Annotated in this window: 54 protein-coding genes and 3 tRNA genes (2 of these 57 cut by a window edge); 42 read left to right on the top strand and 15 right to left on the bottom strand. The window is 68.1% G+C overall.

Annotation, left to right across the window (positions count from 1 at the left end):
- Both meaB and AC1RRV_RS14780 read right to left on the bottom strand, forming a co-directional pair.
- A protein-coding gene (gene meaB / locus AC1RRV_RS14785) for a methylmalonyl Co-A mutase-associated GTPase MeaB (protein WP_492860408.1) crosses the window boundary here: on the bottom strand, positions 1–888 show its 5' portion. Its footprint begins 96 nt before the window's first position; the window shows 888 of its 984 coding nt (coding positions 1–888); its start codon is at positions 886–888; its stop codon lies beyond the left edge, outside the window.
- A 9-nt stretch (positions 889–897) separates the two neighbouring features.
- Positions 898–1,215: a heavy metal-binding domain-containing protein gene (locus tag AC1RRV_RS14780; RefSeq protein WP_492860407.1), complete on the bottom strand. Its 318-nt coding sequence runs from the start codon at positions 1,213–1,215 to the stop codon at positions 898–900.
- Between the two features lie 183 nt (positions 1,216–1,398).
- Here AC1RRV_RS14780 and AC1RRV_RS14775 point away from each other — a divergent pair, with 183 nt between their 5' ends.
- Together AC1RRV_RS14775 and AC1RRV_RS14770 are read left to right on the top strand one after the other, a co-directional pair.
- Positions 1,399–1,863: a DUF4112 domain-containing protein gene (locus AC1RRV_RS14775; RefSeq protein WP_492860524.1), complete on the top strand. Its 465-nt coding sequence runs from the start codon at positions 1,399–1,401 to the stop codon at positions 1,861–1,863.
- Positions 1,864–1,905: 42 nt separating this feature from the next.
- On the top strand, positions 1,906–2,373 hold the full coding sequence (locus AC1RRV_RS14770; protein WP_492860406.1) for a DUF4112 domain-containing protein: 468 nt from the start codon (positions 1,906–1,908) through the stop codon (positions 2,371–2,373).
- A 5-nt stretch (positions 2,374–2,378) separates the two neighbouring features.
- On the opposite strand, the gene scpA is transcribed toward AC1RRV_RS14770, so the two are convergent.
- Together scpA and AC1RRV_RS14760 are read right to left on the bottom strand one after the other, a co-directional pair.
- Positions 2,379–4,529 (bottom strand): methylmalonyl-CoA mutase, encoded by a 2,151-nt coding sequence (gene scpA, locus AC1RRV_RS14765; protein WP_492860405.1) that lies wholly within the window; start codon positions 4,527–4,529, stop codon positions 2,379–2,381.
- Positions 4,530–4,532: 3 nt separating this feature from the next.
- Positions 4,533–5,924, bottom strand: a complete 1,392-nt coding sequence (locus AC1RRV_RS14760) for a methylmalonyl-CoA mutase family protein (RefSeq protein ID WP_492860523.1) — start codon at positions 5,922–5,924, stop codon at positions 4,533–4,535.
- Between the two features lie 232 nt (positions 5,925–6,156).
- Between AC1RRV_RS14760 and AC1RRV_RS14755 the strand changes: the two genes are divergently transcribed.
- From AC1RRV_RS14755 to AC1RRV_RS14735, 5 genes are all read left to right on the top strand, one after another.
- Positions 6,157–7,164, top strand: a complete 1,008-nt coding sequence (locus AC1RRV_RS14755) for an NAD(P)H-dependent flavin oxidoreductase (RefSeq protein ID WP_492860404.1) — start codon at positions 6,157–6,159, stop codon at positions 7,162–7,164.
- A 93-nt stretch (positions 7,165–7,257) separates the two neighbouring features.
- Positions 7,258–7,998, top strand: a complete 741-nt coding sequence (locus AC1RRV_RS14750) for a DUF2793 domain-containing protein (RefSeq protein ID WP_492860403.1) — start codon at positions 7,258–7,260, stop codon at positions 7,996–7,998.
- Between the two features lie 231 nt (positions 7,999–8,229).
- Positions 8,230–8,805 (top strand): TMEM165/GDT1 family protein, encoded by a 576-nt coding sequence (locus tag AC1RRV_RS14745; protein ID WP_492860402.1) that lies wholly within the window; start codon positions 8,230–8,232, stop codon positions 8,803–8,805.
- Positions 8,806–8,971: 166 nt separating this feature from the next.
- On the top strand, positions 8,972–12,571 hold the full coding sequence (locus tag AC1RRV_RS14740) for a hydantoinase B/oxoprolinase family protein (protein ID WP_492860401.1): 3,600 nt from the start codon (positions 8,972–8,974) through the stop codon (positions 12,569–12,571).
- Positions 12,556–13,047, top strand: coding sequence for a low molecular weight protein-tyrosine-phosphatase (locus AC1RRV_RS14735; protein WP_492860522.1), 492 nt, complete (start codon positions 12,556–12,558; stop codon positions 13,045–13,047). Before AC1RRV_RS14740 ends, AC1RRV_RS14735 begins: the two co-directional genes overlap by 16 nt.
- Positions 13,048–13,249: 202 nt before the next feature.
- Here the strand turns inward: AC1RRV_RS14735 and AC1RRV_RS14730 are convergent, their stop codons facing one another.
- The 5 genes from AC1RRV_RS14730 to AC1RRV_RS14710 form a co-directional block, all read right to left on the bottom strand.
- Positions 13,250–13,735 carry a hypothetical protein gene (locus AC1RRV_RS14730; protein ID WP_492860400.1) on the bottom strand — a complete coding sequence of 162 codons (486 nt, stop codon included), beginning with the start codon at positions 13,733–13,735 and terminating at the stop codon, positions 13,250–13,252.
- 144 nt (positions 13,736–13,879) lie between these two features.
- Positions 13,880–14,518, bottom strand: coding sequence for a DUF1190 domain-containing protein (locus AC1RRV_RS14725; RefSeq protein ID WP_492860399.1), 639 nt, complete (start codon positions 14,516–14,518; stop codon positions 13,880–13,882).
- Positions 14,519–14,528: 10 nt separating this feature from the next.
- On the bottom strand, positions 14,529–14,942 hold the full coding sequence (locus AC1RRV_RS14720; protein WP_492860398.1) for a DUF350 domain-containing protein: 414 nt from the start codon (positions 14,940–14,942) through the stop codon (positions 14,529–14,531).
- A gap of 72 nt (positions 14,943–15,014) precedes the next feature.
- Positions 15,015–15,659, bottom strand: a complete 645-nt coding sequence (locus tag AC1RRV_RS14715; RefSeq protein ID WP_492860397.1) for a DUF2491 family protein — start codon at positions 15,657–15,659, stop codon at positions 15,015–15,017.
- Between the two features lie 5 nt (positions 15,660–15,664).
- On the bottom strand, positions 15,665–16,666 hold the full coding sequence (locus tag AC1RRV_RS14710) for a potassium channel family protein (RefSeq protein ID WP_492860396.1): 1,002 nt from the start codon (positions 16,664–16,666) through the stop codon (positions 15,665–15,667).
- 112 nt (positions 16,667–16,778) lie between these two features.
- Between AC1RRV_RS14710 and AC1RRV_RS14705 the strand changes: the two genes are divergently transcribed.
- The 4 genes from AC1RRV_RS14705 to pelA all read left to right on the top strand — a co-directional run bounded on the left by AC1RRV_RS14705 (position 16,779) and on the right by pelA (position 20,834).
- Positions 16,779–17,450 carry a YjfI family protein gene (locus AC1RRV_RS14705; protein ID WP_492860395.1) on the top strand — a complete coding sequence of 224 codons (672 nt, stop codon included), beginning with the start codon at positions 16,779–16,781 and terminating at the stop codon, positions 17,448–17,450.
- A 24-nt stretch (positions 17,451–17,474) separates the two neighbouring features.
- On the top strand, positions 17,475–18,233 hold the full coding sequence (locus tag AC1RRV_RS14700) for a PspA/IM30 family protein (protein WP_492860394.1): 759 nt from the start codon (positions 17,475–17,477) through the stop codon (positions 18,231–18,233).
- Complete coding sequence (locus AC1RRV_RS14695; RefSeq protein ID WP_492860393.1) at positions 18,233–19,396, top strand: glutathionylspermidine synthase family protein; 1,164 nt, start codon at positions 18,233–18,235, stop codon at positions 19,394–19,396. The genes AC1RRV_RS14700 and AC1RRV_RS14695 overlap by 1 nt, the downstream gene beginning before the upstream one ends.
- 127 nt (positions 19,397–19,523) lie before the next feature.
- On the top strand, positions 19,524–20,834 hold the full coding sequence (gene pelA / locus AC1RRV_RS14690) for a pectate lyase (RefSeq protein WP_492860392.1): 1,311 nt from the start codon (positions 19,524–19,526) through the stop codon (positions 20,832–20,834).
- 3 nt (positions 20,835–20,837) lie between these two features.
- Here the strand turns inward: pelA and AC1RRV_RS14685 are convergent, their stop codons facing one another.
- Positions 20,838–21,575, bottom strand: a complete 738-nt coding sequence (locus tag AC1RRV_RS14685; protein WP_492860391.1) for a copper homeostasis protein CutC — start codon at positions 21,573–21,575, stop codon at positions 20,838–20,840.
- A 53-nt stretch (positions 21,576–21,628) separates the two neighbouring features.
- On the opposite strand from AC1RRV_RS14685, the gene AC1RRV_RS14680 reads away from it, so the two are divergent.
- The 8 genes from AC1RRV_RS14680 (at position 21,629) to AC1RRV_RS14645 (ending at position 31,568) form a co-directional block, all read left to right on the top strand.
- On the top strand, positions 21,629–22,660 hold the full coding sequence (locus tag AC1RRV_RS14680; protein ID WP_492860390.1) for a glycosylasparaginase: 1,032 nt from the start codon (positions 21,629–21,631) through the stop codon (positions 22,658–22,660).
- Between the two features lie 81 nt (positions 22,661–22,741).
- Complete coding sequence (locus tag AC1RRV_RS14675) at positions 22,742–23,605, top strand: dienelactone hydrolase family protein (RefSeq protein WP_492860389.1); 864 nt, start codon at positions 22,742–22,744, stop codon at positions 23,603–23,605.
- A gap of 137 nt (positions 23,606–23,742) precedes the next feature.
- The gene (locus AC1RRV_RS14670; RefSeq protein ID WP_492860388.1) at positions 23,743–24,201 is read left to right on the top strand and encodes a MarR family winged helix-turn-helix transcriptional regulator; all 459 of its coding nucleotides are present in this window, start codon (positions 23,743–23,745) and stop codon (positions 24,199–24,201) included.
- A 141-nt stretch (positions 24,202–24,342) separates the two neighbouring features.
- Complete coding sequence (locus AC1RRV_RS14665) at positions 24,343–25,902, top strand: GH39 family glycosyl hydrolase (protein ID WP_492860387.1); 1,560 nt, start codon at positions 24,343–24,345, stop codon at positions 25,900–25,902.
- Between the two features lie 88 nt (positions 25,903–25,990).
- The gene (locus AC1RRV_RS14660) at positions 25,991–26,590 is read left to right on the top strand and encodes an RNA polymerase sigma factor (RefSeq protein ID WP_492860386.1); all 600 of its coding nucleotides are present in this window, start codon (positions 25,991–25,993) and stop codon (positions 26,588–26,590) included.
- Positions 26,587–27,525 carry a FecR family protein gene (locus AC1RRV_RS14655; RefSeq protein WP_492860385.1) on the top strand — a complete coding sequence of 313 codons (939 nt, stop codon included), beginning with the start codon at positions 26,587–26,589 and terminating at the stop codon, positions 27,523–27,525. The genes AC1RRV_RS14660 and AC1RRV_RS14655 overlap by 4 nt, the downstream gene beginning before the upstream one ends.
- Before the next feature lie 79 nt (positions 27,526–27,604).
- On the top strand, positions 27,605–30,700 hold the full coding sequence (locus AC1RRV_RS14650; RefSeq protein WP_492860384.1) for a TonB-dependent receptor domain-containing protein: 3,096 nt from the start codon (positions 27,605–27,607) through the stop codon (positions 30,698–30,700).
- Between the two features lie 76 nt (positions 30,701–30,776).
- Positions 30,777–31,568, top strand: coding sequence for an acid phosphatase (locus tag AC1RRV_RS14645; RefSeq protein ID WP_492860383.1), 792 nt, complete (start codon positions 30,777–30,779; stop codon positions 31,566–31,568).
- A gap of 229 nt (positions 31,569–31,797) precedes the next feature.
- On the opposite strand, the gene AC1RRV_RS14640 is transcribed toward AC1RRV_RS14645, so the two are convergent.
- Positions 31,798–31,872: transfer RNA gene (locus AC1RRV_RS14640), tRNA-Thr, on the bottom strand.
- Between the two features lie 89 nt (positions 31,873–31,961).
- Here AC1RRV_RS14640 and AC1RRV_RS14635 point away from each other — a divergent pair.
- The 21 genes from AC1RRV_RS14635 to AC1RRV_RS14535 all read left to right on the top strand — a co-directional run bounded on the left by AC1RRV_RS14635 (position 31,962) and on the right by AC1RRV_RS14535 (position 48,634).
- The gene (locus tag AC1RRV_RS14635; protein ID WP_492860382.1) at positions 31,962–32,414 is read left to right on the top strand and encodes a hypothetical protein; all 453 of its coding nucleotides are present in this window, start codon (positions 31,962–31,964) and stop codon (positions 32,412–32,414) included.
- A gap of 111 nt (positions 32,415–32,525) precedes the next feature.
- Positions 32,526–33,815 carry a UDP-N-acetylglucosamine 1-carboxyvinyltransferase gene (murA, locus tag AC1RRV_RS14630; RefSeq protein WP_492860381.1) on the top strand — a complete coding sequence of 430 codons (1,290 nt, stop codon included), beginning with the start codon at positions 32,526–32,528 and terminating at the stop codon, positions 33,813–33,815.
- 2 nt (positions 33,816–33,817) lie between these two features.
- A complete protein-coding gene (locus AC1RRV_RS14625; RefSeq protein ID WP_492860380.1) occupies positions 33,818–34,255 on the top strand; it encodes a DUF2948 family protein in 438 nt (145 codons plus the stop codon).
- Positions 34,256–34,383: 128 nt separating this feature from the next.
- Positions 34,384–35,829 (top strand): NCS1 family nucleobase:cation symporter-1, encoded by a 1,446-nt coding sequence (locus AC1RRV_RS14620; RefSeq protein WP_492860379.1) that lies wholly within the window; start codon positions 34,384–34,386, stop codon positions 35,827–35,829.
- A gap of 57 nt (positions 35,830–35,886) precedes the next feature.
- Positions 35,887–37,173, top strand: coding sequence for a histidinol dehydrogenase (gene hisD, locus AC1RRV_RS14615; RefSeq protein WP_492860378.1), 1,287 nt, complete (start codon positions 35,887–35,889; stop codon positions 37,171–37,173).
- Positions 37,174–37,194: 21 nt separating this feature from the next.
- The gene (locus tag AC1RRV_RS14610; RefSeq protein ID WP_492860377.1) at positions 37,195–37,674 is read left to right on the top strand and encodes a UPF0262 family protein; all 480 of its coding nucleotides are present in this window, start codon (positions 37,195–37,197) and stop codon (positions 37,672–37,674) included.
- Positions 37,675–37,678: 4 nt separating this feature from the next.
- Positions 37,679–38,134 (top strand): arsenate reductase/protein-tyrosine-phosphatase family protein, encoded by a 456-nt coding sequence (locus AC1RRV_RS14605; RefSeq protein ID WP_492860376.1) that lies wholly within the window; start codon positions 37,679–37,681, stop codon positions 38,132–38,134.
- 97 nt (positions 38,135–38,231) lie between these two features.
- A complete protein-coding gene (gene infA, locus AC1RRV_RS14600) occupies positions 38,232–38,450 on the top strand; it encodes a translation initiation factor IF-1 (RefSeq protein ID WP_004617696.1) in 219 nt (72 codons plus the stop codon).
- Positions 38,451–38,457: 7 nt separating this feature from the next.
- Positions 38,458–39,051: a Maf family nucleotide pyrophosphatase gene (locus AC1RRV_RS14595; protein WP_492860375.1), complete on the top strand. Its 594-nt coding sequence runs from the start codon at positions 38,458–38,460 to the stop codon at positions 39,049–39,051.
- A complete protein-coding gene (locus AC1RRV_RS14590; protein WP_492860374.1) occupies positions 39,048–40,139 on the top strand; it encodes a ribonuclease E/G in 1,092 nt (363 codons plus the stop codon). Before AC1RRV_RS14595 ends, AC1RRV_RS14590 begins: the two co-directional genes overlap by 4 nt.
- Entirely contained in the window at positions 40,136–40,309 is a 174-nt protein-coding gene (yacG, locus tag AC1RRV_RS14585; RefSeq protein ID WP_492860373.1) for a DNA gyrase inhibitor YacG, read from the top strand. Before AC1RRV_RS14590 ends, yacG begins: the two co-directional genes overlap by 4 nt.
- Before the next feature lie 97 nt (positions 40,310–40,406).
- Positions 40,407–40,482 (top strand) — tRNA-Phe (locus AC1RRV_RS14580).
- Positions 40,483–41,058: 576 nt separating this feature from the next.
- Complete coding sequence (locus AC1RRV_RS14575) at positions 41,059–41,955, top strand: MotA/TolQ/ExbB proton channel family protein (protein ID WP_492860372.1); 897 nt, start codon at positions 41,059–41,061, stop codon at positions 41,953–41,955.
- Positions 41,956–41,960: 5 nt separating this feature from the next.
- Positions 41,961–42,392 (top strand): biopolymer transporter ExbD, encoded by a 432-nt coding sequence (locus AC1RRV_RS14570; protein WP_492860371.1) that lies wholly within the window; start codon positions 41,961–41,963, stop codon positions 42,390–42,392.
- A 13-nt stretch (positions 42,393–42,405) separates the two neighbouring features.
- Positions 42,406–43,137 (top strand): energy transducer TonB, encoded by a 732-nt coding sequence (locus AC1RRV_RS14565; RefSeq protein WP_492860370.1) that lies wholly within the window; start codon positions 42,406–42,408, stop codon positions 43,135–43,137.
- A 164-nt stretch (positions 43,138–43,301) separates the two neighbouring features.
- A tRNA-His gene (locus tag AC1RRV_RS14560) sits at positions 43,302–43,378 on the top strand.
- 146 nt (positions 43,379–43,524) lie between these two features.
- The gene (locus tag AC1RRV_RS14555) at positions 43,525–45,435 is read left to right on the top strand and encodes a TOL_0244 family TonB-dependent receptor (protein WP_492860369.1); all 1,911 of its coding nucleotides are present in this window, start codon (positions 43,525–43,527) and stop codon (positions 45,433–45,435) included.
- On the top strand, positions 45,423–45,998 hold the full coding sequence (locus AC1RRV_RS14550; RefSeq protein WP_492860368.1) for a TOL_0243 family YfiR-like periplasmic protein: 576 nt from the start codon (positions 45,423–45,425) through the stop codon (positions 45,996–45,998). The genes AC1RRV_RS14555 and AC1RRV_RS14550 overlap by 13 nt, the downstream gene beginning before the upstream one ends.
- The gene (locus AC1RRV_RS14545) at positions 45,995–47,722 is read left to right on the top strand and encodes an ATP-binding protein (protein WP_492860367.1); all 1,728 of its coding nucleotides are present in this window, start codon (positions 45,995–45,997) and stop codon (positions 47,720–47,722) included. The genes AC1RRV_RS14550 and AC1RRV_RS14545 overlap by 4 nt, the downstream gene beginning before the upstream one ends.
- 53 nt (positions 47,723–47,775) lie before the next feature.
- Complete coding sequence (locus AC1RRV_RS14540) at positions 47,776–47,973, top strand: hypothetical protein (protein ID WP_492860366.1); 198 nt, start codon at positions 47,776–47,778, stop codon at positions 47,971–47,973.
- Positions 47,974–48,106: 133 nt separating this feature from the next.
- Positions 48,107–48,634, top strand: a complete 528-nt coding sequence (locus AC1RRV_RS14535) for a hemerythrin domain-containing protein (protein ID WP_492860365.1) — start codon at positions 48,107–48,109, stop codon at positions 48,632–48,634.
- Positions 48,635–48,685: 51 nt separating this feature from the next.
- On the opposite strand, the gene AC1RRV_RS14530 is transcribed toward AC1RRV_RS14535, so the two are convergent.
- From AC1RRV_RS14530 to AC1RRV_RS14515, 4 genes are all read right to left on the bottom strand, one after another.
- Positions 48,686–50,122: a UdgX family uracil-DNA binding protein gene (locus AC1RRV_RS14530; protein ID WP_492860364.1), complete on the bottom strand. Its 1,437-nt coding sequence runs from the start codon at positions 50,120–50,122 to the stop codon at positions 48,686–48,688.
- The gene (locus AC1RRV_RS14525; RefSeq protein ID WP_492860363.1) at positions 50,122–51,342 is read right to left on the bottom strand and encodes a putative DNA modification/repair radical SAM protein; all 1,221 of its coding nucleotides are present in this window, start codon (positions 51,340–51,342) and stop codon (positions 50,122–50,124) included. Before AC1RRV_RS14525 ends, AC1RRV_RS14530 begins: the two co-directional genes overlap by 1 nt.
- A 214-nt stretch (positions 51,343–51,556) precedes the next feature.
- On the bottom strand, positions 51,557–51,835 hold the full coding sequence (locus tag AC1RRV_RS14520) for an HU family DNA-binding protein (protein ID WP_492860362.1): 279 nt from the start codon (positions 51,833–51,835) through the stop codon (positions 51,557–51,559).
- 329 nt (positions 51,836–52,164) lie between these two features.
- The gene (locus tag AC1RRV_RS14515) at positions 52,165–52,572 is read right to left on the bottom strand and encodes a helix-turn-helix domain-containing protein (RefSeq protein WP_492860361.1); all 408 of its coding nucleotides are present in this window, start codon (positions 52,570–52,572) and stop codon (positions 52,165–52,167) included.
- Between the two features lie 177 nt (positions 52,573–52,749).
- On the opposite strand from AC1RRV_RS14515, the gene AC1RRV_RS14510 reads away from it, so the two are divergent.
- Positions 52,750–53,763, top strand: a complete 1,014-nt coding sequence (locus tag AC1RRV_RS14510; protein WP_492860360.1) for an NAD(P)/FAD-dependent oxidoreductase — start codon at positions 52,750–52,752, stop codon at positions 53,761–53,763.
- Positions 53,764–53,795: 32 nt separating this feature from the next.
- Positions 53,796–54,485: the 5' portion of an acyl-CoA dehydrogenase family protein gene (locus AC1RRV_RS14505; RefSeq protein ID WP_492860359.1), read on the top strand. The gene runs 474 nt beyond the window's last position; the window shows 690 of its 1,164 coding nt (coding positions 1–690); it begins with the start codon at positions 53,796–53,798; its stop codon lies beyond the right edge, outside the window.

The following is a 54,485-nucleotide window of genomic DNA, read 5'->3' as shown; positions in this document are numbered from 1 at the left end:
CGACACGGCCGGCGCGGTCTTGAAGGCGTCTTCCAACCGGTCGCGGACCATGGCCCACATCCAGCGGGCGTCCTGGTCGGCGCGGCGGGCGGCCCGCGCGCCATTGGCGCTCATGATCTCGCGATGGCGTCGGATCTGGGTCCACAGGACGTCCAGTCCCTGGCCGGTCAGGCCCGAGGCGGTCAGCACCGGCGGCGTCCAGTCCGGATGGGCGGGGGTGAGGATGTGCAGGGCGTTGCGGTAGTCGCGGGCCGAGCGCTCGGCCTTGGCCGGATCGGCGTCGGCCTTGTTGATCACCAGCAGGTCGGCCAGCTCGATCAGGCCCTTCTTGATGCCCTGCAGCTCGTCGCCGCCGCCCGGGATCAGCAGGGCCAGGAAGATGTCGACCATGTCGGCGACCACGGTCTCGGACTGGCCGACGCCGACGGTCTCGACGATCACAACGTCGAAGCCGGCGGCCTCGCACAGCAGCATGGCCTCGCGGGTCTTGCGGGCGACGCCGCCCAGGGCTCCGCCGGACGGGGAGGGGCGGATATAGGCGTTGGGCTGAACGCTGAGCTGCTCCATCCGGGTCTTGTCGCCCAGGATCGAGCCGCCATGGCGGCCGGAGGACGGGTCGACCGCCAGCACGGCCACGCGATGGCCGGCCTCGACCAGGTCGCAGCCGAACCGCTCGATCGTCGTCGACTTGCCCGCGCCCGGCACGCCGGTGATCCCGATCCGCTGGGCGCGGCCGGTCAGGGGCATCAGGCGCGAGAGCAGGGTCCGGGCGGCGGCCTGGTGGTCGGCGCGACGGCTCTCCGCCAGGGTGATGGCGCGCGCCAGGGCGGCGCGGTCGCCGGCGACCAGGCGTTGCTCGATGGCGTCGATGTCGAGGGCGGGAGGCACCGCTTCGGATTAGAGGACGACGGCGGTCCCGGAAACCGAAACCATCATCATCGAGCCGTTGGGGCCGACGGTGTTGTAGTCGAGGTCGACCGCCAGGATGGCGTTGGCGCCGACCTTTTCGGCTTCCTTCTCGAGCGCCTTCAGGGCGTCTTCGCGAGCCCGAGCCAGGACGCGCTCGTACGATTTGGAGTGGCCGCCGATGAAGTCGCGGATGGCCGCCATCAGGTCCAGCACGACATTGGCCCCCAGGATCGACTGGGCGTAGATCGCGCCCTTGTACTCCTGCACGGGGCGGCCTTCGATGAACGGCGTGGTCGTGATCAGCATCCGGAAATCCTGGCGGCGAACGTGGTCAACCTAGGCGCAAACGCTGCTTTCGGCGAGGGGCTCCCTCGTAAGGCGAAGCTTTGACGACCAAGGTTCGCTTAGCGCGGGAATATCAAGTCCCGGCCTATCGGCGCGGCCGGGCTTCGGGCAGATTGCCCGCGTTTACCGTGTTACCGGAGCCCGCTGGTGTTTTTCGCGAAGTCGCATCTCGACCTGCACAACATCCGCAACAACGTCGAGCGGGTGAAGAAGCTGTCGGACAACATCGTCGGCATCGGGCCGGTCGGCATCGGCCTCGACGGCCTGCTGACCTGGATCCCGGGGGCGGGCGAGCTCTACAGCCTGGGCGCCGGGGGGCTGATCGTGCTGGACGCGGTGCGGGCCCGGTCCGCGCCGATGATCGTCATCCAGATCTGCGCCATCATCCTGATCGACACCGTGGCGGGCGCGTTCCCCGGGATCGGCCAGGCGGCTGACGTCCTGTTCACCGGCCACAAGTGGTCGGCTGACATGCTGACCCGGCACATGGACGACACCATCTATTTCGAGGGCGCCCGCAAGGACGTGCAGGGCTCCCAGGAATATCGCGAGCTGCTGGCGCGGATCCAGTCTGGCAAGGAAAAACGCCGGGTCGTGTTCCTGGGCTAGGGCGTAAGGAAGCCAATCAGCGGGCCGGGGCGTTCAGCAAGCATGACCGACGATATCTCCGTCTCCCCCGACTATGCGGATCGTCACGGTGACCGCCGCGCCAAGGCTCACCGCGCCTGGCGTTCGGCCGAGACGATCAAGCGCCTGTCCGACCGGCTGATCGGTGTCGGCCCCTTAGGCATCGGCCTCGACGGCGTGTTGGCCTGGGTGCCCGGCGCGGGCCTGGCCTATGGCTTGGGCGCAGGCGGCCTGCTGCTGGTCCACGCCTTCCAGGCCGCCGCCTCGCCCGCCACCCTGGCGCGGATGGCGGTCTATCTGGCGGTGGATAACCTGTCCGACACGGTGCCGGTGCTGGGCTGGGCCGTCGACACCATCTTCCCCGGCCACCTGATGGCCGCCAAGGCGCTGCAGAAGGACATCGAGGCCCGCCACGGCCTGCCCGAGGACGTGGCGAGGGAGCGCGCGAAGGAGAAGCGGGGGCTGTTTCGCAAGAAGCCCCCGAACGTCTAGGCCGGCTAAGCCGCTTCCTGCGTGTAGCCCAGCTGCCGGTTCAACTGGTCCAGCAGCTCGATCGCGGCCTCGGCGATGACGGTGCCCGGCGGGAAGATCGCCACGGCGCCGGCGTCGCGCAGGGCCTGGAAGTCCTGGGGCGGGATGACGCCGCCGACCACCATCAGGATATCGTCGCGACCCTGCTTGGCGAGCTCGGCCTTCAACTCCGGCGCGAGGGTCAGGTGTCCGGCGGCCAGGGAGCTGGCGCCCACCACATGGACGTCGTTCTCCACCGCCTGGCGGGCGGCCTCGGCCGGGGTTTGGAACAGCGGGCCGATGTCGACGTCGAAGCCCAGGTCGGCGAAGGCCGTGGCAATGACCTTCTGGCCCCGGTCGTGGCCGTCCTGGCCCATCTTGGCGATCAGGATGCGCGGGCGGCGACCATCGGCCTGCTCGAACGCTTCGACCATGGCCTTGGCGCGAGCGGCGGCGGGATCGTTGCCGGCCTCCTTCATATAGACCCCCTGGATCGATTTGATCTCGGCGCGGTGGCGGCCGAACACCTTCTCCATGGCTAGGCTGATCTCGCCGACCGTGGCCTTGGCGCGGGCGGCGTCGACGGCGAGGGCCAGCAGGTTGCCGTGGCCTCGCGCGCCGTCCTCCAGCGCCTTCAGCGCCGCCTCGGTGGCGGCCGGATCGCGCTCGGCCTTCAGGCGGGCCAGCTTCTCCAGCTGCTGAGCGCGGACCGAGCCGTTGTCGACCTTCAGCATCGGGATGTCGTCGACGACCTCGGGCTTGTAGCGATTGACCCCGACCACGCTCTGGCGATTGGCGTCGATGCGGGCCTGGGTCTTGGCGGCGGCCTCTTCGATGCGCAGCTTGGGGATGCCTTGCTCGATGGCCTTGGCCATGCCACCGGCCGCCTCGACCTCCTCGATGTGAGCCAGCGCCTTCTGGGCCAGGTCATGGGTCAGGCGCTCGACATAGTAGCTGCCGCCCCAGGGGTCGGCGACGCGGGTCGTGCCGCTCTCCATCTGCAGGAACAGCTGGGTGTTGCGGGCGATGCGGGCCGAGAAGTCGGTCGGCAGCGCCAGGGCCTCGTCCAGGGCGTTGGTGTGCAGGCTCTGGGTCTGGCCGTTCACGGCGGCCATGGCCTCGACGCAGGTGCGCGAGACGTTGTTGAACACGTCCTGCGCCGCCAGCGACCAGCCGCTGGTCTGGCTGTGGGTGCGCAGGGACAGCGAGCGGTCGTCCTTTGGATCGAACTCGCGCTTCATCAGGCGCGCCCACAGCAGGCGGGCCGCGCGCATCTTCGCGACCTCCATGAAGTAGTTCATGCCGATCGCCCAGAAGAACGACAGGCGCGGGGCGAAGACGTCGATGCTCATGCCGGCCGCGACGCCGGCGCGCGCGTATTCAATGCCGTCGGCCAGGGTGTAGGCCAGCTCCAGGTCGGCCGTCGCGCCGGCCTCCTGCATGTGATAGCCGCTGATCGAGATGGAGTTGAACTTGGGCATGTTCGCCGAGGTGAAGGCGAAGATGTCCGAGATGATCCGCATCGAGGGCGCGGGCGGATAGATGTAGGTGTTCCGCACCATGAACTCTTTGAGGATGTCGTTCTGGATCGTCCCCGACAGCCTGTCGGGCGAGACGCCCTGTTCCTCGGCCGCGACGATGTAGAGCGCCAGGATCGGCAGCACCGCGCCGTTCATGGTCATCGAGACGCTCATCTTGTCGAGCGGGATGCCGGAAAACAGCGTGCGCATGTCCAGGATCGAGTCGATGGCCACGCCGGCCATGCCGACATCGCCCTTCACCCGCTCGTGGTCAGAGTCGTAACCGCGGTGGGTGGCCAGGTCGAAGGCCACCGACAAGCCCATCTGACCGGCCGCGAGGTTGCGGCGGTAGAAGGCGTTGCTGTCCTCGGCCGTCGAGAACCCCGCGTACTGCCGCACAGTCCAGGGGTTGGTCACGTACATGGTCGGGTAGGGGCCGCGCACATAGGGGGCGACGCCCGGATAGCCGCCGGTGAAGTCCAGATCCTGCACGTCGTCGGCGTCGAAGGCCGGAGCGACGGCGACGCCTTCGGGCGTGTTCCAGGCCTCGCCATCCGGAGCGGGCGCGGAGGCCACTTCGGCGAAGTCGACGGTGGTGAAGTCGGGGAACTTGCTCATGGCCTAGGCTCCCTCGAAGGCGGCGGCGAAGCGCACCGGCGTCAGGGCCGGGCAGTAGCTGTCGGGGCCGGGCAGGCGGACATCGGGGCCGGTGATGGCGAAGGCGGACGCATCGGGCGTCTCGACTTCCGGGGTCTTGTCGTCGGCGTTGGGGAAGACCGTGACCCCCAGGATCTTGCGACTCTTGTCGGCGAAGGCGGCTTCCTGCGCCGCCCGGGTCGTGTTGACGGCGTCGGCGACCAGACCGCTCTCCAGCGCCTTGATGATCCCGCCCGCGGCCTCGATCGCCTGGAAACCACCCCAGGCGGCGTTGGCCATCTGGTGGGTCAGGCTGTCCAGGTACCAGGCCCCGCCGGCCGGATCGGCGACGCGGCCCAGATGGCTCTCTTCCATCAAAACCAGCTGGGTGTTGCGGGCCTGGCGGCGAGCGAAGGCGGTGGGCAGGCCAATGGCGTCGGTGAAGGCGTCCAGCAGGATCGCATCCGCCCCGCCGACCGCCCCGGCGAACCCGGCCGAGGTCAAGCGCAGAAGGTTCGTCCAGGCGTCGGCCTTGGCCAGCATCCGGCGCGAGGAGCGGGCCTCGACCTTTGGCGCGGCGCTGACGCCACAGGCCTCGGCGAGCCGCGCCCAAATCGCCTTGGCGGCCCGGACCTTGGCGACGCCGGTGAAGTACTCGCCGTCCAGGCTGACGCCCAGAACGATACGGTTGAACGCGTCGTCCATCGAAAGGCCCGAGCGCACCAGAGCCTTGGCGTAGGCCAGGGCGCTGGCGGTCATCATGGCCAGCTCCTCGGTGTTCGATCCGCCGGCCTCGTGAGCGGCGCGGCCGGTGGCGAGGAACAGGCTGGCCTTGGCGTAGGTCTCCGCCAGGCGGGAGCCGACTGTGGCGGCGTTGAAGAGGTGGCTCTCGATCGGGCCGGGGCTGGTTCCCGTCAGGGCGAAGGCGGTCAGCGGGTCCATGTGAAAGGCCAGCGGCGCATTGGGCGCGGCCTTGGCCAATGTTCCCAGCCAGTCGGCGGCCTTGGGGCCCAGGAAGCCGGCGTCCAGGGCGACGGGGGCGAGGTCTAGCAGGACGCCCGACAGCGCCTTGGCGAGGTCATCGGCCGAGCCGACCGCGACGCCGCTCGCGCCGGTAGGGTCGATCTGCAGCAGCACCGAGGCCGCGCCGCTTTCAAGGTCGGTCAGGACGTCCTTGGCCACGCGAGTCGGATCGGGATGGGCGGCGCGGACGCGCAGGTCCCAGGGGCGCTCGGGATCGCGCGCGCGCAGGTCGCGGGCGACGGCGACACCGTCCTGGGCGGTATAGAGCGGTTGGATGGTCAGGCCGTCGGGCGTGGCGACGGTCAGGGCCTCGTCGAAGCTCTGGCCCTTCAGGGTCTTCTCGACCAGGGCCATCCAGCGCGCGCGGGTCGTCTCATCGCCTTGGGCGCCAAAATCCTCGGCCAGGGGCGTGGTCGCCTCGGTCAAAGCGTCTCTCTCCTGCGGTGCAGCATTTTTATATTTTGGACCGTGATGCGCCTCTGCCCTTAGGGCCGTCAAGCCTTGCGCCGGAGCCAAACAGTCGTTTAATCTGATCAGCGATCACATACTCGGCGTCTCAAGCCGAACTCCGAAGGGGAGCTTCTTCATGGCCTTGCCGCCGATCCTGCGCGACCGCCTCCGCCTGCCGGTCATCGCCTCGCCGCTGTTCATCATCAGCAATCCGGACCTGGTCATCGCCCAATGCAAGGCCGGGGTCGTCGGCTCGTTCCCCTCGCTGAACGCCCGCCCGCTGTCGCAGCTGGACGAGTGGCTGGCCCGGATCACCGAGGAGCTGGCCGCGTACGACCGCGCCAATCCGGACGCGCCGTCGGCCCCGTTCGCGGTCAATCAGATCGTCCACAAGACCAACAACCGGCTCGAAGACGACATCGCGATGTGCGTCAAATACAAGGTGCCGGTGGTGATCACCTCGCTGGGCGCCCGCGAGGACCTGAACCAGGCGATCCACTCGTACGGCGGCATCACCCTGCACGACGTCATCACCGACCGCTTCGCCCGCAAGGCCATCGAGAAGGGCGCTGATGGTCTGATCCCGGTCGCGGCGGGCGCGGGTGGTCACGCCGGCACCCTGTCGCCGTTCGCCCTGATCCAGGAGATCCGCCAGTGGTTCGACGGGCCGGTGGCGTTGTCGGGCTCGATCGCCTCGGGCCGCTCGATCCTGGCCGCCCAGGCCATGGGCGCGGACCTGGCCTATGTCGGCTCGGCCTTCATCGCCACCCAGGAGGCCAACGCGGTTCAGGGGTACAAGGACATGATCGTCGACAGCAAGGCCGACGACATCCTCTATTCGAACCTGTTCACGGGGGTGCACGGCAACTATCTGCGCCCCTCCGTGGTGCGCGCGGGCCTGGATCCCGAGAACCTGCCGGTCAGCGATCCGTCGAAGATGAACTTCGGCTCGGGCGGCAACCAGGACGCCAAGGCTTGGCGCGACATCTGGGGCTGCGGCCAGGGCATCGGCGCCGTCGATTCCGTGCTGAGCGCCGGTGAACTCATCGCCAAGCTCTCGGCCGAGTATGAGCAAGCCAAGGCCGAACTGGCGGCCAAGACGGCGCTTACGTCTGGAAATCATTTGGCTTTCGCCGCCGAATAGGCGGGTGAGGCACGGGGATGGAGCGTGCTCCGTCCCCGGTCTGCGCGGCGACGTGATGCTGGAAGCGATCTCAACTCGCTCCCGGAGCCGCCTATGTTCGACGACGTCACGCCCCGCCTCGGCCTGCCCTATGTGGTCGCCGCCCAGGCCCAGAAGCACATCCCGATCAACGAGAGCCTGGCCCGGTTGGACGGCCTGGTGCAGCTGGCCGTCGAGAGCCGTTCGGTCGTGGCCCAACCCGCCGGTCCAGTGGATGGCGGCGTCTGGATTCTGCCGGCCGGCGCGACGGGCGCGGCCTGGACCGGCCAGGCGGCCGGGACCCTGATGCGCTTCGAGGCCGGGGCCTGGGAAGCGCTTGTCCCCGCCGAGGGCGTGCTGGCCTGGGTCAAGGACGAGAACCAGGTCCTCGCCTTCGACGGCGCGACCTGGACGCCGCTGTCGGCGACGTTCCGCGCGACCACGGCCGCCGCCTCGCCGGGCTTGGCCAATACCCGTTTGGAAATCCTGGAGCAGGAGGTGACCGTTCTGGGCCCCTCGACGGCGACGACCGTAGTCATTCCGAACCGCGCCATCGTGCTGGCGGTGTCGACTCGGACGACGGCCGCGGTCACTGGCGCGGCCTCGTACAACTGCGGGATTTCGGGCGACACGAGCAAGTTCGGCGGCTCGCTGGGCGTGGCGAAGAACGCGAGCAATGTCGGGGTCGTCGGACCGACTGCCTTCTATGCCGATACGCCGGTGCTGTTGACGGCGGTGGGCGGGAATTTCGTGGCCGGCAAGGTGCGGGTGGCGATCCACGTCCTGCGCTTCGATGCGCCGGCGGCCGTGGCCTGACGCGTTGACGGTGGCGGCTCCCTCGGCTACACGCCGCCTCACCTTTGGGGAGTAGCCGCCCGCGCCTATCAGCGGGCCCCGCCGTCAACACACTTGGATCTTCCGATCCATGGCGCGGGGAAGGGAAGCGACTGGAGCTTCCTTGGCGAGACCAATGGCGCCGATTTCCATCCGGGCCGGGTGGGCGTCGACGCTATTGGCATGCCCGGCCCGGAAGGTTTTTAAAGCACCATGGAATCCCTGCTCGTCTCGACCCTGGTCGTGGCCATCGCCGAAATCGGCGACAAGACCCAGCTGCTGGCCATCATCCTGGCCACGCGCTTCAAGAAGCCCGTGCCGATCATCCTTGGCATCCTGGTCGCCACCCTCGCCAATCACGCCCTGGCCGCGACGGCCGGCTACTGGATCGCCGATCTTCTCAGCGGCGCCTGGTTCAAGTGGGCCATCGCCGTGTCGTTCATCGCCATGGCCGCCTGGGCCCTGATCCCCGACAAGGCCGATGACGAAGACGCCGGCGGCGCGGGTCGCTACGGCGTCTTCCTGACCACCACCGTCGCCTTCTTCCTGGTCGAGATGGGCGACAAGACCCAGATCGCCACCGTGGCGCTGGGCGCCAAGTTCCACGCCATCTTCTGGGTCGCGGCCGGCACCACCCTGGGCATGATGCTGGCCAACATCCCGGCCGTGTATCTGGGCGAGGCCGCGACCAAGGTCGTGCCGCTGAAGTACGTCCGCATCGGCGCGGCGGTGATCTTCCTGGCTCTGGGCCTGTGGCAGGTGGCGGAGTTGGTTGGCATCCTCAAGTAGCCCTCCAAATCTTGTCATCCCGGCCGTAGCGAAGCGAAGAGCTGGGACCCAGGGGCGGCCTCGCTGCGCTTGGCCCCTGGGTCCCGGATAGCCTCTGCGAGGCTTCCGGGATGACACGGTTTTTGGAAGCGCTATGACGGGGCTACGCAAGGAGTCTCGCCGCCCCATGACCGCCACCGACCAAAACCCGCGCGGCTGGGAGTTCTGGATCGACCGGGGCGGCACGTTCACCGATATCGTCGCGCGTCGGCCGGACGGCTCCCTGATCACTCACAAGCTACTGTCTGAGAATCCAGAACGCTATGCCGACGCCGCGGTCGCGGGCGTCCGGGCGTTGTTGCCCGAGGGCGCGGAGATCGACGCGGTGAAGATGGGCACCACCGTCGCCACCAATGCTCTGCTGGAGCGCAAGGGCGAGCCGACGGTGCTGGCGATCACGGCGGGCCACGCCGACGCCCTGCGCATCGGCTACCAGGCGCGGCCGAAGCTGTTCGAGCGCCATATCGTCAAGCCGGAAGCCCTCTACGACCGCGTCGTCGAGATCGATGAGCGGATGAGCGTCGAGGGCCAGGTGCTGCGGCCGCTGGACGAGGCAGCTGCGCGGTCAGGCCTGAAAGCCGCGTACGACGCCGGCTTCCGCGCCGTGGCCATCGTGCTGCTGCACGGCTTTCGCTTCACCGACCACGAGGCGCGGGTGGCGGTCATCGCGCGCGACATCGGCTTCACCCAGGTGTCGGTCAGCCATGAGGTCAGCCCGCTTATGAAGCTGGTCGGGCGCGGCGACACGACGGTGGTCGACGCCTATCTGTCGCCGATCCTGCGCCGCTATGTCGACCAGGTCGCCGACGCGCTCGGACATGACACGCGGCTGCTGTTCATGCAGTCGAACGGCGGCCTGACCGACGCAAGGGCGTTCCGAGGCAAGGACGCCATCCTGTCCGGCCCGGCCGGCGGGGTGGTCGGCATGGCGCGGACGGCGGGCGAGGCCGGGTTCGAGCGGGTCATCGGCTTCGACATGGGCGGCACCTCGACCGACGTCTGCCACTTCGCGGGCCAGTACGAGCGGGCCTTCGAGACCGTGGTGGCCGGGGTGCGGATGCGCGCCCCGATGATGAACATCCACACCGTGGCGGCCGGCGGCGGCTCGATCTGCAGCTTCGACGGCGCGCGTTTGCGGGTGGGCCCGGCCTCGGCCGGCGCGGTCCCGGGGCCGGCGGCTTATCGGCGGGGCGGGCCGCTGACAGTCACCGACTGCAACGTCATGTTGGGCAAGCTGCGGCCGGAGTTCTTCCCCAAGGTGTTCGGCCCGGACGCCGACCAGCCGCTGGACGCGGAGGCCGTCGCGCGGGGCTTCGAGACCGTGGCTGGCGAGATCGCCGCCGCGACGGGAAGGTCCATGAGTCCGCAGGAGGTCGCCGAGGGCTTCGTCACCATCGCCGTCGAGAACATGGCCAAGGCCGTGCGGCAGATCTCGATCCAGCGCGGCTACGACGTCACCCGCTATGTCCTGGCCTGTTTCGGCGGCGCCGGTGGCCAGCACGCCTGCCTGGTGGCCGACGCCCTGGGCATGACCCGGGTGATGATCCACCCGTTCGCCGGGGTGCTCAGCGCCTACGGCATGGGCTTGGCGGACCTGCGCCTGATCCGCGAGGAGACGGTCGAGCGGCCGCTCGATCAGACCATGGACCTCATGGCGCGCGCCGCCGTGCTGGCGACCGAAGCGGAAGCCGCCTTGCGCGCCCAGGCCGTGCCGATGGCTTCGGTCGAGACCGTCGCGACCCTGCGGGTGAAGTACGCTGGCACCGACACGCCGCTGGTCGTGCCCTTGGCCGAGGCGGCCGAAGTCCGGGCGCTGTTCGAGGGGCTTCACCAACGGCGCTTCGGCTTCACGTCGCCGACCACCCCGCTGGTGGTCGAGACCTTGTCGGTCGAGGCGATCGGCCATTCGGACGCGGGCGCGACGACTGTCGGCACCGTCAACACGTCCTCGTCGACTCCGAAACCCCTGGCCATCGCCGACATCCGGATGGCCGGCGAGATCCGGCCAACACCAGTCTACGACCGCGAAATCCTGGGTGTCGGCGCCACGGTCGACGGCCCCGCCGTCATCCGCGAGGCCACCGGCACGACCATCGTCGAGCCCGGCTGGCGCGCCACCGTCGATGCTCGACTGAACCTGATCCTTGAGCGCACGGAAGCTCTTCCTGTCCGCAAGGCCATCGGAACAGAGGCTGATCCGGTGATGCTGGAGGTGTTCAACAACCTCTTCATGGCCGTGGCCGAGGAGATGGGGTTCGCCCTGCAGAACACGGCCTATTCGGTCAATATCAAGGAGCGGCTGGACTTCTCCTGCGCCTTGTTCAGCCGCGATGGCGACCTGATCGCCAATGCGCCTCATATGCCGGTGCACCTGGGTTCGATGGGCGACAGCGTGCGGGCCATCCGCGACGCGCGGGAGGGCGACGGTCGGGGCATGAAGCCCGGCGACGTCTACATGCTGAACGCCCCCTACAACGGCGGCACCCACCTGCCGGACGTGACGGTGGTCATGCCGGTGTTCGATGCGGCCGACGCTCTGCTGTTCTACGTCGCCGCCCGCGGTCACCAGGGCGATATCGGCGGGATCACGCCGGGCTCGATGCCGCCGACCAGCAGGACGGTCGAGGAGGAAGGCGTCCTGATCGAAAACTTCCTGCTGGTCGAGGACGGGCGGTTCCTGGAGGCCGAGACCCGCGCTCTGCTGGCTTCGGGCAAGTGGCCGGCGCGCAATCCCGACCAGAACATCGGCGACCTCAAGGCCCAGATCGCCGCCTGCGCGCGCGGGGCCGAGGCCCTGACCGGCTTGGTCGCCGAGTTCGGCCAGGCGGTGGTCGAGGCCTATATGGCCCACGTCCAGGACAATGCCGAGGAAGCGGTCCGCCGCGTGCTGGCGACGATGGAGGGCGGGTCGTTCGCCTATGAGCTGGACGACGGCCCGGTGGTGAAGGTCTCCATCACCGTCGACCAGAAGGCCCGTACGGCCCGCGTCGACTTCACCGGCACCAGCGACCAGGTTCCGACCAACTTCAACGCCCCGGCCTCGATCTGCCGGGCGGCGGCGCTCTATGTGTTCCGCACCCTGGTCGACGACGAGATCCCGATGAATGACGGCTGCCTGCGGCCGGTTGAGCTGGTCATCCCCGAGGGCTCGATGCTGCGGCCGCGCTATCCGGCGGCGGTGGTGGCCGGCAATGTCGAGACCAGCCAAGTGGTGGTCGACGCCCTCTATGGCGCGCTGGGCGTGATGGCCGGGGCGCAGGGGACGATGAACAACTTCACCTTCGGCGACGACCGTCGGCAGTACTACGAGACCATCTGCGGTGGCTCGGGCGCGGGGCCGGACTTCGACGGAACAGACGCGGTCCAGACCCACATGACCAACAGCCGCCTGACCGATCCCGAGGTGCTGGAGACGCGCTATCCGGTGCTGGTCGAGGCCTTCTCGATCCGGCGCGGCTCGGGCGGGCAGGGCGCCCATCGCGGCGGCGACGGCGTGGTGCGCCGGATCGGTTTCCGCGAGGCGATGACCGCCAGTCTGCTCTCCAACCGCCGCCGCGTGCCGCCGTTCGGCCTGGAGGGCGGCCAGCCTGGGGCGCTGGGCGCGGCGCGGATCGAGCGGGCGGACGGGACGGTTCAGACCATGGCCGCCACCGATCTTGTCGAAGTCGGCGCGGGCGACGCCATCGTCATCGAGACGCCCGGCGGCGGCGGCTGGGGGAAGGCGTGATGACCAGGGCTTCGGTTCTCTTCGTCTGCCTGGGCAACATCTGTCGCTCACCCCTCGCCGAGGGCGCGTTCCGGGCCGAGGCGCGGCGGCTGGGCCTGGATGTGGTCGCCGACTCCGCCGGCACGGGCGGCTGGCACGCCGGCCATCCGCCGGACCACCGCTCGATCGCGGTAGCCCGGCGCAACGGCGTCGACATCAGCGATCAACGCGCCCGCAAGGTCAGCCAGGACGACTTCCGGACCTTCACCCACATCTACGCGCTGGATCACGACAATCTCGAAGGCCTGAAGGCCATGGTCCCCGGCGATGCGACGGCGGAGGTCGGCCTGCTGCTGGATCTCGTGCCGGGCCACGAGGGCAGGGCGGTGGCCGACCCGTATTACGGCGACGACGCCGGCTTCGACGTCACTTGGCGCGATGTGGTGATGGCCGCGGAGGCGCTGGCGCGGCGCTTGGCCGATGAGGGTTGGCGGTAGGGTCTAGTCTAGGTCTGCCGTTACAAGACCCTGCCTTCCTAGGCTTTATGCCTAGGACCCATGGTTCCACTTGCATTGGCGTCGACGGAGCACGCCCACGCCGGCGGAGCACTCCGACCGTTTATGAGCCCAGCGGCGCCCTGGGTCCTCGCCACAAGGGCGAGGAAGGCAATGATTTTAGAGTCGTCCCAAGTGTTGGCTGCTAGTGCAGCGTCGGCCGCGGCGAGACGACCTCGACCGGTTCCGGCTCCTCGAAGCGCATCGGCAGGGCCTTGCCGTCATTGGCGAGAGCGGTGTTGAGGAAGCGGGCCATCACGGTCACGGCCTCGGGCGTTACGACCATGCCTTCCAGCAGGCGGCCGGCGATCTCGGGTGAAGCGGGGCAGACGCCGCACGCGGCGATCAGGCGCTGCTCGTCCATCGCATAGCCCCCCGAGCAGGGCGCGGAGACGCAGAGCGGACGGCGAACCTGGCTCTCGATGGCGGTCATCATCAGGATGAAGGCGGTGGCGACGCGGGGCGAGGCCAGGGCGCCGGCCTGCTTCGACAACCGCGCGCCGGGCTCCTCACCCAGCACCCGGGCGGTCACCCATTGGCGCAGCATCCACAGGAGCAGCCGCTCGCCATCGGCCAGGCCGACGGGGCCGCAGTGGGTCAGGTGAGTCTCGGAGAAAGGGTCGGACCGCACGCCGTAAATCTCCTCGCCAAGCAGGGGGCCGACACCTGCCATGGCGAACCGATCTCGGTGAGCGGCCCGACGCGCTCTTGCGAACACATCGCAACTAGATGGGATGTCTAGTTGCGAGTCAATCGCAAAATGTCGAGCGCGACGCTAGCCGCCGAAGCCTCGTGAGCTCCCGCTGCTGGCGTAGCTGCGCCCGCCGCCGAAGCCGCCGCGCGAAACGACCGAGGTGCGGGTCTGGATCTTGGGCGGCGCGCTGCGGATCGCGTCCGGCGGGTCGATGCTGTTCTTGCTGATGACGGACCGGCCCGTGCTGTAGTCACGGTTCAGGCGGCCGCCGTAGGTCGAGTAGTAGCCGCCGCCATACGCGTCATCGCGGCGATACATGCCGGTGCCGCGATAGCCGCCGCCGTCCATCATCTGGCCGATCACGAAGCCGGCCAGCAGCGGCGTGAAGAAGCTGCCGCCGCCGTGCTCGCCGCCGCGCGGCACACAGTTGCCGGCGCCATAGACGTCCTCGCACGAGGCGCGCGCCTCGTAGCGGGGGGCGTTCTTCTGGTCGTCCGTCTTGGCGGCGGCGTAGGCGGTGTCGCACTGCGGGTCGGGGACCTCGTTGGCCGCCTTGCACTCTTCCAGGGTCTTGTAGCTGAAGGCCTCGACCTGCTCGCCGCGATTGGGGTCGAAATTGACCTGCGAGCCGGGGTCGTCGCAGCCGGCCAGGGTCAGCGAGGCCGCGCCGGCCAGCATGGTGGTCAGCTTCAGTGAGCTCGAGCGTTTACGGGTGGTCATCGCGTGATCCTCACGAGGTCATGCAGGCGGCGTTCAGCAGGCCGACCGCAATCGACACGCCGGCCAGGTAGATGCCGATCGAGGTCTCGCCATTCTCGACGCGCGTCTTGACGTCGGGCAGGGCGATCATGCGCACGACGTGGAAGGTGACGATCTGGATGACGCCGGCGAGGGTGGCCCAGGCCGCGAACTCGACGAGGCTGACCGTGTGGCTTAGCGCCGAGGCCAGCGGTAGGACGTAGCCGACCAGGGCGCCGGCCAGGGCGATGGCGGCGGCGGTGTTGCCTTGTCGGATCAGCGCCTTCTCGTTGTAGGGCGTGATCCACTGGTAGATGTATTTGAAGGCGATGGTGAACAGGCCCGCCACCACGAAGGCCAGCAGGAAGGCCACCGCGCCCGCCTTGAAACCGATGAAATCGAACATCGTCTGTCTTGCCCCTTAAGAGCCTGCCCGATCGGATCCAGCCGAGCGGATGAACAGGCTCGCCAAACCGAACTAAGCTTTGAACTCACCCACCGACAGCGGCAGGCCGATCATCATTTCATGCGTGACGTCGCCGTCCTCCGGCTCCAGCGTCAAGGCCAGCAGCAGCTCCCGCCCGTCGGACGCCAGGTCGCGATGGAACAGCATCGTCGTCTGGAAGAGCCGCCTGTCGGGCCGGCGCGCGGCGCGATCGTAATAGACATCCTCCCAGAAGGTGACCGGATCCTGCTCGGCGGCCTCTTCCCCGAACCACAGGCGGCGGTATTCGGGCAGGCCCTCCGGCTGGAAGGTTGGCGCCCGCAGACGCTTGGTCCAGGCGGGGCGACTGCCGTCGTCCTTGCCGGGATATTCGCTGGCCCACGGCAGGAAGATCGTGAAGTCGTTGGCCTTCTCGCCTTCGCGATCGTCGGAGACGACTTGGAACAGGACTTCGTCGTCGGTGTAGAACCGATGGACGAAGGCGCCGTCGCTGAGCTGGATCAGGCCCTGGGCCGTGATCTCCAGGGTGTCGCGGTCGAGGGCGAAACGGGTCTCGGCCCCGAAACGCCGCCACGCCAGCGGGTCGAGGATGACGGTGCGCCCGATGGTGACGTTGCGGATCACCGGCAGCGCCGCCGTGGGCTCGTTGTTCTTGCCGCCGAAAAGCTTGCCGAACATGGGCTTTACGCTCCCACCGGGTCGGCCAGGCGATGCTGGGCCACATAGAACAGGCGCGCTCCGGCCGGGATGCCGGCGCCGCTACGGACGTCGAACGAAGGCTCGGGCGCGTCGGCGGCCTGCCAGGCCAGCAGGGTCGCGTCCTGCTCGTGCAGGCGCTTGGCCGCCTGGTCGATGGTCGCCGCCTGGCCGCCGCGCCACTGGGCGCAATAGAGGGTGGCCGAGGCGTCGAGATGGCTGATCAGGGCGTTGAGCACGCGACTGGCGCCGGGGTCCTGCACCGCGCGCACCACCAGTTCTGGCCCCGGGGCGACGATCGCCTCCACCTGCGGGCAATGCAGCTTCAGAAGATCGCCCGCATGGCGATCGTGGAAATAGCAGACGATATGCGCGGTCTTGTTGAGGCCGCTGACCGCCAGCGCCGCCGCCAGGGTGTCGGGGTCGTTGTCGGTATAGATCGCCACCCGCCGGGCGTTGTGCACGCCGGCGCGGCGCAGTTCGGCGGGGTCGGTGAGAGCGCGCGCGCGGACATAGAGGACGCGCTCGTCCGGGTCGGACAGTTCCTTGCGGGTGATCAGCACCACCCGCCCGCCGCCGACCTCGGCGTTGAGTTCGTCGATCATCTTCGGGGTCTGATCGGGGACGAACCCGATCACCACGGTAGTGTCCGTCATGCGTCCAAAGTCTCCGCGGCCTTCCCTGCGCCGCCGCCAGAAATCGCCGAAAGCCGCCAGCACCTTGGCGACGATCGTCGTGAAGATGGCGATCGCGCCCGGGAAGACGAAGATCGCCGTGACCAGCCGGCCCGCGGGCGTCTGGGGGCTGAGGTCGCCGTAGCCTACCGTATAGGCGGTGGTGGCGTACCAATAGAGGAAGTCGACCGGCGCGGTGATCTTGGTCTCGCCGTCGAGCGCCAGCATCAGCCAGGACAGGCTGGCGTGCGCCGTCGCGGCCGCCGCCAGAACCCACCAATGAAGCTCGGCGACGGCGACATGAACGCGGTCCACCGCGCGCCGAAGAAGAATAACGAGCGCCAAGCTTGCCCCCGGCCGTGGTCAACTGCAGGATGAACCCGAACGGCGTCTTGTCAAGCGTTCATGGTACGCATACATGTAACACATGCCTGCTAGGACGACGAGAGGCGCTCAGGCCGCCGAAAGGACCCGCGCGTGGCGAGAAGCCCGCCGGAGCGCTGGCTTCGTGAAGATCGAAGTCTGGGCGCCGGCGGCGTGCAAGCCCGACATCCTTTCAGCGGTCCAGGCCATCGTCGTGGAATCGGCCCGAGGGCCAACCCTGAACAGCAACCCTAATCCTCCCCGAGGCGTCAGACACATGGACTCCGTTATCGACACCGCCTGGACGATCCACAGCCTGCGTGACGCGCTGGCGGAAAGCGCCCTCGTGCGACCCGACGAATTGACCGCCACGGTGGTCGAGGGCGTCGAGCCGGTCCTTCTGGTCGTCATGCAAGAGTTCGGCGACCTGCCGGTCTATGTCAGCGGCGGCAGCCTGCAGATGGTCGTCTCGACCATCCTGTGGCCCTGCGACGAGCAGACCGACCGCGCCGGTTTCAACGAGTTCCTGCTCAAGGCCCAGAAGGTCGTGCCGCTGTCGAATTTCGGCATCACCACGGTCGACGGCCGCGACTATTACGAGCTGATGGGCGAGATTTCGTCCAAGACCACCCTGCAGACGCTGATCATCGAGCTGCGAACCCTGGCCGCCAACGCCATCGCCGCCGCCAGCGAGCTGCGTGATTCCTTCGAAAAGAGCCGCGGCGCGGCCGCTTAAGAACAGAGACCTGGAGACTTACTGATGTCGATCTGGAGCAAGCTCTCGGCCCTGTTCCGTGGGACCGCGCATGACGGTGCGCAGACCATCGTGGACGCCAACGCCCTGAGGATCCTGGACCAGGAAATCCGCGACGCCGACAACGCCCAGGGCAAGGCCCGGGACGAGCTGGCCAAGCTGGTCGCCCGTCGTCGGTCACTGGAGACCGAGGTCGGCCAGCTGACCGACCAGTCGCGCAAGTACGAGTCCTCGGCCCGCGCGGCCATGAACAAGGGCGACCAGGCCCTGGCCCTGGAAGTCGCCCAGCGGATCGCCGACCTCGAGAAGGACGCGACCCAGAAATCGACCCAGATGAACGAACTGCGCTCGGCTGAAGAGAGGCTGCGCACGATCATCTCGCAGACCGACACCAAGGTCGAAGCGCTGCGTCGCGAGATCGAGATCGTGAAGGTCAACGAGAGCGTCCAGAAGGCCCAGGCGGCCGTCATCTCGCGCTCGGGTTCGGCCAGCGGCGTCGTCGGCTCGGCCGCCGACAGCCTCAAGCGCATCAAGGAGCGCCAGTCGGTCCGCGAGGAGCAGTTCAAGCTGCACAACGAGTCCGAGGACCGCAAGACCGGCGCCGATCTGGACGCCAAGCTCGCCGCGGCCGGCATCCTGCCGGGCGGCGGCGGGGCCGAGGACGTGCTGGCCCGCCTGATGGCCCCGAAGGACGAGGCTCTGCCCGCTCCGATGCTGGCCATCGAGGACAAGGCCAAGGTCGCTCGGGACGGCTCGGACGCCTGATGCGCCGTCTCACCCTGACGCCTCGGCCGGACTGGAAGTCCAAGGCCGAGGCGGTCGGCTTCACCTGGCACCACGCCGACGGTCGTCGCTACTGGGACGAACGGGCCGCCTACGCCTTCACGCTGGAGGAGGTCGAAGGCCACCTCGAGCCCGCGACCGAAGCGCTGCACAAGCTGTGCCTGGAGCTGGTCGAGGACGCGGTCGGCGACGACGCCCTGATGGCTCGGCTGCGGATCCCGGAAGCTTCGCGCGACGTGGTCGCCGCCTCGTGGAAGGCGCGCGATCCGTCGCTCTATGGTCGGTTCGACTTCTTCTACGACGGGGCGGGACCGCCCAAGCTCTACGAGTACAACGCCGACACCCCGACCAGCATCTATGAGGCCGGCGTGTTCCAGTGGCTGTGGCTGGAAGACCTGATCCAGCAGGGGAAGCTTCCCGAAAGCACCGACCAGTTCAACAGCCTGCATGACCAGCTGGCCGACCGGTTCAAGGCGATCTTTCCGGACGGCGGCTTCGTCCACTTCGCCAGTGACGCGGACTTCGTGGAGGATCGCCAGACGGTGCGGTTCCTGGAGGACATGGGCCGGCTGGCGGGGCTGGAGCCCAAGTTCGTGCCCATCACCCAGATCGGCCTCGACGCCGACGGCCGCTTCGTCGACCAGGACAACTATCTGATCGGGGCGATCTTCAAGCTGCACCCCTGGGAAGAGATGCTGCGCGAGCCGTACGCGGCCAACATCGCCGCCAGCAAGACCCTGTTCCTGGAGCCGCCGTGGAAGGCGGTCCTATCGAACAAGGCGCTGCTGCCGCTGCTCTGGGAGCGCCACCCAGGCCATCCGAACCTGCTTGAGACCTATTTCGACGACGACCCCAAGATCGAGCGCCTGGGAAACAACTATGCCCGCAAGCCGCTGTTCAGCCGCGAGGGCGCGAACGTCGAGCTCTGGAAGGATGGCCGCAAGGGCCGGGTGCTGGACCAGGGCTATGGCGAGGAAGGCTGGATCCGCCAGGAACTGAAGCCGCCGCCGCGCTTCGGCGCGAACTATCCGGTGGTCGGATCCTGGGTCATCGGCGACCAGGCCGCCGGCATCGGCGTGCGCGAGGACCGGGGACGCGTGACCCGCGACCGCTCGCGGTTCATCCCGCACATCATCGAGGGCTGAGAACGGATAGCGCCTTGGCGCGACCAAGCGCCACAAGAAGGCCCTGTTTTCTCCGGATAGGAAACCGGTATCATTCCTATCAGAACAGGGCGTCCGGACTGTCGCGGTCGCTCGGGGGAAACGTCTGATGTCCAAGCGCGCCGCCGTCCTCGGCCTCTTCCTGTCCGCCGGCATTCTGGCCACGCCGGCCTTTGCCGGCGTGATCGGGACCAACGTCCCGGCCCAGCCGATCACCGCCGAGCGGATCGCCAAGCTGCCGGCCACTCAGCAAGCGGCGTGGAAGGCCTATCTCGACCGCTCGACCGCCCAGGAGAAGGCCGACCGCGCCGCCCTGGCCGCCGAGCTGAAGCCGGGCGAGGTCGCGCCTCCGCCGCCCCCTTCGGGTCATGGCGACGGCGGCATGGCGCTGAACAAGGACGCGGCCTGGTACGCCTCGCCCGAGGCGCGCCACATCGCCGACGTCATCGTCAGTTTCCAGACCCCGGCCGGCGGCTGGAGCAAGAACCAGGACCGCGAGGGGGCGCTGCGCCTGCCCGGCCAGCCCTGGGCCTCGGACAACAATTCCAAGTATCTCAGCGAGGCCGACTTCGACGCCGCGCGCGACCCCAAGTGGGGCTATGTCGGCACGCTGGATAATGGCGCGACCATCACCGAGATGCGCTTCCTGGCCAAGGTCGCCGCCCAGGCGCCGGGCAAGAATGGCGAGGCCTATCGTAAGAGCTTCCTGAAGGGCGTGCGCTATCTGCTGGCCGCTCAATTCCCGAACGGCGGCTGGCCGCAGGTCTGGCCGCTGGAAGGCGGCTACCACGACGCCGTCACCTTCAACGACAATGCCGTCTCCGAGGCCGCCGGTCTGCTGACCGAGGTGTCGGAGGCCAAGCCGGAGTTCGCCTTCGTGCCCGCCGACCTTCGCGCCAAGGCCGGCGTGGCGGCAAAGCACGGTCGCGAGGTCATCGTCGCCGCCCAGATCCGCGTCGACGGCAAGCTGGCCATCTGGGGGCAGCAGGCCGATGCGCTGACGCTGGAGCCGGTCGCCGGCCGCAACTTCGAGCCGCCGGCCCTGTCGACGGGCGAGAGCGCCGACCTGCTGATGTACCTGATGAGCCTGCCCGACCCGACCCCGGCCGAGGTCGCGGCCGTCCATGCCGGCGTGGCCTGGATGAAGGGCTCGGCGCTGATGGACAAGGCCTGGACCGGCGGCAAGGGCGACCCCGCGGGGCGGCGCCTGATCGACCAGCCGGGCGCGGGGCCGCTGTGGTCGCGCTACTACAGCCGCACGACGGGCAAGCCGGTCTTCGGCGAGCGCGACAAGACCCTGCGCGACGACGCCAATGAGCTCTCGCTGGAGCGCCGCAACGGCTATTCCTGGTTCGGCCCCCAGCCGGCCAAGGCGATCAAGGCCTATGAGGCCTGGGCCAAGAGCCACCCGGCGAAATAGGGCTCAGAGGTCGCGGAGGATCCGAACGGCTTCCGCGACCGCCGCTTGGTCCGTATCCCGCAGTTCCGGCGGCACGAAGCCCATCGCGCCCAGTTTCGAGGCTGGATCGGCGCCCGGGATCGGGCCGCTGAACGAGCCGTGGACTTCGCGGACGCCGGTCCGTTTCACCAGCTCGGCGACGTTGCCGGGCTTCACCCCCGCGCCGGCCAGGATGCCGATCCGGCCGGCGGCCTGCTCGACCAGCGCCGCGATCTGTTCGGCCCCCGCCTGAGCGGTCAGGGCGCCGCCCGAGGTCAGGACGCGCTCGAAGCCCATCTGGATCGCGATCTCCAGCGCCTTCGACTGATCCGGGACCAGGTCGAACGAGCGGTGCAGGCTCGTTCCCAGGCCCGTGGAGTGCTCGACCAGCTCGCCCAAGACGTCGAGATCCAGTTCGCCGTCCGGCCGGTTGGCGCCGATGACAACACCGGCCAAGCCATGGGCTCGAACGGCGTCGATGTCGCGGCGCATGGCGTCGAAGTCGCCGGCATCGTAGCAGAAGTCGCCATTGCGCGGCCGGATCATCGGATAGATCGGGATCGAGGCGCTGGCCGCCTGGGCCATCAGGCCGGGGGCGGGGGTCAGGCCCTGCAGCGCCAGGGCCGCGCAAAGTTCGATCCGATCCGCCCCGCCGGCGATCGCCGCCGCCAGTCCAGCGGGCGTATCGACACAGACTTCCAGCAGAATGCGGTCGGCGGCCATGGTCTTCTTGTGCCTCGTGCTAGGGATTCGCGCGGGCTTGTTGGAGCACACTGATGTTGAATCGTAGAGGCCTGATCGGCGCTTCGCTCGTCGGATCGGCCATGATGGGCGCCAAGGCCGCCGCCGCCGCCAAGGGCGTGACCAAGCTCGACGGCCCCTGCGTGATCTCCACCTGGGACTTCGGCGTCGCGGCGAACCAGGCCGCCTGGGCGGTGCTGTCCAAGGGCGGCCGGGCGCTGGACGCCGTCGAAGCCGGCGCGCGGATCCCCGAGCAGGACCTGAAGAACCACAGCGTCGGCCGCGCCGGCTATCCCGACCGCGACGGCCACGTCTCGCTGGACGCCTGCATCATGGACGAGTTCGGCAACTGCGGGGCCGTCGCGGCGCTGGAGCACATCGCCCACCCGATCTCGGTCGCCCGTCGGGTGATGGAGAAGACCCCGCACGTGATGCTGGTCGGGGCGGGGGCCCTGCAGTTCGCGCTGGAGCAGGGCTTCGCGCGTGAAGAGCTGCTGACGCCGGAGTCCAGGGCCGCTTGGGAGGCCTGGAAGAAGGACGCCAAGTATCAGCCGAAGGCCAACAGCGAGGTCGGCGACTACGGCAAGACCACCGGGCAGCTGGGCACGCCGGGCGGCGCCGGCAACCACGACACCATCGGCATGCTGGCCATCGACGCGCGGGGGAACATCGCCGGAGCCTGCACGACCAGCGGCATGGCCTGGAAGATGCGCGGCCGGGTCGGCGACAGCCCGATCATCGGCGCGGGCCTCTATGTCGACAACGAGGTGGGCGGCGCCACCTCGACCGGCGTCGGCGAGGAGGTGATCCGCAATGTCGGCAGCTTTCTGGTCGTGGAATTGATGCGCCAGGGCCGCTCGCCCGAGGCCGCCTGCCGCGAGGCGGTCGAGCGGATACTGAAGAAGAAGCCGCAAGCCAAGGACATCCAGGTCGGCTTCCTGGCCGTGAACAAGCAGGGGGAAGTGGGGGCCTGGGCGATCCAGAGCGGTTTCAGCTACGCCCTGTGCGATGGGCGCAAGCAGGATCTGCTGCTGCCGGGGAAGGCGACCTATCACGTCGCGTCGTAGTCCAGCCTCGTCGTAAAATGGGTGGGCGAACAAATAACGCGGTTATAGCTTGCCGGCCAAAGTGCTCAGAGGGAGACCGCCATGTGCGATGACGATATCCACCCAGGCCTCATTCACGACCCCACGGTTTCACGCCGCACCTTCGGCCTGATGACCGCGGCTCTGACCGGCGTCGCCACCGTCGCCCGCGCCGACGAGACGGTCGAAGAGAAGGACGTCGAGATCAAGACGCCGGACGGCGTCGCCGACGCGGCTCTGTTCTACCCAAAGGGTAAGGGCAAGTGGCCGGCCGTGGTGGTGTGGCCCGACGTGGTCAGTCTGCGCCCGGCATTCCGCGAGATGGGGCGTCGCCTGGCGTCCTCCGGTTACGTCGTGCTGGTCCCTAACCTCTACTACCGGGTCAAGAAGGCGCCGGTGGTCGAGATGGGCTTCAACTTCGCCAACCCCGAGGACCGCGCCAAGCTGACGCCGATGCGCGCGTCGGTGACGCCTGAGGGGACGTTCAAGGACGCGGTGGCCTATGTCGCCTTCCTCGACGCCCAGCCGCAGACCAACAAGGCCAAGAAGGTCGGGGTGCAGGGCTATTGCATGGGCGGCCCGCTCTCGTTCCGCACCGCCGGCGCCGTTCCCGGCCGGATCGGCGCGGTCGCCACCTTCCATGGCGGCGGCCTGATCACCGACAAGGAAGACAGCCCGCACCTGCAGGTCCCCAAGACCCACGCCGATTACCTGATCGAGATCGCCGACAACGACGACAAGCAGGACCCGACCGTGAAGGACAAGCTGAAGGCCTATTTCGCCGAGGTGAAGCGCCCGGCCCAGATCGAGGTCTTCGCCGGCGCCGCTCACGGTTGGACCGTCAAGGGCAGCCAAGTCTACAACGAGGAGGCGGCCGAGCGGGCCTGGAGCAACCTGCTGGCGCTCTACAAGAAGGCGCTGGGCTAGGCGCTCGCGGCCATCGCGATCGAGAGGGGCTCGGCCATTGGCCGGGCCCTTTTTCGTACGGACGCGCCTTGCGGGAAAATAGATAGGATGCTATCTAAAATAAATAGCAAGCTACCTATTGAAAAAGCCGCTGTTCAATGGCCTCGCCCCGCACCCTCGATGAAAGCGCCTTCGCCGGCTCGCTGTTGCGCCTGGCGCGCGTCTATCGACGGGAGGTGAATCGCGCCTTGGCCGCTCACGGGCTGTCGGACGCCAAGGCGCTGCCGGTGCTGCAGATCGCCCGCGCGGGCGGCGGCATGCGCCAGGGCGTGCTGGCCGAGGAGCTGGGCGTCGAGGGGCCGTCGCTGGTCCGCATCCTCGATCAGTTGTGCCAGGCCGGCCTAGTCGAGCGCCGCGACGACCCGACCGACAAGCGGGCCAAGACCCTGCATCTCACGGCGGAGGGGCAGGCCTTGGCCGTGAAGGTCGAGAACGCGGTGCAGGGCGTGCGCCGCCGGGTGCTGGCCCAGGTCAGCGACCTGAACCTGGCGACAACCCTGCGGACCTTCGCGGCCTTCGAGGCCGCGCTGGACGTGATGGCCGGGCAGGGCGGCTGAGCGCCATCCTCCGGCGTGCAGGCTCGACAGGGCCGGCCTGAATCGCAACCCCCCGGACCTTCGCAAATTGTCCTACAAAAGAGATTGATAGCGCTATCATCCGCGTGTAGCCCTTCTCGCAAGAACTGGGAGAGGAACACCATGGCGATATCGCGCAGAGCCGCGCTGGCCGCGTTTTCGAGCCTGATCGCCGGCGCCCGGGCCTGGGCCGCGCCGGTCGCGCCGCGTGTCGTCGCCCTGGACCTGGCCAAGACCGCAGGGCCGGTCGACCGGTTCTTCGATCTCTCGATCGGCTCGGACTATCCCGGCACCCTGATCCGCGACGACAGCCAGGCGCAGCTGAAGACCGTCGTCGACGAGCTGGGCTTTCGCTACATCCGCTTCCACGCGCTGTTCCACGACGTGTTGGGCACGGTGAAGGTCCGGGATGGCAAGATCGTCTACGACTGGACGAAGATCGACCAGCTGTACGACGCTCTGCTGGCCAAGGGGATCCGGCCGTTCGTCGAGCTGGGCTTCACGCCCGAGGCGATGAAGACCTCCGAGCTGACGATCTTCTACTGGAAGGGCAACACCTCCCACCCGAAGCTGGGTCCTTGGCGCGACTTGATAGACGCCTTCATCAAGCACGTGCGCCAGCGCTACGGCGTCAAAGAAGTGCGCAGCTGGTTCTTCGAGGTCTGGAACGAGCCCAATCTCGACGGCTTCTGGGAGAAGGCCGACCAAGCCGCCTATTTCGAGCTCTATGACGTCACCGCGCGGGCCATCAAGGCGATCGACCCGGCCCTGCGCGTGGGCGGCCCCTCGACGGCTGGCGCGGCCTGGGTCCCGGAGTTCCTGGCTCATGTGAAGAAGACCGGCTCCGGCGTCGATTTCGTCACCACCCACACCTATGGCGTCGACGGCGGCTTCCTGGACGAAAAAGGCCAGCAGGACACCAAGCTCTCGGCCTCGCCGGACGCGGTGGTCGGCGATGTGCGCCGCGTGCGCGAACAGATCCAGGCCTCGGCCTTCCCGAACCTGCCGCTCTATTTCACCGAATGGAGCACCAGCTACACGCCGCGCGACAGCGTCCACGACAGCTATGTCAGCGCCGCCTACATCCTGGAGAAGCTGCGGCGCACCCAGGGTCTGGTCCAGGGCATGAGCTACTGGACCTATACCGACCTCTTCGAGGAGCCGGGCCCGCCGACCAAGCCGTTCGAGGGCGGCTTTGGCTTGATGAATCCGCAGGGGATCCGCAAGCCTGCCTGGTTCGCCTACAAGTATCTGAACGCCGTGAAGGGCCGGACGCTCGTCTGCGCCGATGACCAGGTCTTCGCCGCTCGCGATGGCGGCCGGGTGAGCGCCCTGGTCTATGCGTGGCGTCAGCCGGACCAGAAGGTCAGCAATCGCCCGTTCTATGGCCGCCTGCACCCGACGACCGACGTCGAGCCGCTGAAGCTGCGAGTGACGGGCCTGAAGCCTGGCGCCTATCGCCTGCGGGTCCGCCGCACCGGCTATCGCGCCAATGACGCATATAGCGCCTATATCGACATGGGTTCGCCCAAGACCCTGACCGCCGAGCAGCAGGGGCAGCTGGAGGCCCTGGCCCAGGACCGGGCGGAGATCGAGAAGGTGATCCGGCTCAAGGGCGAGGCGGTCGTCGACCTGCCGATGCGCGCCAACGACATTGTGCTGGTGGAGCTGGAGCCGGTCTAGGCGAGCGTTCGACGCCACGCCCAAGATTTCTGTTCAGGGTTTTTGCTCGACGATTGTCTACACCTGATCCAGGACGGTCCTGGGGCAGGTGGCCAAGCGCGCGATGATCGACGACACGACATTGAAGGCGTGGTTCTTCCGGGAGGTCTTCCCGCTGGAGGCGGCCCTGACGCGCTACATCCGTCGCAACTGGCGCAACGAGGCGGACATCGCCGACCTGCGCCAGGAGGTCTACGCCAAGGTCTACAACGCCGCGCGCGAGCGCTTGCCGTTGCAGGCCAAGGCCTTCGTGTTCACCACCGCGCGCAACCACCTGATCAACACCGCCAAGCGGGCCCAGATCGTATCGTTCGAACATGTCGCCGACCTGGAGACCTCACCCATCGCCGTGGACCTGATGACGCCGGATCGCCATCTGTCGGCGCGCGACGAACTGCGTCGCGTGCGCGAGGGGCTGGAGCGCCTGCCGCCGCGTTGCCGGCAGGTGGTGACCTTGCGCAAGATCGAGGGGTTGTCGACCAAGGAGGTGGCGGCCCAGCTCAATGTCGGGATCGACACTGTCGAGCAGCAGATGGTTCACGGCATGCGCGCGCTGGTCGACTTCATGATGGGCGGCAGCGGCCGCATCAAGCGCGGTTCCGAGGCGCGCCGCGCGATCGGCCGTGGACGTGGGGAGACGCGCTCATGAGCAACGCCGCCCACATTGAGGACGTCGCCGCCCGCTGGCTGCTGCGCCGCGAGGCCGAGGACTGGTCGCCGACCGACCAGCAGGCCCTGGACGCCTGGATCGAAGCCGATCCGCTGCACCGCATGGCCTATTGGCGGCTGGAGCACGGCTGGAGCCAGGCCGATCGCCTGTCGGCGCTTCGTGCGCCCCATGCGCCGAGCGTGACCTCGCGCGCCGCGCCCGCCTGGCGTCGCCCCGCTGTCATCGGCGCCCTGGCCGCCTGCCTGCTGGTCGCCATCGCCACGCCGTTCGTAGGCCAGATGGGCCGCCAGACCTATACGACCGCGATCGGCGGCCACGAGGCCGTGCCGCTGGCGGACGGAACCCGGGTCGAACTGAACACCCAGACCCAGCTGCGCGCCGCTGTCTCCACCAAGACGCGCGATGTCTGGCTGGATCGCGGCGAGGCCTATTTCGAGGTCGCTCACGACGCCGGTCGTCCCTTCGTGGTCCATGTCGGCCAGCGGCAGGTGACCGTGCTGGGCACCAAGTTCTCGGTGCGCCGCGAGGGCGATCGGATCGAGGTCGACGTGGTCGAGGGACGGGTCCGGGTCAATACCGGCGACAGCGCCGCCCCGCCGGTGCTGACGCGCGGGGATCGCCTGATCGCCGAGGGACGCTCGACACTGGTCACCAAGGACGCCGGCCGCGTGGCCGACGCCCTGGTCTGGCGCCAGGGCCTGCTGTCGTTCGACCAGTCGACCCTGGCCGCCGCCGCCGCCGAATTCAATCGCTACAATCGCAAGAAGCTCGTCGTCGAGGATCCGGAGGCCGCCGCCATGCGGATCGGCGGCAGCTTCGAGGCCGAGAATGTCGAGGCCTTCGCCCGCCTGCTGCAGGAGGCCTACGGCCTGAAGATCGAGGACGACGGCGATACGGTGAAGATTTCCAGCTGACGACGTTACGGGATTTTCTCGACGGCTTGTCTCAGGTCTCGGGGGCCGACAAAGAGCCCCGAGAGGGGCACGAGCAATCATGGTTCGGACTAGGTTCTTGAAGGCCGCGCTGGCGGGCGGCGTCTGCGCGCTGGTGATGGCCGGCGCCGCGATGGCGCAGGTGCGGGCGTTCGATATTCCCGGGGGCGACCTCAAGGGCGCGTTGGACGCCTTCGCGCGCCAGACCGGCGTGCAGCTGGTCTATCGCGTCGACGACGTGCGCGGCGCGGCCACGGCCGGGGCGCATGGATCGCTGGAGCGTGAAGAGGCGCTGCGGCGCATCCTGGCCGGCACCGGCCTTTCCGTGCGCCGCGACCGCTCCGGCGCGATCGCCATCGTCAAGGAGGCGGGCCGTCCGTCGGCCCAGGCCGACGCGCCCGTGGAGCAGGCCGAGCTGGTCGAGGAGGTGGTCGTCACCGGCTCGCGCCTGAAGGCCACGACCTTCGACGCCCCGACGCCGGTGATCGCCGTCGACCGCGACGACATCCTCGAGCAGGGCTACATGGACCTGGCCGAGGCGCTGGAGGACATGCCGGGCGTCGACCAGGCCGTGGCCCTGACCAACAGCCAGACCGCGACCCAGGCCAACGGCCTCTCGACCGTCAGCCTGCGCAACCTCGGTGAAAATCGCACCCTGACGCTGATCGACGGCCACCGCACCGTGTCCAACGCCGGCAACAAGAACGCGGTCAGCCTCAGCTCCATTCCCGAGTTCTTCGTCGACCGGGTCGAAGTGACCACCGGCGGCGCCTCGGCCGTCTACGGCTCGGACGCCATCGCCGGCGTCGTCAACATCATCACCGAACGCCGCCTCGACGGTCTGCGGCTGCGGGTCGTCGGCGGCACGACCGACCACGGTGGCGGCGAGTCGCTGGAATATTCGGTCGGCGCGGGCAAGCGCCTGCTGAACGACCGCCTCTACGTGATGGCCGGGATCACCTTTGATCGCCAGTTTCGCCTGATGGCGACCCAGCGCGACTTCGCGACCCAGTCGCTGATCTATTCGCAGTCGACCAACACGGTCACCGCGCCGGACCTGTCGACCAATACGCCCGGGGGCCGGTTCATCAGCGGTCGCTGGTTCTACGACCAAACCGGCCTGCGCCCGAACTTCGTCACGGCCACGGACGGCTTCGAGAACCGGACGCGCGGCGTGCTGATCACCCCGCGCGACACGCTGAACGGCGCGGTGAAGGTCAGCTACGACGTCACCGAGAACCTCAAGCTGTGGAGCCAGTTCCTCTATTCGAAGGTGACGACGGACTCCTCGCGCGAACCCTATTCGTTCAGCAATTCGACGACCTTCGGGATCAATGACGAGTTCACGGTCGGCCGCATCTCGCGCACCCTGAACCCGTTCGCTCCCGCCGAGATCAAGGCGGCCGCCTCAAGCTCGGGCATCGATTTCCGCCGCCGCCTGGTCGAGGTCGGCGACAACCGGATCTACAACGAGCGCGAGACCCTGCGCGGGTGGCTGGGCCTGGAAGGCCACGCCTTCGCCGACTGGGACTGGAAGCTGACCTACGGCTATGGCGAGTTCGACGGCCTGCAGATCCGGGGCAACACCGTCAATCTGCAGCGGGTGTCCTGGGCGCTCGACAGCGAGCGGACCTCGACCGGCGTCATCCAGTGCCGCAGCGCGGCCGCCCGCGCCGACGGCTGCGTGCCGCTGAACATCTTCGGGGTCAATTCGATCACGCCGGAGATGGCCAACTACATCCGGGCCAACACCTGGTACCACCCGCAAAACCGCCAGGACACGCTGGAAGGCTACATGGCCGGCACGGCGTTCAACCTGCCGGCCGGTCCGGTGGAGGCCGCCTTCGGTTTCGAGAGCCGCCGCGACAAGACCCGCACCACCACCGATCCGCTCGTCCAGAACGGCCTCGGCAGCTCGTCCTACATCCCGGAGTACAGCGGGGTGATCAAGGCCAAGGAGGTCTTCGCGGAGGCCTCGTTTCCGATCCTGAAGGACCTGCCGGGCGTCTACCGGCTCAGCGTCAACGCCGCCGCCCGCCTGGCCAAGTACAATCTCGACGCCGTCGACAAGACCGCCAGCTACCGGGCCGGGGTGCAGTGGTCGCCGTTCAGGGACCTGCGGGTCCGCTCCGAGTGGTCGCGGGCCCAACGCGCGCCGGACACCAGCGAGCTCTATTCGCCGCCGCGTGACGACGCCGATACGGTCGTCGACGTCTGTTCGGGCGTGAACGCGACGACCACGGGGGTGATCGCCACCAACTGCCGGGCCAACGCGGCCATCGCCGCGGCGATCGCGGCCAATGCCGACCATACGTTCCGGCAGGTCTCGACCTCGATCAAGGCGCCCAACGGCGGCAACGCCAACCTGCACGAGGAAACAGCCGACACCGTCACGCTCGGCTTCGTCTATACGCCATCGTTCCTGCCGGGCCTGCAGACCAGCGTCGACTACTACGACATCAAGGTCAGCGACGTGATCGCCTCGCTCAGCAACCCCAGCCTGCTGCTGGGCTGCTATTCGGATCCGGCGGGCCTGAACAACGCCTTCTGCGCCACCATCACGCGCGACAGCTCGGGCCAGCTGGTTCGCATCCTGAACCAGGAGCAGAACCTGAACGCGCTGCGGGCGCGCGGCGTGGACGTGGCGGCGATCTGGCGCTTCGACCTCGACCGCTGGAACGTGCCGGGCAAGTTCACCGCCAAGATCAACTACAGCCGCCGCCTGGAGCTCTCGACCGAGTTCAACGGCATCACCAGCGTCGAGCGGTCCGAGGACATCGGCGAGATCGGGACGGCCAAGAACGAGGCCAAGGCCAGCCTGGCCTGGCGCAACAGCCGCTGGAACCTGCAGTGGTCGACCCGCTACATCGGCAAGGTCGTCGACAGCAACGAGCGCTTGGCTCTGGCCCAGCAATCGGGCTTCACCGATCCGCTGTATTTGAACGTCGACGCCTACTGGCGGAACGACTTCAGCTTCAAATACGCGCCCGACGTGAAGAACCCCCGGTTCCGCGTGTTCGGGGCGGTGACCAACGTGTTCGACAAGTACGGCCCGTTCCTGCCGGACGGCACCGACAGCGGCAACGCCTACAATTACAGCTCCATCTACGGCGTGGCGGGACGGGCCTTCACCCTCGGCCTCCAGTTCGACTACTGACGCGCCGTCGCGGCCGGAGCAGCCCCTCGCTCCGGCCGCCCCTCTTCACAGCATCGTCCGCATACGGGAGACGCCCATGGCTCGACCCACGATTTCGCTCGTCCTGGCCCTGCTGGTCGCCGCCGGTTCGGCCTCGGCCGGCTCGCCCGAATGGGAGACGCCCGAGGCCAAGGATCGCAAGACCTTCACGCCCTATCTCAAGGACGAGGCCCTGGTGTTCAATGTGCTGGCCGGCCCGCCGGGGGAGGGGGAGGCTATCGCCTTCGACGACGCCATGGCCGTGCTGAAGCGGCAGAAAGAGACCTCGCCGGAACGCTGGCGCGAGGCCGAGGCCGACGCCGATCGGCTCTATGACCGGTTCTCCGAAGCCTTCGGCGCCAAGCTGGAGCGCGCCAGCCTGCCGTTCACGATCCGGCTGTTGAACCGGCTTGAGCGCACGGTGGGGCGTCCGGTGTTCGCCGCCAAGGACGTCTATCAGCGGGCCCGGCCCTATCAGGTGATGAAGCTGACGCGGGTCTGCGGCAAGGCGGCGCCGGATCCTGATCCGGATCTCAGCAAGCGCACCTCGTATCCGTCGGGCCACTCGGCCTATGGCTGGACCGCCGCCCTGGCCCTGGCGGACCTCGCCCCCGAGCGGGCGGGAGAGGTTCTGCGGCGCGGCGTGGCCTATGGCGACAGTCGCGTGATTTGCGGCGCCCACTTCCCCTCCGACGTGGAGGCCGGCCGCCTGATGGCCACGGCCGTCTATGAGCGTGTGAAGGCGACGCCGGAGTTCCAGGAGGACTTCGCCTGCGCCCGGGCCGAGCGGACCGGCGACGCCGCGCGCGTGGCGACCTGCCGGGCGCGCCAGCCTCAGCCTGTGGGCTAGGACCCCGGCGTCGGCCTGACGGACGATCATTCATTTCGGCTTTGAGCCCGGCCTGCGATGGCCAGGCGAACCTCGCGGTGCGGGTAAGGCGCGCACTTGTGCGCGGCTGTTGCGTCTACAGCAGCGGCCTTCGCCCTCGGCGAGGGCGCTTAGAGCGCTATGCGCTATCAGATGGAATTCTCTTCGCGATGTGGTCGGGGCCCAAAGCTTGAATTGCTTTGGACCCCGATGGTGCCACGACAGGGACTCGAACCCTGGACCTCAGCCTTACCAAGGATGCGCTCTACCACTGAGCTACCGCGGCGAAGAGGAGGGGCGTATAGCGAGGAGAATCGCAGATGCAAAGCCCTAAATCACCTTGACCGGTGATCTTTGTCGCCGCACCTCCGACGCATGCCGATCAGCGACGACAAGACGACCCGCGAAGCCAAGCTCGCCGAAGCGCTCCGGACCAACCTGCGCAAGCGAAAAGCCGCCGCCCGTGGGAGTTCCGGCGATTTCGACCTCGCGATCGCGGCGGCGGAAGCGGCGCCGAAACCCTATAACGCCGTTCGCAAACTGCTGGGGATAAGTCACCGCGACGGAGGCCGGGTCGAGCTTGTGGTCGAGCTTTCCGCGCCGTTTCCGAATCCCGACGGCGAGGACTGGGCGGTGGCCGTGCGGCTGAGCGGCGACGGCGGTCAGTTCGACACCGACTGCGGCAAGGTGGCTTTCGGGCGCGATGGCTTGGCGGCGACGCGCAAGGCCATCGACCTCGCGCAGGTGGCCCTGGACCTCGCCAGCACGACCCACGACCTGCGATGGCCGGACGACGAGCGTCCGTACGACCTGTCAGCGCCGATTTAGTGGCGCCAAATTAGTGGAGAGGGGCCTTGCAACCCCTCTTGCAACGGATAGAACCCGCCCCTCACATGTGAGCCGCGCGGCGACCCTCCGTCCGCGCGTTCGAGGGACCTAATGGATCGCATCGCCATAACCGGCGGCGCGCGGCTGAACGGGACGATCCCGGTCAGCGGCGCCAAGAACTCGGCCATCAAGCTGATGGCGGCCAGCCTGCTCACCGACGAGCCGCTGCGCCTGACGAACATGCCGCGCCTGGCCGACACCCGGTTCCTGGGCAAGCTGCTGATGCGCCTGGGCGTCAGCGTTGTCGAGAGCGACGGCGACGCCGGCCAGCAGACCGTCCTGCATGCGCCGGAAATCGTCAGCGGTTTCGCGCCCTACGACCTGGTCCGCCAGATGCGCGCCTCGTTCAATGTGCTGGGTCCGCTGGTCGCTCGCTCGGGCCAGGCGAAGGTCTCGCTGCCCGGCGGCTGCACCATCGGCGCGCGTCCGGTCGATCTGCACCTGCAGGCGCTCGAGGCCCTGGGCGCCAAGATCGACCTGCATGAAGGCTATGTCTACGCCCAGGCCCCGCGCGGCCTGAAAGGCGCGGAGATCAACTTCCCGATCGTCTCGGTGGGCGCCACCGAGCACGCCATGCTGGCGGCCGTGCTGGCCGACGGCGTCAGCGTGATTCACAACGCCGCCTGCGAGCCGGAACTGATCGACCTGCAGGAATGCCTGAACGCCATGGGCGCCAAGGTCGAAGGCGCGGGCACGCCGACCGTCACCATCACCGGTGTCGCCCGCCTGAGGGGCGCGACGCATGCGGTGATCCCCGACCGGATCGAGATGGGCACCTATGCCGTGGCCGCCGCCATGGCCGGGGGCGAGGTCCGCCTGACCAACGCCCGTCCGGGCCTGATCGACAACCTGCTGGCCAAGCTGGAAGAGGCTGGCGCCAGCGTCGAGCACACGGTCGACGGCTGTATCATCCGCCGCAACGGCGATCGCCTGAACGCGGTCGACATCGAGACCGCGCCGTTCCCCGGCTTCGCCACGGACCTGCAAGCCCAGTTCATGGCGCTGATGACCACCGCGAACGGTGAGAGCCGCATCCGCGAGACCATCTTCGAGAACCGCTTCATGCACGCCCCCGAGCTGATGCGCCTGGGCGCGGACATCTCGGTCTCGGGCGGCGAGGCCCGCGTGCGCGGCGTCTCCCAGCTGGAAGGCGCCGAGGTGATGGCCACCGACCTGCGCGCCTCGGTCAGCTTGGTGATCGCTGGCCTGGTGGCGCGTGGCGAGACCACGGTCAGCCGCATCTACCACCTGGATCGCGGTTTCGAGCGCCTGGAAGAGAAGCTGGGCGCCTGTGGGGCCCAGGTCCGCCGCATCGCGGGCGACGGCGAAGCGGAGCTCTGAGTATGGCCGAAACTGGCAAACCCCTGCGCTTGCTGGCCCAAGACGCCGAGGACCTCGGCGTGCTATCGGCCGCTTTGCAGGACGCGGTGGCCAAGATCGGCGACATCCGCTGGGACGCTCAGGGCCGCACCCTGACCCTCGCCTGCAACCGCTTCCGCTGGGAAGCCAAGGGCAAGAACAAGGAGCGCGTGCGCTCGGCCTTGCAGTTCGGCGACGTGTCCGGCGTCCAGGCGCGCAACCTGCGCCGTGACGCCAAGGGCGCGGTGGTCGAGCTGCTGTCGATCAGCTTCGACCCGGCCGAAGAGGCGCCGGCCGGCGTCGTCACCCTGACCTTCGCGGGCGGCGGCGACATGCGCCTGTCCGTCGACTGCCTGGACGTGGCCCTGGCCGACGTCTCGGAGCCCTGGGCCACGCCGCGCACGCCCGGCCACGCCGACTAGGCGACTAGGCGACTTCAAGAACGTCGTTGCGCCGATTGCCAGTCGGCGCGAACCGCTCCTAAGCTCCTCCCTCGCGTCGAGGCGGGGGCCGGCGCGGGCCCGAGAGGCATGCGCCCGCGGAGAGCCGCATGCGCGCGCCCGACAGCGATCTGTGGAACGAGGACCTGGCCCCGACCAGCGAGGCCCAGCGCACCTGGCGCTGGCGGCACTTCGCGGCCCTGTGGCTGGGCATGGTCATCTGCGTGCCGGCCTACATGCTGGCCTCGGGGCTGATCGAGCAGGGCATGTCGGCGGGGCAGGCGGTGCTGACCGTGCTGCTGGGCAACGTTATCGTGTTGGTCCCGATGCTGCTGATCGGCCATGCCGGCGCGCGTTGGGGCGTGCCCTATGCGGTGCTGGCGCGGGCGTCGTTCGGCTGGAAGGGGGCGCGAATCCCGGCGGTGGCCCGGGCCATCGTCGCCTGCGGCTGGTACGGCATCCAGACCTGGATCGGCGGCGGGGCGCTGCTGACCCTGCTGGGCGTCATCGTCGGCAAGAAGCTGGAGGGCGCGCCGCTGCCGTTCCTGGGCATCGGTCCCGGGCAGTTGCTGGCCTTCTTCGTCTTCTGGGCCATTCAGCTGCTGTTCGTCACCAAGGGGCTGACGACGGTCCGCAAGCTGGAGACTTGGACCGCCCCGATCAAGATCCTGATCTGCGTGCTGATGGTCTGGTGGGCGGTGTCCAAGGCCGGCGGTCTGGGTCCCATCCTGCACCAGCCCTCGGCCTTCGACGCCGGCGGCGCCAAGGCTGGTCAGTTCTGGAGCGCTTTCGCCCCCGCCCTGACCGCCATGGTCGGCTTCTGGGCGACGCTGGCCCTGAACATCCCTGACTTCACGCGGTTCGCGCGCCACCAGTCGGATCAGATCATCGGCCAGGTGATCGGCCTGCCCGCGCCGATGGGCCTGCTGGCCCTGGTCAGTGTCGTGACGACCTCGGCCACCACCATCGTCTTTGGCAAGGCGATCTGGGACCCGGTTCAGCTGGCCGGCGACATCGGCGGCATCGCGGTGGTGGTGGGCCTGCTGATCATCAGTCTCGACACCGTATGCTGCAACATCGCCGCCAACCTGGTCGGGCCGGCCTACGACTTCTCGGCCCTTTGGCCCAGCAAGATCAGCTATCGCACCGGCGGCTGGATCACGGCCGGGATCGGCGTGCTGATCATGCCCTGGAAGCTGCTGGAGACGACCCAGGGCTATATCTTCACCTGGCTGGTCGGTTACGGCGCCCTGCTTGGGCCGATCGCCGGCATCCTGATCGTCGACTACTGGCTGGTGCGGAAGACACGGCTGGCCGTGAACGATCTCTATGCGAAGGACGGCGCCTATGCCTATCGCGGCGGCTGGAACCCGGCGGCGCTCGTGGCGCTGGTGCTGGGGGTGCTGCCGAACCTGCCGGGCTTCCTGGCGGCGGCCGCGCCGCACCTGTTCGGCGGCGTGGGAGCGTTCTGGACAGGGCTCTACACCTACGCCTGGTTCGTGGGCCTGGCGATCGCCGCGACGGTCTATGGGGTGATGATGCGGGGCAGGGCGTAGAGGCGCTTGCAGGCTTTCTGACTTGCTTGCCGGCGCAAAAGTCGCATTTAAGCGCCCATGCGCCGCTTCTCCTTCTCCGATCCCGGTTTCGCCGCCGCCTTCAAGGCCTTCCTCGATGAGCGCCGTGGCTCGCCGGCCGATGTCGACGCCGCCGCGGCCGAGGTGCTGGAGGCCGTGCGCACCCAGGGCATCGACGCCGTGCTCGACTACACCCGCCGCTTCGACAAGGTGGAGCTGACCGCCGAGACGATCCGCGTCACCGCCGAGGAGATCGAGCAGGGCGCCGCCGAGACGCCCGCCGACGTGCGCGAGGCCATCGCCTTCGCCGCCGCCCGCATCCGCGCCTACCACGCCCGCCAGCGCCCGGCCGACCAGGCCTGGACCGACGAGGTCGGCGTCGAGCTGGGCTGGCGCTGGACGCCGATCGAGGCCGTGGGCGTCTACGTCCCGGGCGGTCGCGCGGCCTATCCCTCGACCGTGCTGATGAACGCCGTGCCCGCCCAGGTGGCCGGCGTCGACCGCATCGCCATGGTCACCCCGCCCGGCAAGCTGCAGCCCGCCGTGCTGGCCGCGGCCAAGGAAGCCGGCGTCACCGAGATCTGGCGCGTGGGCGGGGCCCAGGCCGTGGCCGCCCTGGCCTATGGCGCGGGTCCGATCCAGCCGGTCGACAAGATCGTCGGTCCCGGCAACGCCTATGTCACCGCCGCCAAGCGCCGCCTGTACGGCGTGGTCGGCATCGACGCCCTGGCCGGTCCCTCCGAGATCGTTGTGGTCGCTGACGGCGCCAACAATCCCGACTGGATCGCCGCCGACCTGCTGAGCCAGGCCGAGCACGACCCGGCCGCCCAATCGATCCTGATCACCGACGACGAGGCCTTCGCCGCCGCCGTCGAGGCCGCCGTGACCGAGCGCCTGAAGACCCTGGCCACCGGCGTGGACGCGGCCGCCTCGTGGCGCGACCACGGCGCGGTGATCATCGCCCCGCTGGACGAGAGCCCGGCCCTGGTCGACGCCATCGCCCCCGAGCACGTCGAGTTCACCATGGAGAATCCCGAGCGGCTCTCCGACCGCGTGCGGCATGCCGGAGCGATCTTCCTGGGGCGCCTGACGCCCGAGGCGATCGGCGACTATGTGGCCGGCTCGAACCACGTGCTGCCGACCAGCCGCGCGGCGCGCTTCCAGTCGGGTTTGTCGATCTACGACTTCATCAAGCGCACCTCGATCGTGAAGTGCGACCCCGCCTCGTTCGGCATTCTTGGGCCACACACGGTGGCCCTGGCCACGGCCGAGGGGCTGCCCGCCCACGCCCTCTCGGCTTCGGTGAGGTTGCCATCCGGCGACTGACGCGCGAACCTCCCGCGGCAGATGAGCACCGACGACCGCGCCAGCCATAAGATCAAGTCGATCGAGATCGACGACGACAGCCTCGCGGCCGCTTCGCGCGACCAGGAGCAGGAGCGCCAGGTCGCGATCTTCGACCTGATCGAAGGCAATTATTTCGAGCCGGCGGAAGCGAGCGCTGGTCCCTACGACATACGCCTGTCGTTGCTCGAGAACCGCCTGGCCTTCGACATCAGAGGGCCGGACTACGAGCGCCGGCACCTATTGTCGCTGTCGCCCTTCCGGGGGGTGATCAAGGACTATTTCCTGATCTGCGACAGCTATTACTCGGCCATCCGGAACTCGACGCCGCAGCAGATCGAGGCCTTGGACATGGGGCGGCGGGGGCTGCACAACGAGGGTTCGAGCCTCCTGCGCGAGCGCCTGGACGGCAAGGTCAAGACCGACCTCGACACCGCCCGCCGCCTGTTCACCCTGATCTGCGCCCTGCACTGGCGGGGTTAGTTCGGTGACGGATCTGCCCGATGCGGTGTTGTTCACCTGCAACTACAATCGCGTGCGCTCGCCGATGGCCGAGGGGCTGTTCAAGCGCTTCTACGGCACGCGGGCCTTCGTCGACTCGTGCGGGCTGAAGCCGGATCCGGCCGGGGAGGGTATCGACCCGTTCGTGATCGTGGTGATGGACGAGCTGGGTCTGGACGTCTCGGATCACAAACCCAAGACGTTCGTCGAGCTGGAGGACGACAGCTTCGACGTCGTGGTCTCCCTGACCCCCGAGGCCCAGCACCGCGCGGTCGAGTTGTCGCGAGATCGCGCCGTCGACATCGAGTACTGGCCTACCCACGATCCGACGCTGGTGGACGGCTCGCGGGAAGCGCGATTGGAGGCCTATCGCGAGGTTCGCGACACCTTGGCCGAGCAGATCAAGCAACGTTTCGGCGCGCCATCGACGTTCGGGGGGTAATTGCGTTATAGAGGCGCCTCGCCGCGAAGGCCCTCGTCCCGACACCCCTGTCGGGCGTAGCCTCGCGGCTATCCGATTCGTCCATTTGAGAGGCCTGATGGCTAAGGAAGAACTGCTCGAGTTTCCCGGTACGGTCAGCGAATTGCTGCCGAACGCCACGTTTCGCGTGAAGCTGGAAAACGACCACGAGATCATCGCCCACACCGCCGGCAAGATGCGCAAGAACCGCATCCGCGTGCTGGCCGGCGACAAAGTCCTGGTCGAGATGACCCCCTACGACCTGACCAAGGGCCGTATCACCTACCGCTTCAAGTAGGACGCCCATGGCTTCGCGAATGGCCGCCCAGCCGTCGCTGGTTCTGGCCAGCGCGAGCCCCCGGCGCCTCGACCTGCTGGCCCAGGTCGGCGTAACGCCCGACCGGGTCGACCCAGCCGACATCGACGAGACCCCGCTGCGCGACGAGACCCCGCGCCGCCACGCCCTGCGCCTGGCGCGGGAGAAGGCGCGCGCGGTCGCGTCCCGGGCGACCGGCGACTTCGTCCTGGCGGCGGACACGGTGGTCGCGGTCGGCCGGCGTATCCTGCCCAAGGCAGAGACCGAGGCCGACGTTCTCTATTGCCTGAAGCTCCTGTCGGGCCGGAACCACAAGGTGCTGACGGGCGTGGCCCTGATCGCGCCGGACGGGCGCGAGGCTTCGCGCCTGGTCGAGACCAGGGTCGGCTTCAAGCGCCTGTCCGACGCCGAGCGCGACGGTTATGTCGCCAGCGGCCAATGGAAGGGCAAGGCGGGCGGCTACGGCGTCCAGGGCCTGGCGGGCGGCTTCATTACCGATCTGCAGGGCTCGTACCCCAGCGTCGTCGGTCTGCCGCTCTACGAGACCCTGAACTTGCTCAGTGGACTGGGGTACCGGTCATGAACGCCAAGACCTTCGGCGACAGGACAGCCGCCGCCAAGCCCGCCAGCGAAAGGCGCGCCTATCTCTACAAGGGAGTCGGCGAGACCGTTGGGGTGGTGACCCTGGATGGCCGCCCCGAGCGCCTGTTTGTGACTTGGCCGGACGACGACCCGCTGGACGCCGAGGGCGTGCGCGGCGTCGCCCGCATCAAGAAGATCGAGAAGGCCTTCGCCTCGGCGTTTGTTCAACTGCCCGGCGGCCAGGATGTGATCCTGCCGCTGCGCCCGGACATGCCGCCACTCGTCGAGGGTGGAGTCGTCGAGATCGAGATCAAGACCGCCTCGCGGCTCGGCAAGGCGGCCGTCGCCCGCTTCGTCGCCGAAGGGCAGGGCGAGCCTCGCGTGCTGGCCCAGGCCCCCACGATCGAGGAACGCCTCCGTCACCATGTGAAGTCCGGCTCGCCCACGACGGGCGACAAGGCCCTGCCCGCCGTCGAGGAGGCCGAGGCCGACGCCCTGGCCACACTCTTCGCCTTGCCGGGCGGCGGCGACATCGCCGTCGAGACCACGCGCGCCCTAACGGCTATCGACGTGGACCTGGGCGCGCGGGAATCGACCGATTCGAAGCGGGCGGCGCGGCAGGCGAACATGGCGGCGCTGAGCGTCGCCGCGCGGGTCCTGCGCTTGAAGGGGCTAGGAGGCATTATCGTCTTCGACCTCGTCGGTCGCGGCCACGACGGTCAGGCCCTGACGACGGCGGCCCGCAACGCTTTCATCCTGGATAACCCCGGTGTGGGAATCGGGGCGATCAGCAAGTTCGGCACGCTGGAAATGATCGTCCCGCGCCGCGCTCCGCCGATTCTCGACCGGCTCCTGGCCGTGGGCGGCGCGCCGCATCCTCGCTACGTGGCGCGTCGCCTGGCGCGCGCCCTGGAGCGTGAGGGCAGGGCGGATCCCGGCGGTCGCCTGACGGCGCGTTGCGCGCCCGCCGTGGCCGAAGCTTTCATGAGCGAGCTCGACGCCGGCGTGGCCGAGCGCCTGGGCCGCAGATTCGCGATCGAGGCCCAATCCGGCTGGCCCGTCGACCGCCTGGAGGTGTCCGCCGCATGAGCAGCAAGTGCCCCATCTGCGGCAAGCCGGCCGAAACCGGCTTCCGCCCCTTCTGTTCCAAGCGTTGCTCGGACGTCGATCTGCAGCGCTGGCTGAGTGGTCGCTATGTCGTCCCGGGCGGCGAGAGCGACGACGAAAATCCGCTGTCGGAAGACATCCACAGGGATTGAAAAACGAGGCTAGACATCCCGTTCGGCCTCACCTATAGACCCGGCTCCTCGCTGCACGGCGAGGTCGCCGAGGCGGTTTCGACCGCCAAAGCAGGATGCCTGGATAGCTCAGTTGGTAGAGCAGCGGATTGAAAATCCGCGTGTCGCTGGTTCGAATCCGGCTCCAGGCACCACCACCTTCTTCCTTTCGGAAGCTAGAACGCCTTCTCGAGCCGTCCTGCGCACAGGCCGGCCGTTTTGCGTTTCCCGCCGCAGCGGCGGTTGATCCGTCGGACCGCCGCTCCCATCTGCCAAGTCGGCGGGCGCCTTTCTTCACAGACCAGCGTTTTGTTGCCTTGCTGCGATGCAGCATGGTTTTTCTCGTTATCAGGGAAAAACCGCCCCTATTTCCGGAAAACCCTTTTGTGCAGCGCAGTAAAGCCCGGTGGCGCGGGGCCCCGACGATGAATTTGTGCCCAAATGATCCCCTTGACGGTGCGAAAAGGGGTTGCCAAAGGACCTCAGCCGCAATTCTAACATTGCGGTAAGACCGGAGCCCTTCGCGGGGCGTCGGTTGCCCGCGCTTCGAAACGATCCTTCTGGGGCTTGGTCCTCGTGAGGGGCGTAACGGGTCGAGCGCAGCGAAGCGGGTCCGCCAGGTTTGGGAGAGCAATCTACCTCCAGGTGGGCTATTCAGAGTTAGGGTGGAGACGCTCTCGCGCGACGACCCTCGGTCCAAACGTGCTAGACCAATCAGGAACTGGCGAAAGATGCTCGACATTAAACGGAAGACCCCCCTCATCGCTCTCGTCGGCGCGCTCGCGCTGATGGCGAGCGCCCCGGCTTTCGCCCAAGACGCCGCGGCTCCGGCCCCCGCGACTTCGGAAGCCGCCGCCCCCGCCGCTCCGGCCGCTGACGCCGCCGCTGCTCCGGCTCCGGAAGCCGCTCCCGCCGAAGAAGGCGGCGAGAAGAAAGCCAGCCACTCGCTGACCCCGGTCGGCATGTTCCTGGCAGCCGGCGCCGTCGTTAAGGTCGTCATGATCGGCCTGCTGCTGGCCTCGGTCTTCTCGTGGGTGCTGCTGCTCACCAAGATTTTCGAGTTCAACGCCCTGAACAAGCAGTCGGACAAGTTCCTGGAAGCCTTCCGCGGCGCTCGCTCGATCGCCGATATCGCGCGCATCAGCTCGTCGGAAGAATTCGAAGGCAACCCGATGGCCGACATGGCCGCCGCCGCCTCGCAGGAAGTCGAACTGTCGCGTCAAGCTGGTCTGGCTGTCGCCGGCGAGCACCGTGACTCGACGCTGGGCCGCGCCACCTACGCCATCAACGCGGTGCAAGCCTCGCTGGCCAAGCGTCTGGGCGGCGGCATGGTGTTCCTGGCCTCGGTCGGTTCGGCTGGTCCGTTCATCGGTCTGTTCGGTACGGTTTACGGCATCATGACGTCGTTCATCGGCATCGCGAACACCAACACGACCAACCTCGCCGTCGTGGCGCCGGGTATCGCTGAAGCCCTGCTCGCCACCGGTATCGGTCTGTTCGCCGCTATTCCGGCCGTTATCTTCTACAACTACTTCCAGACCCGCATCTCGGGTTACGGCACCCGCTCGGAAGGCTTCGTTGCTGAACTGATGAACGCCATCTCGCGTCAGCTCGACAAGGGGGCGTAACATCCATGGCCGCCAAACTCTCAGGCGGTGGGGGCGACAGGTTCAACGTCGAGCAGAACAGCGACATCAACGTCACGCCCTTTGTGGACGTCATGCTGGTGCTCCTGATCATCTTCATGGTGGCGGCTCCGCTCGCCTCCGTGTCGATCGAAGTGAACCTGCCCGCGGCGGTGGCGAAAGCATCTCCTAACCCGCCGAAGCCGGTTTACATCTCGATCCAGGAGTCGGGCAAAGTCTACATCGGGGACTTCGAGACCTCGATAGACTCCATGGGGCAGGACATTGCCAAGAATATTGGCAAACGTGACCCGTCCAAGGAGCGCATCTTCATCCGGGCCGACGAAAAGGTTCGCTACGGGGCTTTCATGGAAGTGATGAACACTCTCCAGGATAATGGCTTCTACAGCGTTGCTCTCGTTGGACGGGATGATAGCTAGGTAGGGGTGCTGCATGGCTGAACAACAAACGCCCGAGCATCGCCACTACGATCCGCTCACTTCGGAAGGTCCGCGTCGCAAGAAGGGCCTCGGCCCGTTCGGTGTCGCGCTAGTCGTGGTCTGCGGTCTGCACGGATTGCTCTTCGCGTACCTCGCGAAGCAGAAGTTCGAAGCGGTGTTCCAGGAGTACTCGGACGACGCCGTGGATGTGGAGCTTCCTCCGCCTCCGCCGCCGCCGCCCCCGCCTCCTCCGCCGCCGCCGCCGACCAATGAGCCGCCGCCGCCTCCGGCCGTGGTGCAGCCGCGTCCCCCGGTGGCTCCGCCACCGGACGTGACGCCGCCGCCGCCGCTGCCGATCCCCCCCGTTGAAAAGCGGGTGGAACAGACGGCTCCGCCGGTGATCTCCTCGGTGCCTCCGGTGCCGTCGAACCCGCCGGCTCGCGCCTCGGTGATCACGCGTCCGGACTGGGCCCGCAAGCCCTCCGGCGATGACATGGCCCGGTACTACCCGGACCGTGCTCAGCGGATGGAAGTCAGCGGTCGCGCGACGATCTCGTGCACCGTGACCGCCAAGGGCACGCTGGAAAGCTGCTCGGTGGTTTCGGAATCGCCCGCGGACATGGGCTTCGGCGACGCGGCTCTGCGTCTGTCGCGCCTGTTCCGGATGAAGCCGAAGACCCTCGACGGCGCGCCCGTCGATGGTGGCCAGGTGACCGTCCCGCTGGTGTTCCAAGTCCCGCAATAGGGCCTGGATCACGGCGAAAACAAAGAAGCGCCCCGGAGTTTCGGCTCCGGGGCGTTTTCCTTTGGAAACGGCAAACGAGAACGCGCGCATTTTCCTTTGGAAAGAGGGTGTTTCGGCGCTTGATCCGGGAAGCCGGTCCGACTAAAGACACTCCCTCGCGATGCGCCGCCTTAGCTCAGTTGGTTAGAGCGCCGGTTTGTGGAACCGGAGGTCCTCAGTTCAAGCCTGAGAGGCGGTACCATCGCAGACCACAGAAAAGCCCGGGGTTCGCCCCGGGCTTTTTGCGTTTCCGCCTTGCCTATGGCGGCTACCCGACAAAAAAGATCGCCGTGGACGGATCGAACAGCGACGCTAAAGCGTTCCCCACTCGTGAACGGGGAACGGCGTATGTGGGCTGGTGGTAGGCGCCTGGTTCAGGCCGGCGTGGCGGTGCTTTTCCAGATCGCATCGACCGGGATCGCCCACGCCCAGAACGCGCCCCGAGATCTTGCGGATCTGTCGATCGAGGAACTGGGCGATGTCCAGGTCACTTCGGTCTCCAAGCGGGCGGAGAGCGTGATGGACGCTCCCGCGGCGGTCTATCGGATCGGCCGCGAGGAGGCCTTGCGCTTCGGCGCCGACAGCTTGCCCGAGTTGCTGCGCCTGGCCCCCAACCTCCAGGTCGCGCAAAGGGGCGCGGCGGGCTACGCGATCAGCGCCCGAGGCCTGAACGGCAATCCCGAGGCCCAGAATTTCCCCAACAAGCTGCTGGTGCTGATCGACGGGCGAAGCGTTTACTCGCCGCTCTATTCCGGCGTCTACTGGGACATGCAGGAGGTCCTGCCCGTCGATCTGGACCGTATCGAAGTGGTCGGCGGTCCCGGTGGAACACTGTGGGGCGCCAACGCTGTGAATGGCGTGATCAACATCACGACCCGGTCCGCGGAGGAGACACAGGGGCTCTATCTGCAGGGCCGGGTCGGCAATCAGGGGCGGAGCGCCAGCGCCCGCTACGGTGGCCGGTTGGGCGCCGCCGGAGCTTTCCGCGTCTATGCGCGGGGCGCCCGCCTTGACGCGACACGGACAGCCTCCGGAGCTCCGGCGGGAGACGCCTTCCGTCGCGCCCAGGGTGGCTTTCGCGCCGACTGGGCCTTGGGCGACGGCGACAGTCTGACCCTGTCCGGCGACCGCTACGACGGCGCGGGGGATCAGGGCGCCGGCGCGCGCGAAGACATTTCGGGCCGCAACCTCATGGCCCGCTGGCGGCGTGAAGGCGAGGGTTCATCCCTTCAGGTCCAGGCCTATTACGACCACAATCGTCGGGCCACGTCCGGGGGCGGAGCCTTCGGATTGAACACCTACGACCTTGATCTGCAGCATGCCGTCGCGCGGGGGCGCCATCAGTGGGTCTGGGGCGGTGGCGCACGGGTCAGCCGCTATGACATTCGTGGGACGGAGAGCCTGTTGTTTCGGCCCGCGGCGCGGACCCTGAAGCTCTACAATGTCTTCGTGCAGGACAGTCTGGCGCTGAGCGAACGGGCCAACCTTACCCTGGGCCTCAAGGTCGAGAACGGTCCCTACGCCGGCGCGCAATGGCTGCCCAATGCGCGTCTCAACTGGCGCGCCGCCGAGGCCGTGAGCCTGTGGGCTGCGGTCTCGCGGGGCGTCCGGGCGGTGACTCCGTTCGACAGCGACGTAGTCGAGAGGCTGGGCGGGGCGGACTTCCTGGTCGGCGGTCCGGACATCCGGCCCGAGAAGTTGACGGCTTACGAGATCGGCGCGCGGTTCAAGCCCGGCGACCGCGCCTACGTGTCGGTGTCGGCCTACTACAGCGCCTATCGTGACCTACGCAGCATCGAGGTCGCGCCGGCCGGATTCCTGCCCCTGCGCTGGGGCAATGGCATGGCCGGCCACGTTCAGGGCGTGGAGGTCTGGGGCGAGTACAGGATCCAGGCCTGGTGGCGGATGTCGGCCGGCGCCACGGCCTTGACCAAGCGCCTGAAGTTCAAGCCGGGCTCCAGCGGCATACTCGGCGCGGCCCAGGCGGGCGACGACCCGAGTGGGCAAGCCTTCCTGCGCTCGTCCATGGACCTGTCGACCGCGGTCAGTCTGCACGCCGACCTGCGCTACGTCGCTGAATTGCCGACGCCGCGCACGCCGTCCTATGTCGAGCTGGGCGGCCGCCTGGCCTGGGCGGTGAATGACCGGGCCGAGATCGCCCTGGTTGGCCGCAATCTGCTGCACGACCGACATCCGGAGTATCCGCAGGGGACAGAGATCCCCCGCGCCCTGAGCGTGGATCTGCAATGGCGGTTCTAGGTTCAGACATAACGCGAGGCAGGCCGCTTGGCGGGCTGGCCGCCGGCCTGGCGCTCTGCGTCGTCCTGGCGGGGCCGGCGAGGGCGGGGGACGCGTCGCTCGAGTACGCCGTGAAGGCCAACTACCTCTACAAGTTCACGCCGTTCATCGAATGGCCCCCCAAGGCGTTCGAGGCCTCGACCAGCCCGTTCAACCTGTGCGTCGCCGGGCAGGACCCGTTTGGCGCGGCGGTCGACCAGATCGTTCGTGGTCGCCATGTGGGAGACCATCCGGTCGCCGTCGTGCGGCTGCAGACCGTCGCCAAGGGGGCGGCGTGTCATCTGTTGTTCCTGGGTCGGTCCCGCCTGCAGACGCCGCAGCAGATGCTCGCCGCGGTGGCCGGACAACCCGTGCTCACCGTCGCCGATCAGGGTCTGAGCGCGAAGGGGGCGATGGTGCAGTTCGTGATCGTCGACGACCGGGTCCGGTTCGAGATCCGCGGCGATGCGGTCCAGGCGGGCGGACTGGTCCTGAGCTCAAAGCTCCAGGCCCTGTCGACGTCCAAGAAGGGAGACGGGCGATGAGCGACTCCAAGCCCCTGGACCATCGCCCGGCGCGCCCGGTCCTGACGGTCTCCATCGCCGTGGGCCTGGCGGTCGCCATCGTCGCGGCGGCGTTCGGCATGGCCGTCTACAACGAGAGCCTCAGCCAGCAGGAGCGGGCGCGGCAGGCGCAGGTGCAGGCCCGGATCCTGGCCGGCAGCGTCGCCGCCCCTCTGGCCTTCGACGACCGCGCCGCCACGCGGGAATATGTGGCCGCCCAGAGCTCCAACCCCGATGTCGAGGCGGTCGGAGCCTACGACATGCAGGGACGGCTGATGGCCGGTTTCGTGCGATCGGGGCCGGGGCTTCCCGCCCGTAACGCTGTCGGCCCGCCCCGCAACGACGGCGCGCGCCTGGTGGTCACCCATCCGGTGACCGAGGGCGAGACGGTTCTCGGATCGGTCTATCTGCGTTCGGTGCTGGAATCGCCGGCGCGCCGGGCCATGCGCTATGCCGGCTTCGCGCTCTTGATCGTCATGGCCGCCCTGCTGGTGGCGGTGATGGGCGCGGCCAACGCCCGCGAGGGCGAGGCCTATCGCAAGCTTCGCGCCGAGATTCGCGAGCGCGAGAAGGCCGAGGACGCCCTGCGCCAGTCGCAGAAGATGGAGGCCATGGGCCAACTGACCGGCGGCGTGGCCCACGACTTCAACAACCTGCTGATGGTGGCCTCCAGCGGCCTGGATCTGCTGGAGCGGACCACCGACCCGACCCGGCGTGATCGTCTGCGCCAGGGCATCCGCCAAGCCATCGATCGCGGCGCCAGCCTGACCCAGCAGTTGCTGGCCTTCTCGCGCCGCTCGCCGCTGAAACCCGAGGTGGTCGACATCAGTGAGCGGATGGCCGGGATGCACGCTCTGCTGGATCGTTCCCTGCGCGAGGACGTGACGGTCGAGGTAAAGCTGGCGGCGGACCTCTGGCGGGTGGAGGTCGACGCCTCCCAGTTGGAGGTCGCTGTCCTCAACATCGCGCTCAATGCCCGCGACGCCATGCCCGACGGCGGGGTGATCACGATTGAGGGCCGCAACGAACCGTCAGGGCGTCCCGAAGGGGCCGGCGACGCGATCCGGCTATCGATCCGCGACACCGGCGTCGGCGTGGCGCCGGAGATGCTGAGCCGGTTGTTCGAGCCGTTCTTCACCACCAAGGCCGTGGGCAAGGGGACGGGACTGGGCCTGTCGCAGGTCTACGGCTTTGCGCGCGCCTCCGGCGGCGAGGCGGGCGTGGATAGCAAGCAGGGGGAGGGCACCACCGTCTGGCTGCGCCTTCCGCGCTCGACCAAGGCCCCGGTAACCGAGGTCGCGGTCGTCGCGCCGACCACCTCGGCGAGATCGAAGCGTCACCGCATCCTGCTGGTCGAGGACGATGACAGCGTGGCGCAACTGGTCGAGGAGATGCTGCGCGAGCTGGGCTACGACGTGAGGCGGGCCGGCGACGCTCTGGCGGCGCTCGAAGTCTTGCGAGCCGACGTCGGCTTCGACCTGGTGTTCAGCGACATGGTGATGCCCGGCGATGTCGGCGGCCTCGACCTGGCGCGGGATATCACCCGTCTGCGGCCCGAGCTGCCGGTGATCCTGACCACGGGGTACAGCGCCGCCGCCGCCGCGGCCGCCAACGAGGGACGACGGGTGCTGATCAAGCCGTATCGGATCGAGGCCTTGGCCATCGAACTCGACACCGCGCTCACCAGCGCGCGAACGGGGACTTAGGAACCGCCTCCGCCGGGGATGGGTTGAAGACAGCAGCCCAGAGGAGGACTTCCATGTCCAAGACCCCCCCGATCCCGCCCGAACAGCGCGCCTTCAAGGGCCAGAAGCCCGATATCGAAGGGCGCGGCGGCCGCCAGGACGGCCTTCAGTCCGACGACCCCGGCAACGCCGACGTGAACCTGGAAGAGCAGGGCCGTCACGGCAATCTGCGTCAGAACACGACCCACTCGGGCAACGTCCAGGATCGCTGACCCAAACCATGTCGGGCGGTCGATTGTCGGTCGCCCGACATTGAAAACGCTTCTCATTCAAGAGTTTCCCGCGTTTGGAACGCGAAGCGCGACAAGGGAGTTGGTTGGCGGAACAGGTTCAGGAGAAACACCCATGGCAGCCCCTTCGAAGACCACGACCAAATCCACCAAGCCGCGCCGCACGCGCCGCACCGCCCGCCGTGATCCGCTGGCGATCAGCCTGCTGAAGAAGGACCACCGCGAGGTGGAGGCGATGTTCGACGAGTACGAACAGCTGGAGAGCGACGCCGAGAAACAGGCTCTGTTCAGCAAGATCGCCCTGTCCCTCAAGGTTCACACTCAGATCGAGGAAGAGATCCTCTATCCGGAAAGCCGCGGCGAAGTTGAGGACGACCTGCTGGACGAAGCCTATGTCGAGCACGACGGGGCCAAGAAGCTGATCGCCGAGATCGAGGCGATGAAGCCCGGCGAAGAATTCTACGACGCCAAGGTCAAGGTGCTCAGCGAGTACATCAAGCACCACGTCAAGGAAGAGGAGCAGCCCGGCGGCCTGTTCTCGCAAGCCAAAAAGGGCGACGAGGACCTCGAGGCCATGGGCGAGCGCCTCAAGGCCCGCAAGGAAGAGCTGATGGCCCAGATGGCCGGCAAGTCCGCGCACTAGACCTTCGACGGCTACACGGCGAACGCCCGGTCCTGGTGGCCGGGCGTTTTGCTATGTGAGGTCAGCCAGCTTGCCCGCCAGGCGCAGATCCTGGACGAACTCGGCATAGGCCCGCGCCCGAGTCTCCTCATCGGGAACGCGCAGCAGAAACGACGGGTGATAGGTCACCAGGCCTTGCGCCTGGTCGGCCAGCTGCAGCGCCTTTCCCCGGTTCGCCCCGATCGGCGTCGCCTTGCCGATCACCGCGAGCGCCGCCGTCGCGCCCAGGGCTACGATCACCCGGGGCCTCACCAACCGGCGCTCGGCGTCCAGCCACCAACGGCAGGCGGTGACCTCGTCCCGGTCTGGCGTCTTGTGGATCCGCCGCTTGCCACGGACCTCGTGCTTGAAATGTTTCACGGCGTTGGTGACGAAGGTTCGGTCGCGCGGAACGCCGGCCTCGGCCAGCGCCTTGTCGAACACCTGGCCGGCGGGACCGACGAAGGGGCGGCCCGCCAGATCTTCCAGATCGCCGGGCTGCTCGCCGACGAACATCAACGCCGCGCGGGCGGCGCCTTCTCCCGGCACGCCCTGGGTGGCGTCGCGCCACAGGTCGCAGCGACGGCAGACCTGCACGCCGGCGTCGACCTCGTCCAGGGTCGTCGGCGCGCCTTGGCCATAGGAAGCATCACGCGTGTGCCGCAGGGCGGCTTTCAGCTCGCGCTCCGAGGGGCGGCGAGGTCGGGCGTCGACCATGGCGGCGGCGCGGTCCTGGGCGGTTTCGATCAGGTCGGGAATGAGCCGCGCCTCCGGCAGGTTCCGCCAGTAGCGTTTCGGCATCTCCTGGCGCATCTGGCGGGGGTTGAGGCGAGCCGGATTGAAGATCGAGGCGTAGTAGGTGCGCCACAGCTCTTCCTGGGCGTCCTCGGACGGCGCATCGGCGGGATCGGCGCCTTCGGAGACCGTCAGCCGCTCGCGATCCCAAGCCACGCACGCATCGGGAGTGAGGATCGTCCAATCCATGTTGGTGAAGCGGCGCGCGAAGAACGGCGCGACGGCCTCCGTAACCCGATGGGCCGGCTCGAACCAAGCGGCGTAGGTCTCGTTTTCCGCGCCTTCGACCAGGCGAAAGCGGACGAAGGCCTTCATCTTGTGGGCGGCGCGGCTGACGGCCTTGGCCATGTCGCGAGCGCGGGCCATGTCGGGATCGGCCGGGTTCTCGACCAGGCGCGGCTCGCGCTCCAGCCGCCAGAGGATGCGATAGAGCAGGGCCAGGCGGTCCGGCGCGCGGTGCAGGATTACTTGCTCGGCCAGCTCGACGAAGGCGGCGGGGACGGTGAAGTCGCCGATCTTGCCGGATGGAGCGGCCGGGGCGGCATCCAGGTCGAATAGCTCCCGTTCCACGGTCCAGACCACCGCTTGCGGCGCCACGCCTTCGGCCCTCAGCATCCGAGCGGCCGTTCGCCAACCCGTGAAGTCAATCTCGGAAGCCAGGCGTACAACCCGCATCAGAAGAGACTCAGCTGCTGGGGTTGGACCAGGGCGGCCTTCAGGCTCTCGCGATCGGTCAGCGCCCCGGGCGTCCAGTCAGCCGTGACCAGGAAGGCCTTGGCGCGCTTGAGGACGGCCCCGACCCGCTTGAGATCGGCTAAGGTCAGGGCCGCCACCCGGCGGGCGGCGAGAATGCGCTCGACGGCCTTGGCGCCGAGGCCGGGTACGCGCAGCAGGGTCTCGCGGTCGGCGGTCTGGACGTCCACCGGGAACCTTGCGCGGTTCTTCAGCGCCCAACCGGTCTTGGGATCGACGGTGAGATCCAGGTCCTCGCCCTCGGCGACAATCTCGGGTCGTTCGAAGCCGTAGAACCTCATCAACCAATCGGCCTGGTACAGGCGATGCTCGCGCAGCAGGGGCGGCCGCGCCAGGGGCAGGCGATGGCTGGCGTCAGGGATTGGACTGAAGGCGGAATAGTAGACGCGCCCAAGGCGATAGGCGCTGTAAAGCGTGGCGCTGCGGGCCAGGATATCGCCGTCCCGAGCCTCGTCGGCGCCGACGATCAACTGGGTCGACTGGCTGCGGGCGAAGGTCCGCCGCCCTGCCTTCTTCGCGGGTTCGGCCCGATCCTCGATCGCCAGGCGCATGCGGCCCATGGCCCGCTTGATGTCGGTTGGGCTCTTCTCAGGCGCCAGGGCCCTGAGGCTGTCATCGCGCGGCAGCTCGATATTGATCGACACGCGGTCGGCGTAGAGCCCGGCCTCGGCCGCCAGTTCGGGCGAGGCCTCGGGGATCAGCTTGAGATGAATGTAGCCTCGGAAGTCGTGGTCCAGCCGCAGCGATCTCGCCACCCGGACCATGGCCTCCATCGTGTAGTCGCCCGTGCGGATGACCCCCGACGAGAGGAACAGGCCCTCGATGTAGTTGCGCTTGTAGAAGCTGAGCGTGAGGTCGACGACCTCCTTCACCGAGAAGCGCGCCCGGGGCGTGTTCGAAGACACGCGATTGATGCAGTAGGCGCAGTCGTAGATGCAGAAGTTGGTCAGCAGGATCTTCAGCAGGCTGATGCACCGGCCGTCGGGCGCATAGGCGTGGCAGATGCCCATGCCCTCGGTCGAGCCCACGCCCTGGCCGTCTAAGGAATTGCGTTTCTCGGCGCCGGACGATGCGCACGAGGCGTCGTACTTGGCGGCGTCGGAGAGGATGGCGAGCTTGCGCCTGAGATCGAGAACGGCCATGCGCGGCACGTTATCGTTCTTGATTTGTTCTAGATAGTCTTCACGCGCGAAGCTGGCGCAGGGCGCAACATCGCGCGTGAATAGAAGCGTCGGGAGGCGGACACTTGGGATGTCCGCCTCCCAGAATTATCCCGAGGGAATAATTCGCCTCAAGCATGGAACGCGACGGACGCCGAAACCGGTATCCGCTTTCGACTGCCGCGCCCTCGAAGGCTTAGCCGTTGACGGCGTCCTTCAGTTGCTTGGCCGGCGTGAAGGCGACCTTCTTGCTGGCGGCGATTTCGATGGTCGCGCCCGTGGCCGGGTTACGACCAGTGCGGGCCGGCTTGGCCTGGACCTTGAACTTGCCAAAGCCCGGGACCGAGACTTCTTCGCCCTTCACGGCGGCATCCGAGATCGCCTTGAAGACGCCGTCGATGATGGCCTTGGCTTGGGTCTTGGTCAGCTTATCGTCGGCGGCAACAGCGGCGTCGACCAGATCGGAAACGTTCATCTTCTCAAGCTCATTCCTGTGAATCAGGGAAGTTCGAGCCTGACGAGGCCGATCGCATTTGTCACCCGCTAGGGAAGGTTAAAATGCCGATTCACGGGGACAAAACGCCCGTGGGCCAGGGTTTTTCGCGAAATCGCCGGTCAGCCAATGGTCAAGCTTGGCTCAAAAGCCGTGGCGACCGTCTCCAAAGCCGATTCTCGGTCGACTCGCGTCGGGGTGATTCCCTTGCCGAGTCGGCCGTTCTGTCGGTGGCCAGCGAGGTCTCACGCAAACAAAAGCCCGCGTCGCCGGGGCGGACGCGGGCTCTGATTTCGTCGGTTGCGAAGCGGTCAGGGCGCTTCGTCATCCACCATGGCGCGGACCAGATCGACGACCCGGCGACGCAGCCGGCGGTCGGCTAGGCGCGGGAACAGGCTGGCCAGTTCCAGGCCCTCCGGCGTCGAGACGAACTCCGTCATGCGCTGGGAGAAGCCGTCGTCGATGCCGCCGTCGGTTTCGCTCAGGCCCTCGAAGAAATAGGACACAGGCGCCTGCAGCAGCTTGGCCGCGTCGTACAGCTTGCTGGCGCTGATGCGGTTGGCGCCGCGCTCGTACTTCTGGATCTGTTGGAACGTGATGCCCAGGGCGTCAGCGACCTGGGTTTGGCTAAGACCCATCATCTTGCGGCGAATTCTCAGCCGGGCGCCCACGTAGAGATCAACGGGGTGAGCCGGTTCGGCTGCGGGTCGATCGTTCATACGCGTCAAATCCCTCCAACGCCGCTAGGCGGCATCCTCTATACGTTAACGATATAGACCGAGCTTGGCTGCGTCGTCACGTCCGGGCGTACACGGAACGGGTGTTCGCGCCAAACTGTCGCGCCTTGGCTCATCCCGGACTTGACGTTCGCGGTCCCGGAAGGTGTGTGGCGCGCCATGACAGTTCAATCGGGCGCGCGTATCGCCGTGGCGGGAGCCGGGGCCTTGGGATCGGCGGTCGCGCTGCGTCTGGCGCGCCTGGGATTCGCCGTCACCGTCTTTGATCCGGCCTCGCTGGGCGCCAACGCCTCGGGCGTGGCCGCCGGCATGCTGGCGCCCGTCAGCGAAGCCCTGTTCGACCCCGCGTCGCGTGACCACCTGCCCCTGATGCGCCGCGCCCGCGACCGGTGGCCCGCTTTCGCCGAAGATCTTGGCATTGAGCTCGTCCGGGCCGGCGTGCGGATCGAGGGCTCGGACGCCTGGCGGGGTCAGGTCGAGGACCAGATTCGAGCGCTGGGGCTCGCGCCGGGCGAGACGATCGCCGAGGACTGGCGCCTCGAGTCGCGACCCGCCCTGGCGACCATCCGGGCCGCGGCCGAGGCGGCCGGCGCGCGGTTCGAGACGGCGGCGGTCGCGGCATTCGAGCCCGGCGCCCTGCGGCTGGTCGACGGTCGGGACTTGGCTATCGACGTGCTGGTTCTGGCGACCGGTCCAGGCGCACGGGACGGCGTCCTGGCGCCCGAGACCCGCGTACTGGCGCCGATCAAGGGGCAGATCCTGCGGATCGGAGCGGGCGAAGGCGACGAAGCGGTCGTGCGGGGCGAGGGCGTCTACCTTGCGCCCGGCGAGACCTTGGCCATCGGCGCCACCATGGAGGCAGGGCGTGACGACCTGCTTCCGGACGCCTCCGCCACCCAGAACCTGCGAGCGGCGGCCTGGGCGCTGCGTCCCGACCTCGATCTGGACGCGGCCGAGGTGGAGGTCGGCGTTCGGGTCACGACGCCGGACGGCCTGCCGCTGGTCGGCTGGAGTCAGGCTTCCGGCGTGCTGCTGGCCGTGGGCGCGCGGCGCAACGGCTGGCTGCTGGCGCCGCTTGTGGCCGAGATGGTCGCGGCGTATCTGACGGGTGATAACCCGGGCCCCGACGCCAGCGCCATGGATGCGCGCCGCTTCGAGGAGCCCGAGACCTAAAGAAGCAAGCGCACGCAGGGGAGTAGGGCCGGATGTCCGGATTCTGGTTGACCGAGGAACAGGAAGCCATTCGCGAGGGCGTCGCCAAGCTATGCGCCGCCTTCGACGACGAGTACTGGCGCCGCACCGACGAGACTGGAAACTTCCCCGAGGAATTCGTCGCCGCCATCGCGCAGGGCGGCTGGCTGGGCGTGGCCATGCCGGAGAGCGTCGGCGGGGCGGGCCTCGGTCTGACCGAAGCCGCGGTGATGATGCAGACGGTGGCCCAGTCGGGCGCGGGCTTCTCGGGCGCCAGCGCCATCCACCTCAACATCTTCGGTCCGATGCCGCTGGTGAAGTTCGGCACCGACGAACAGCGCGCCCAGCACCTGCCGCGTCTGATCTCGGGCGAGGACAAGATGTGCTTCGCGGTGACCGAGCCCAATTCAGGCCTGGACACCTCCAGTCTGGAAACACGCGCGGACAAGGTCGATGGCGGCTATCGCCTGAATGGCCGGAAGATCTGGACCACCGGCGCCCAGCGCGCCAACAAGATCCTGATCATCGCCCGCACCACGCCCAAGGATCAGTGCGCCAAGCCGACCCAGGGCCTGTCGCTCTTCTATACCGACCGCGAGAAGATCGAGGCCAAGCCGATCCCGAAGATGGGCCGCAAGGCGGTCGAGTGTAACATGCTCTTCATCGAGGACCTGTTCGTCCCGGCCGAGGATCTGGTCGGTGAA

It is taken from the genome of Caulobacter sp. GW821-FHT11E10, from assembly GCF_058808375.1.
Note: the sequence above shows the minus strand (reverse complement) of the source record. Positions and strands in the feature narration are given on the sequence as shown.

What these genes read in the sequence shown, in the direction of transcription:
- AC1RRV_RS14780 (WP_492860407.1), bottom strand. Translation starts at nt 1,215, where the DNA reads ATGCTGATCACGACCACGCCGTTCATCGAAGGCCGCCCCGTGCAGGAG.
- AC1RRV_RS14770 (WP_492860406.1), top strand. Translation starts at nt 1,906, where the DNA reads ATGACCGACGATATCTCCGTCTCCCCCGACTATGCGGATCGTCACGGT.
- scpA (WP_492860405.1), bottom strand. Translation starts at nt 4,529, where the DNA reads ATGAGCAAGTTCCCCGACTTCACCACCGTCGACTTCGCCGAAGTGGCC.
- AC1RRV_RS14760 (WP_492860523.1), bottom strand. Translation starts at nt 5,924, where the DNA reads ATGGCCCTGGTCGAGAAGACCCTGAAGGGCCAGAGCTTCGACGAGGCC.
- AC1RRV_RS14755 (WP_492860404.1), top strand. Translation starts at nt 6,157, where the DNA reads ATGGCCTTGCCGCCGATCCTGCGCGACCGCCTCCGCCTGCCGGTCATC.
- AC1RRV_RS14750 (WP_492860403.1), top strand. Translation starts at nt 7,258, where the DNA reads ATGTTCGACGACGTCACGCCCCGCCTCGGCCTGCCCTATGTGGTCGCC.
- AC1RRV_RS14745 (WP_492860402.1), top strand. Translation starts at nt 8,230, where the DNA reads ATGGAATCCCTGCTCGTCTCGACCCTGGTCGTGGCCATCGCCGAAATC.
- AC1RRV_RS14740 (WP_492860401.1), top strand. Translation starts at nt 8,972, where the DNA reads ATGACCGCCACCGACCAAAACCCGCGCGGCTGGGAGTTCTGGATCGAC.
- AC1RRV_RS14725 (WP_492860399.1), bottom strand. Translation starts at nt 14,518, where the DNA reads ATGACCACCCGTAAACGCTCGAGCTCACTGAAGCTGACCACCATGCTG.
- AC1RRV_RS14720 (WP_492860398.1), bottom strand. Translation starts at nt 14,942, where the DNA reads ATGTTCGATTTCATCGGTTTCAAGGCGGGCGCGGTGGCCTTCCTGCTG.
- AC1RRV_RS14715 (WP_492860397.1), bottom strand. Translation starts at nt 15,659, where the DNA reads ATGTTCGGCAAGCTTTTCGGCGGCAAGAACAACGAGCCCACGGCGGCG.
- AC1RRV_RS14705 (WP_492860395.1), top strand. Translation starts at nt 16,779, where the DNA reads ATGCCTGCTAGGACGACGAGAGGCGCTCAGGCCGCCGAAAGGACCCGC.
- AC1RRV_RS14700 (WP_492860394.1), top strand. Translation starts at nt 17,475, where the DNA reads ATGTCGATCTGGAGCAAGCTCTCGGCCCTGTTCCGTGGGACCGCGCAT.
- AC1RRV_RS14695 (WP_492860393.1), top strand. Translation starts at nt 18,233, where the DNA reads ATGCGCCGTCTCACCCTGACGCCTCGGCCGGACTGGAAGTCCAAGGCC.
- pelA (WP_492860392.1), top strand. Translation starts at nt 19,524, where the DNA reads ATGTCCAAGCGCGCCGCCGTCCTCGGCCTCTTCCTGTCCGCCGGCATT.
- AC1RRV_RS14685 (WP_492860391.1), bottom strand. Translation starts at nt 21,575, where the DNA reads ATGGCCGCCGACCGCATTCTGCTGGAAGTCTGTGTCGATACGCCCGCT.
- AC1RRV_RS14680 (WP_492860390.1), top strand. Translation starts at nt 21,629, where the DNA reads ATGTTGAATCGTAGAGGCCTGATCGGCGCTTCGCTCGTCGGATCGGCC.
- AC1RRV_RS14675 (WP_492860389.1), top strand. Translation starts at nt 22,742, where the DNA reads ATGTGCGATGACGATATCCACCCAGGCCTCATTCACGACCCCACGGTT.
- AC1RRV_RS14670 (WP_492860388.1), top strand. Translation starts at nt 23,743, where the DNA reads ATGGCCTCGCCCCGCACCCTCGATGAAAGCGCCTTCGCCGGCTCGCTG.
- AC1RRV_RS14665 (WP_492860387.1), top strand. Translation starts at nt 24,343, where the DNA reads ATGGCGATATCGCGCAGAGCCGCGCTGGCCGCGTTTTCGAGCCTGATC.
- AC1RRV_RS14655 (WP_492860385.1), top strand. Translation starts at nt 26,587, where the DNA reads ATGAGCAACGCCGCCCACATTGAGGACGTCGCCGCCCGCTGGCTGCTG.
- AC1RRV_RS14650 (WP_492860384.1), top strand. Translation starts at nt 27,605, where the DNA reads ATGGTTCGGACTAGGTTCTTGAAGGCCGCGCTGGCGGGCGGCGTCTGC.
- AC1RRV_RS14645 (WP_492860383.1), top strand. Translation starts at nt 30,777, where the DNA reads ATGGCTCGACCCACGATTTCGCTCGTCCTGGCCCTGCTGGTCGCCGCC.
- AC1RRV_RS14635 (WP_492860382.1), top strand. Translation starts at nt 31,962, where the DNA reads ATGCCGATCAGCGACGACAAGACGACCCGCGAAGCCAAGCTCGCCGAA.
- murA (WP_492860381.1), top strand. Translation starts at nt 32,526, where the DNA reads ATGGATCGCATCGCCATAACCGGCGGCGCGCGGCTGAACGGGACGATC.
- AC1RRV_RS14625 (WP_492860380.1), top strand. Translation starts at nt 33,818, where the DNA reads ATGGCCGAAACTGGCAAACCCCTGCGCTTGCTGGCCCAAGACGCCGAG.
- AC1RRV_RS14620 (WP_492860379.1), top strand. Translation starts at nt 34,384, where the DNA reads ATGCGCGCGCCCGACAGCGATCTGTGGAACGAGGACCTGGCCCCGACC.
- hisD (WP_492860378.1), top strand. Translation starts at nt 35,887, where the DNA reads ATGCGCCGCTTCTCCTTCTCCGATCCCGGTTTCGCCGCCGCCTTCAAG.
- AC1RRV_RS14610 (WP_492860377.1), top strand. Translation starts at nt 37,195, where the DNA reads ATGAGCACCGACGACCGCGCCAGCCATAAGATCAAGTCGATCGAGATC.
- infA (WP_004617696.1), top strand. Translation starts at nt 38,232, where the DNA reads ATGGCTAAGGAAGAACTGCTCGAGTTTCCCGGTACGGTCAGCGAATTG.
- AC1RRV_RS14595 (WP_492860375.1), top strand. Translation starts at nt 38,458, where the DNA reads ATGGCTTCGCGAATGGCCGCCCAGCCGTCGCTGGTTCTGGCCAGCGCG.
- AC1RRV_RS14590 (WP_492860374.1), top strand. Translation starts at nt 39,048, where the DNA reads ATGAACGCCAAGACCTTCGGCGACAGGACAGCCGCCGCCAAGCCCGCC.
- yacG (WP_492860373.1), top strand. Translation starts at nt 40,136, where the DNA reads ATGAGCAGCAAGTGCCCCATCTGCGGCAAGCCGGCCGAAACCGGCTTC.
- AC1RRV_RS14575 (WP_492860372.1), top strand. Translation starts at nt 41,059, where the DNA reads ATGCTCGACATTAAACGGAAGACCCCCCTCATCGCTCTCGTCGGCGCG.
- AC1RRV_RS14570 (WP_492860371.1), top strand. Translation starts at nt 41,961, where the DNA reads ATGGCCGCCAAACTCTCAGGCGGTGGGGGCGACAGGTTCAACGTCGAG.
- AC1RRV_RS14565 (WP_492860370.1), top strand. Translation starts at nt 42,406, where the DNA reads ATGGCTGAACAACAAACGCCCGAGCATCGCCACTACGATCCGCTCACT.
- AC1RRV_RS14555 (WP_492860369.1), top strand. Translation starts at nt 43,525, where the DNA reads ATGTGGGCTGGTGGTAGGCGCCTGGTTCAGGCCGGCGTGGCGGTGCTT.
- AC1RRV_RS14550 (WP_492860368.1), top strand. Translation starts at nt 45,423, where the DNA reads ATGGCGGTTCTAGGTTCAGACATAACGCGAGGCAGGCCGCTTGGCGGG.
- AC1RRV_RS14545 (WP_492860367.1), top strand. Translation starts at nt 45,995, where the DNA reads ATGAGCGACTCCAAGCCCCTGGACCATCGCCCGGCGCGCCCGGTCCTG.
- AC1RRV_RS14540 (WP_492860366.1), top strand. Translation starts at nt 47,776, where the DNA reads ATGTCCAAGACCCCCCCGATCCCGCCCGAACAGCGCGCCTTCAAGGGC.
- AC1RRV_RS14535 (WP_492860365.1), top strand. Translation starts at nt 48,107, where the DNA reads ATGGCAGCCCCTTCGAAGACCACGACCAAATCCACCAAGCCGCGCCGC.
- AC1RRV_RS14530 (WP_492860364.1), bottom strand. Translation starts at nt 50,122, where the DNA reads ATGCGGGTTGTACGCCTGGCTTCCGAGATTGACTTCACGGGTTGGCGA.
- AC1RRV_RS14525 (WP_492860363.1), bottom strand. Translation starts at nt 51,342, where the DNA reads ATGGCCGTTCTCGATCTCAGGCGCAAGCTCGCCATCCTCTCCGACGCC.
- AC1RRV_RS14520 (WP_492860362.1), bottom strand. Translation starts at nt 51,835, where the DNA reads ATGAACGTTTCCGATCTGGTCGACGCCGCTGTTGCCGCCGACGATAAG.
- AC1RRV_RS14515 (WP_492860361.1), bottom strand. Translation starts at nt 52,572, where the DNA reads ATGAACGATCGACCCGCAGCCGAACCGGCTCACCCCGTTGATCTCTAC.
- AC1RRV_RS14510 (WP_492860360.1), top strand. Translation starts at nt 52,750, where the DNA reads ATGACAGTTCAATCGGGCGCGCGTATCGCCGTGGCGGGAGCCGGGGCC.